Source organism: Streptomyces sp. NPDC093984, assembly GCF_044764595.1.
GTDB classification, from domain to species: Bacteria; Actinomycetota; Actinomycetes; order Streptomycetales; family Streptomycetaceae; genus Streptomyces; species Streptomyces cynarae.
The window spans coordinates 1-56,854 of sequence record NZ_JBIWIM010000022.1; the positions used below are offsets into that span (position 1 = coordinate 1).

At 71.3% G+C, this 56,854-nt stretch carries 49 protein-coding genes (1 of these 49 cut by a window edge); 19 read left to right on the forward strand and 30 right to left on the reverse strand.

What is annotated here, in order from left to right:
• Positions 1-408 precede the first annotated feature (408 nt).
• The gene (locus ACIRC0_RS36815; protein ID WP_403625597.1) at positions 409-1,416 is read right to left on the reverse strand and encodes a stage II sporulation protein M; all 1,008 of its coding nucleotides are present in this window, start codon (positions 1,414-1,416) and stop codon (positions 409-411) included.
• Positions 1,417-1,506: 90 nt separating this feature from the next.
• On the opposite strand from ACIRC0_RS36815, the gene ACIRC0_RS36820 reads away from it, so the two are divergent.
• Positions 1,507-2,463 carry an RDD family protein gene (locus ACIRC0_RS36820; protein ID WP_403625600.1) on the forward strand — a complete coding sequence of 319 codons (957 nt, stop codon included), beginning with the start codon at positions 1,507-1,509 and terminating at the stop codon, positions 2,461-2,463.
• Between the two features lie 45 nt (positions 2,464-2,508).
• On the opposite strand, the gene ACIRC0_RS36825 is transcribed toward ACIRC0_RS36820, so the two are convergent.
• The 8 genes from ACIRC0_RS36825 to ACIRC0_RS36860 all read right to left on the reverse strand — a co-directional run bounded on the left by ACIRC0_RS36825 (position 2,509) and on the right by ACIRC0_RS36860 (position 10,883).
• Complete coding sequence (locus ACIRC0_RS36825) at positions 2,509-3,123, reverse strand: hypothetical protein (protein ID WP_403625603.1); 615 nt, start codon at positions 3,121-3,123, stop codon at positions 2,509-2,511.
• Between the two features lie 138 nt (positions 3,124-3,261).
• Positions 3,262-4,719 carry an adenosylhomocysteinase gene (gene ahcY, locus ACIRC0_RS36830; protein WP_366028276.1) on the reverse strand — a complete coding sequence of 486 codons (1,458 nt, stop codon included), beginning with the start codon at positions 4,717-4,719 and terminating at the stop codon, positions 3,262-3,264.
• Between the two features lie 321 nt (positions 4,720-5,040).
• Positions 5,041-6,018 carry a cation diffusion facilitator family transporter gene (locus ACIRC0_RS36835; protein ID WP_403625606.1) on the reverse strand — a complete coding sequence of 326 codons (978 nt, stop codon included), beginning with the start codon at positions 6,016-6,018 and terminating at the stop codon, positions 5,041-5,043.
• A gap of 171 nt (positions 6,019-6,189) precedes the next feature.
• Positions 6,190-7,341, reverse strand: a complete 1,152-nt coding sequence (gene manA / locus ACIRC0_RS36840) for a mannose-6-phosphate isomerase, class I (RefSeq protein ID WP_403625609.1) — start codon at positions 7,339-7,341, stop codon at positions 6,190-6,192.
• 140 nt (positions 7,342-7,481) lie between these two features.
• Entirely contained in the window at positions 7,482-8,609 is a 1,128-nt protein-coding gene (locus ACIRC0_RS36845) for an SIS domain-containing protein (protein ID WP_403625612.1), read from the reverse strand.
• A gap of 28 nt (positions 8,610-8,637) precedes the next feature.
• Entirely contained in the window at positions 8,638-8,808 is a 171-nt protein-coding gene (locus ACIRC0_RS36850; RefSeq protein WP_403625615.1) for a Trm112 family protein, read from the reverse strand.
• A 128-nt stretch (positions 8,809-8,936) separates the two neighbouring features.
• Complete coding sequence (locus tag ACIRC0_RS36855) at positions 8,937-10,301, reverse strand: phosphomannomutase/phosphoglucomutase (RefSeq protein WP_403625617.1); 1,365 nt, start codon at positions 10,299-10,301, stop codon at positions 8,937-8,939.
• 204 nt (positions 10,302-10,505) lie between these two features.
• Positions 10,506-10,883 carry a DUF3499 domain-containing protein gene (locus tag ACIRC0_RS36860; RefSeq protein WP_234511851.1) on the reverse strand — a complete coding sequence of 126 codons (378 nt, stop codon included), beginning with the start codon at positions 10,881-10,883 and terminating at the stop codon, positions 10,506-10,508.
• Between the two features lie 404 nt (positions 10,884-11,287).
• Between ACIRC0_RS36860 and ACIRC0_RS36865 the strand changes: the two genes are divergently transcribed.
• Positions 11,288-11,737: a metallopeptidase family protein gene (locus ACIRC0_RS36865; protein ID WP_403625705.1), complete on the forward strand. Its 450-nt coding sequence runs from the start codon at positions 11,288-11,290 to the stop codon at positions 11,735-11,737.
• A gap of 101 nt (positions 11,738-11,838) precedes the next feature.
• Here the strand turns inward: ACIRC0_RS36865 and ACIRC0_RS36870 are convergent, their stop codons facing one another.
• From ACIRC0_RS36870 to ACIRC0_RS36880, 3 genes are all read right to left on the reverse strand, one after another.
• Positions 11,839-13,362 (reverse strand): DUF5719 family protein, encoded by a 1,524-nt coding sequence (locus ACIRC0_RS36870; RefSeq protein ID WP_403625620.1) that lies wholly within the window; start codon positions 13,360-13,362, stop codon positions 11,839-11,841.
• Positions 13,359-16,970, reverse strand: a complete 3,612-nt coding sequence (locus ACIRC0_RS36875; protein ID WP_403625623.1) for a glycosyltransferase family 2 protein — start codon at positions 16,968-16,970, stop codon at positions 13,359-13,361. Before ACIRC0_RS36875 ends, ACIRC0_RS36870 begins: the two co-directional genes overlap by 4 nt.
• Positions 16,971-17,241: 271 nt before the next feature.
• Entirely contained in the window at positions 17,242-17,505 is a 264-nt protein-coding gene (locus ACIRC0_RS36880; RefSeq protein WP_003975777.1) for a WhiB family transcriptional regulator, read from the reverse strand.
• 703 nt (positions 17,506-18,208) lie between these two features.
• On the opposite strand from ACIRC0_RS36880, the gene ACIRC0_RS36885 reads away from it, so the two are divergent.
• From ACIRC0_RS36885 to ACIRC0_RS36900, 4 genes are all read left to right on the forward strand, one after another.
• Positions 18,209-18,715 carry a cysteine dioxygenase gene (locus tag ACIRC0_RS36885; RefSeq protein WP_403625626.1) on the forward strand — a complete coding sequence of 169 codons (507 nt, stop codon included), beginning with the start codon at positions 18,209-18,211 and terminating at the stop codon, positions 18,713-18,715.
• Between the two features lie 136 nt (positions 18,716-18,851).
• On the forward strand, positions 18,852-19,835 hold the full coding sequence (gene cofD / locus ACIRC0_RS36890) for a 2-phospho-L-lactate transferase (RefSeq protein WP_403625628.1): 984 nt from the start codon (positions 18,852-18,854) through the stop codon (positions 19,833-19,835).
• Between the two features lie 14 nt (positions 19,836-19,849).
• A complete protein-coding gene (locus ACIRC0_RS36895) occupies positions 19,850-21,181 on the forward strand; it encodes a coenzyme F420-0:L-glutamate ligase (protein WP_403625708.1) in 1,332 nt (443 codons plus the stop codon).
• Between the two features lie 102 nt (positions 21,182-21,283).
• Entirely contained in the window at positions 21,284-22,285 is a 1,002-nt protein-coding gene (locus ACIRC0_RS36900) for a DNA-3-methyladenine glycosylase family protein (protein ID WP_403625631.1), read from the forward strand.
• A gap of 52 nt (positions 22,286-22,337) precedes the next feature.
• Here the strand turns inward: ACIRC0_RS36900 and ACIRC0_RS36905 are convergent, their stop codons facing one another.
• Together ACIRC0_RS36905 and ACIRC0_RS36910 are read right to left on the reverse strand one after the other, a co-directional pair.
• Positions 22,338-23,423, reverse strand: a complete 1,086-nt coding sequence (locus ACIRC0_RS36905) for a sugar phosphate nucleotidyltransferase (protein WP_403625634.1) — start codon at positions 23,421-23,423, stop codon at positions 22,338-22,340.
• Between the two features lie 149 nt (positions 23,424-23,572).
• Complete coding sequence (locus ACIRC0_RS36910) at positions 23,573-25,126, reverse strand: N-acetylmuramoyl-L-alanine amidase (protein WP_403625637.1); 1,554 nt, start codon at positions 25,124-25,126, stop codon at positions 23,573-23,575.
• Between the two features lie 137 nt (positions 25,127-25,263).
• Here ACIRC0_RS36910 and ACIRC0_RS36915 point away from each other — a divergent pair, with 137 nt between their 5' ends.
• The 4 genes from ACIRC0_RS36915 to ACIRC0_RS36930 all read left to right on the forward strand — a co-directional run bounded on the left by ACIRC0_RS36915 (position 25,264) and on the right by ACIRC0_RS36930 (position 31,099).
• Positions 25,264-26,022, forward strand: a complete 759-nt coding sequence (locus tag ACIRC0_RS36915) for a TIGR03089 family protein (RefSeq protein ID WP_403625640.1) — start codon at positions 25,264-25,266, stop codon at positions 26,020-26,022.
• Positions 26,023-26,267: 245 nt separating this feature from the next.
• The gene (locus ACIRC0_RS36920) at positions 26,268-27,383 is read left to right on the forward strand and encodes an LCP family protein (protein WP_403625643.1); all 1,116 of its coding nucleotides are present in this window, start codon (positions 26,268-26,270) and stop codon (positions 27,381-27,383) included.
• 239 nt (positions 27,384-27,622) lie between these two features.
• Complete coding sequence (locus tag ACIRC0_RS36925; protein ID WP_403625646.1) at positions 27,623-29,356, forward strand: LCP family protein; 1,734 nt, start codon at positions 27,623-27,625, stop codon at positions 29,354-29,356.
• 90 nt (positions 29,357-29,446) lie between these two features.
• Complete coding sequence (locus ACIRC0_RS36930; protein WP_403625649.1) at positions 29,447-31,099, forward strand: LCP family protein; 1,653 nt, start codon at positions 29,447-29,449, stop codon at positions 31,097-31,099.
• A 154-nt stretch (positions 31,100-31,253) separates the two neighbouring features.
• Here the strand turns inward: ACIRC0_RS36930 and ACIRC0_RS36935 are convergent, their stop codons facing one another.
• A complete protein-coding gene (locus ACIRC0_RS36935) occupies positions 31,254-32,282 on the reverse strand; it encodes a glycosyltransferase family 2 protein (RefSeq protein ID WP_403625652.1) in 1,029 nt (342 codons plus the stop codon).
• A 98-nt stretch (positions 32,283-32,380) separates the two neighbouring features.
• On the opposite strand from ACIRC0_RS36935, the gene ACIRC0_RS36940 reads away from it, so the two are divergent.
• The gene (locus tag ACIRC0_RS36940) at positions 32,381-33,922 is read left to right on the forward strand and encodes an LCP family protein (RefSeq protein WP_403625654.1); all 1,542 of its coding nucleotides are present in this window, start codon (positions 32,381-32,383) and stop codon (positions 33,920-33,922) included.
• A gap of 34 nt (positions 33,923-33,956) precedes the next feature.
• Here the strand turns inward: ACIRC0_RS36940 and ACIRC0_RS36945 are convergent, their stop codons facing one another.
• The gene (locus tag ACIRC0_RS36945) at positions 33,957-34,529 is read right to left on the reverse strand and encodes an acyl-CoA thioesterase (protein ID WP_403625657.1); all 573 of its coding nucleotides are present in this window, start codon (positions 34,527-34,529) and stop codon (positions 33,957-33,959) included.
• A gap of 119 nt (positions 34,530-34,648) precedes the next feature.
• Between ACIRC0_RS36945 and ACIRC0_RS36950 the strand changes: the two genes are divergently transcribed.
• A complete protein-coding gene (locus ACIRC0_RS36950) occupies positions 34,649-35,935 on the forward strand; it encodes an LCP family protein (protein ID WP_403625660.1) in 1,287 nt (428 codons plus the stop codon).
• Between the two features lie 98 nt (positions 35,936-36,033).
• Here ACIRC0_RS36950 and ACIRC0_RS36955 read toward each other — a convergent pair whose 3' ends face one another.
• Both ACIRC0_RS36955 and ACIRC0_RS36960 read right to left on the reverse strand, forming a co-directional pair.
• A complete protein-coding gene (locus ACIRC0_RS36955; protein WP_403625663.1) occupies positions 36,034-36,825 on the reverse strand; it encodes an Fpg/Nei family DNA glycosylase in 792 nt (263 codons plus the stop codon).
• Positions 36,826-37,055: 230 nt separating this feature from the next.
• Positions 37,056-38,213, reverse strand: coding sequence for an acyl-CoA dehydrogenase (locus tag ACIRC0_RS36960; RefSeq protein ID WP_263230282.1), 1,158 nt, complete (start codon positions 38,211-38,213; stop codon positions 37,056-37,058).
• 180 nt (positions 38,214-38,393) lie between these two features.
• Here ACIRC0_RS36960 and ACIRC0_RS36965 point away from each other — a divergent pair, with 180 nt between their 5' ends.
• Complete coding sequence (locus ACIRC0_RS36965; protein WP_403625666.1) at positions 38,394-39,737, forward strand: UDP-glucose dehydrogenase family protein; 1,344 nt, start codon at positions 38,394-38,396, stop codon at positions 39,735-39,737.
• A 104-nt stretch (positions 39,738-39,841) separates the two neighbouring features.
• On the opposite strand, the gene ACIRC0_RS36970 is transcribed toward ACIRC0_RS36965, so the two are convergent.
• Positions 39,842-40,348 carry a CGNR zinc finger domain-containing protein gene (locus ACIRC0_RS36970; protein WP_403625669.1) on the reverse strand — a complete coding sequence of 169 codons (507 nt, stop codon included), beginning with the start codon at positions 40,346-40,348 and terminating at the stop codon, positions 39,842-39,844.
• A gap of 173 nt (positions 40,349-40,521) precedes the next feature.
• On the opposite strand from ACIRC0_RS36970, the gene ACIRC0_RS36975 reads away from it, so the two are divergent.
• Complete coding sequence (locus ACIRC0_RS36975; protein ID WP_366028300.1) at positions 40,522-40,881, forward strand: VOC family protein; 360 nt, start codon at positions 40,522-40,524, stop codon at positions 40,879-40,881.
• A gap of 18 nt (positions 40,882-40,899) precedes the next feature.
• On the forward strand, positions 40,900-41,292 hold the full coding sequence (locus ACIRC0_RS36980) for a VOC family protein (RefSeq protein WP_403625672.1): 393 nt from the start codon (positions 40,900-40,902) through the stop codon (positions 41,290-41,292).
• Between the two features lie 302 nt (positions 41,293-41,594).
• Here ACIRC0_RS36980 and ACIRC0_RS36985 read toward each other — a convergent pair whose 3' ends face one another.
• From ACIRC0_RS36985 to ACIRC0_RS36995, 3 genes are read right to left on the reverse strand one after another with little or no spacing between them, the layout of a single operon-like run.
• The gene (locus tag ACIRC0_RS36985) at positions 41,595-42,779 is read right to left on the reverse strand and encodes a dipeptidase (RefSeq protein ID WP_403625675.1); all 1,185 of its coding nucleotides are present in this window, start codon (positions 42,777-42,779) and stop codon (positions 41,595-41,597) included.
• A gap of 4 nt (positions 42,780-42,783) precedes the next feature.
• Positions 42,784-43,314, reverse strand: coding sequence for a 5-(carboxyamino)imidazole ribonucleotide mutase (gene purE, locus ACIRC0_RS36990; RefSeq protein WP_403625678.1), 531 nt, complete (start codon positions 43,312-43,314; stop codon positions 42,784-42,786).
• A complete protein-coding gene (locus ACIRC0_RS36995; protein ID WP_403625681.1) occupies positions 43,311-44,450 on the reverse strand; it encodes a 5-(carboxyamino)imidazole ribonucleotide synthase in 1,140 nt (379 codons plus the stop codon). Before ACIRC0_RS36995 ends, purE begins: the two co-directional genes overlap by 4 nt.
• 312 nt (positions 44,451-44,762) lie before the next feature.
• Here ACIRC0_RS36995 and ACIRC0_RS37000 point away from each other — a divergent pair, with 312 nt between their 5' ends.
• Positions 44,763-45,308 carry a GtrA family protein gene (locus ACIRC0_RS37000; protein ID WP_403625711.1) on the forward strand — a complete coding sequence of 182 codons (546 nt, stop codon included), beginning with the start codon at positions 44,763-44,765 and terminating at the stop codon, positions 45,306-45,308.
• Positions 45,309-45,440: 132 nt separating this feature from the next.
• Here the strand turns inward: ACIRC0_RS37000 and ACIRC0_RS37005 are convergent, their stop codons facing one another.
• Entirely contained in the window at positions 45,441-46,718 is a 1,278-nt protein-coding gene (locus tag ACIRC0_RS37005; protein ID WP_403625684.1) for an ATP-binding protein, read from the reverse strand.
• Between the two features lie 222 nt (positions 46,719-46,940).
• Complete coding sequence (locus ACIRC0_RS37010; RefSeq protein WP_086747411.1) at positions 46,941-47,618, reverse strand: response regulator transcription factor; 678 nt, start codon at positions 47,616-47,618, stop codon at positions 46,941-46,943.
• Between the two features lie 533 nt (positions 47,619-48,151).
• Here ACIRC0_RS37010 and ACIRC0_RS37015 point away from each other — a divergent pair.
• The gene (locus ACIRC0_RS37015) at positions 48,152-49,648 is read left to right on the forward strand and encodes an oligopeptide:H+ symporter (RefSeq protein WP_403625687.1); all 1,497 of its coding nucleotides are present in this window, start codon (positions 48,152-48,154) and stop codon (positions 49,646-49,648) included.
• Positions 49,649-49,717: 69 nt separating this feature from the next.
• On the opposite strand, the gene ACIRC0_RS37020 is transcribed toward ACIRC0_RS37015, so the two are convergent.
• The 6 genes from ACIRC0_RS37020 to ACIRC0_RS37045 form a co-directional block, all read right to left on the reverse strand.
• The gene (locus tag ACIRC0_RS37020; protein WP_403625713.1) at positions 49,718-50,992 is read right to left on the reverse strand and encodes a hypothetical protein; all 1,275 of its coding nucleotides are present in this window, start codon (positions 50,990-50,992) and stop codon (positions 49,718-49,720) included.
• A gap of 89 nt (positions 50,993-51,081) precedes the next feature.
• Complete coding sequence (locus tag ACIRC0_RS37025) at positions 51,082-52,158, reverse strand: hypothetical protein (protein ID WP_403625690.1); 1,077 nt, start codon at positions 52,156-52,158, stop codon at positions 51,082-51,084.
• Complete coding sequence (locus ACIRC0_RS37030; protein ID WP_403625693.1) at positions 52,155-53,072, reverse strand: hypothetical protein; 918 nt, start codon at positions 53,070-53,072, stop codon at positions 52,155-52,157. The genes ACIRC0_RS37025 and ACIRC0_RS37030 overlap by 4 nt, the downstream gene beginning before the upstream one ends.
• 28 nt (positions 53,073-53,100) lie before the next feature.
• Positions 53,101-53,784 carry an LPXTG cell wall anchor domain-containing protein gene (locus tag ACIRC0_RS37035; protein ID WP_403625696.1) on the reverse strand — a complete coding sequence of 228 codons (684 nt, stop codon included), beginning with the start codon at positions 53,782-53,784 and terminating at the stop codon, positions 53,101-53,103.
• Between the two features lie 180 nt (positions 53,785-53,964).
• A complete protein-coding gene (locus ACIRC0_RS37040; protein WP_403625699.1) occupies positions 53,965-54,510 on the reverse strand; it encodes an ATP-binding protein in 546 nt (181 codons plus the stop codon).
• A 254-nt stretch (positions 54,511-54,764) separates the two neighbouring features.
• Positions 54,765-55,133 carry an STAS domain-containing protein gene (locus ACIRC0_RS37045; RefSeq protein ID WP_103837661.1) on the reverse strand — a complete coding sequence of 123 codons (369 nt, stop codon included), beginning with the start codon at positions 55,131-55,133 and terminating at the stop codon, positions 54,765-54,767.
• 239 nt (positions 55,134-55,372) lie between these two features.
• Between ACIRC0_RS37045 and ACIRC0_RS37050 the strand changes: the two genes are divergently transcribed.
• Both ACIRC0_RS37050 and ACIRC0_RS37055 read left to right on the forward strand, forming a co-directional pair.
• Complete coding sequence (locus ACIRC0_RS37050; protein ID WP_263230297.1) at positions 55,373-56,305, forward strand: RNA polymerase sigma factor SigF; 933 nt, start codon at positions 55,373-55,375, stop codon at positions 56,303-56,305.
• A 327-nt stretch (positions 56,306-56,632) separates the two neighbouring features.
• Positions 56,633-56,854, forward strand: the start of a protein-coding gene (locus ACIRC0_RS37055) for a ricin-type beta-trefoil lectin domain protein (RefSeq protein ID WP_403625702.1). The gene runs 1,338 nt beyond the window's last position; 222 of the gene's 1,560 nt are visible here — the first part of the coding sequence; the start codon lies at positions 56,633-56,635; the stop codon falls past the right edge of the window.

Here is a 56,854-nt window from a genome sequence, read left to right on the forward strand (position 1 = left end):
CTTCCTTTGTACTCACCGGAGAGAATCACTCTCTCGGCTTTCCTCCGGGCGCTTCCCTTCGGTGTTTCCGACTCTATCAGATCTTTCCGATCCGATTTCCTCGGTGCTTTCCAGGTTCTCGCTCTCGCGTTTCCCTTTCCGGCGGTTCCGACTTTATCAGAGCTTTTGGGGCGGACTTACCGCCGACCACTTCTGAATCAATCGGGGAGGCTCTTCGGAACTGATCGCCCCGAGAGCCGGCAGATGCTCGCTGTTCCTGTTGTGGGTGGATACCTCCACCTCCAGGCAACTGTCTGAATCTACCTCCCCACGCCACCCGTGTCAACAGGTCCCGTGGGGCGAAGAGGAGATTAGCAGGCCGACACCGGATCACGCACATCCGGAGGGGCCGTTCCGGTCACGCTGCGGTCACGCTGCCGTCGGAACGGTCGCGCTGCGCTCGTCCGCATCGACGTCCCCCGTGTCCCCGGCCTGCACCGCTCGTCCGCCGAGGACATAGACGTACGCGAGAAAGGCCAGCTCAGCGGCGATGCCGATCGCGATCCGGGCCCAGGTGGGAAGGCCGGAGGGGGTCACGAACCCCTCGATGGCGCCCGAGACGAACAGGACCAGGGTGAGCCCGATGGCCATGCCCAAGGCAGCCCTGCCCTCCTCGGCGAGGGCGGTGCGGCGGGTGCGAGGACCCGGGTCGATGAGGGTCCAGCCGAGTCGCAGCCCTGTTCCGGCGGCCACGAAGACGGCCGTCAGTTCCAGCAGCCCGTGCGGGAGGATCAGGCCGAGGAAGGTGTCGAGGCGGCCGGCCGAGGACATCAGGCCGATGCCGACCCCCAGGTTCAGCATGTTCTCGAAGAGGATCCACAGCACCGGGAGCCCCAGGAAAATGCCCAGGACCAGGCACATCGCAGCGGCTCGGGCGTTGTTCGTCCACACCTGGGCGGCGAACGCGGCGGCGGGATGGCTGGAGTAGTACGTCTCGTACTCGCCGCCGGGGCGTGTCAGGTCGCGTAGTTCGCCGGGGGCCGCGATCGATGCCTGGACGTCCGGGTGGGTGCCGATCCACCACCCCAGGAGCACCGCCACCACCGTGGAGAGCAGTGCCGTGGGTATCCACCAGCGGCGCGAACGGTAGACGGCGGCGGGGAAACCGTGCGTGAGGAAGCGCGTGACGTCGCGCCACGAGGCACGGCGCGTGCCCGTCACGGCGCTGCGCGCGCGTGCCACGAGTTGACTGAGCTGGCCGGTGAGCTGGGGGTCGGGTGCGCTGGACTGGATCAGCGAGAGATGGGTGGCGGTGCGCTGGTAGAGGGCGACGAGTTCGTCCGCCTCGGCTCCGGTGAGGCGGCGCCGGCGGCGCAGCAGGGCCTCGAGGCGGTCCCACTCGGCGCGGTGGGCGGACACGAACACGTCGAGGTCCATGGATGGGCTGCTCCTCGTACTGCGGCGCGATGTGCCCTCAGCTTGGCAGACTGTCGTACTCCGGGGCGGGTCAGGGGAAGGACGGTCGGCGTGAGTGAGCTAGTGACGGGTGAGGCGGTGGCGCTGGAGCTGCGCCCCGCGAAGCTGCCGAGCCGGGCGCTGGCCGTGTTGCTCGACCTGGTGGTGGCCGTGGTCGCCTACGTCCTTGTGGTGATCGCCCTGGTGGCGTCCACGTCCGGCCTTGACGAGGCCGCGCAGACTGCGGTGTCGATCGCCGCCTTCGTCCTCGTGCTGGTGGGCGGGCCGATCGCGGTGGAGACGCTGAGCCATGGGCGTTCGCTGGGCAAGCTGGCGTGCGGGCTGCGGGTGGTGCGGGACGACGGGGGGCCGATCCGGTTCCGGCACGCATTGGCACGGGGCGCGGTCGGTGTGGTCGAGATCCTCATGACTTTCGGGGTGGTGGCGTGCATCGCCTCGCTCGTGTCGGCACGGGGGCGGCGGCTCGGTGACGTGTTCGCGGGCACGCTCGTCGTGCGCGAGCGGGTGCCCGCCGGTCGTGCGTCCCTCGTGCCTCCGCCGCCACCGTGGCTGGCCGGGCGGTTCTCCGCGCTCGACCTCTCGGCCGTTCCGGACGGGCTGTGGCTGGCGATCCGGCAGTACCTGACCCGGATGCACCAGCTGGATCCGCAGGTGGGCTGGACGATGGCGGAACGTCTCGCCGCGGACCTCGCGGCTCGTACGGGCGTGCCGACACCGCCCGGGGTGCCGCCGGCGGCCTACCTGGCGGCGGTGGTGCAGGAGCGGCAGGCACGGGAGGCCCGGCGGGCATCCGGTGGCTGGGGGGTTGTCGAGGCCGTCGAGGGTGGTCCGCAGACCGGCGCCGCAGTTCAGCAGCAGCCCTACGCCCCGCCCCGGGCCCCGGTGCCCGTCGCCTCGCAGGACCCGCAGGACTCGCAGGACCCGCAGCCGGCACCGACGCCGCCCATGCAGCCCACACACCCCGAACCGCCGGCTCGGCCCTCCACCGGCTTCGCGCCGCCCGCGTAACCGCGGTCGCCGCCGGTGGCTGTCGCGGTCACCGCCGGGTGGCTGTCATGGAAACACCGACGGCGGCGACTGGAGGTCCTCCAGCTCGATGCCCGGTGCCGTCAGCACCACGTCTCCCGCGATGTGAACGGTGTGCCGCTCACCCGTGTCCAGGGCTGTGACCTGGTATTCGTCCACGATGAGGGGGGCGTTGTCAGTGGTGTGTGCTTCTCTTGCGATCAGGGCCCAGGACTGGTCCACGGTGCGGGGGGCGAGGACCGGATCGGTGAAGGCGACGAGGCGTACGCGCGTCTCGGAGGAAGAGGGGGTGAGGCGCAGCAGACGGGCGGTGGCGACGAGGAAAGCGGGGGATGTGCCGGTGAAGGCGTGGGCGCGGACATTGCCTTCGGTGGCATGGGTGCCGGTGGGGTCGGTGCGGACCCAGGTGACGCCGTCGAGGGCGGCGCCCCGTACCTGCCAGCTCGAGGCGTGGAGTTCGAGGCGGATGGGGCGGCCGAGCTCGTCGAGGGCTAGGTCGACGGAGCCTGCGTGATCGCCGGAGGGGGTGGTCAGTTGGGAGACATAGCGCCAGCCGGTGGGGCCCGGCGCGCACTGGAAGTGTTCTTCGGCGAGGAGGGTCTGGTCGTGCGGGTCGTGAAGCGAATAGCGGCCGCGGGGCATGAGGGTCCTGGAGCTTGACGGGGCCGGTCCGCCCAGTGGCCTGGATGGGCCCGGTGGTCTGGAAAGGCCCAGTGGTCTGGAAAGGAGGCAGGCCCCCGGCACGGGGGTGCGGGGGCCTGCCTTCGGACCGGGGGTCGGTCAGTATCGGTAGTGGTCCGGCTTGTACGGGCCCTCGACCTCGACGCCGATGTACGCGGCCTGCTCGGGGCGGAGCTTGGTGAGCTTCACTCCGAGCGCGTCCAGGTGGAGGCGGGCGACCTTCTCGTCGAGGTGCTTGGGCAGCACGTAGACGCCGGTCGGGTACGCGTCGGGCTTGGTGAACAGCTCGATCTGGGCCAGCGTCTGGTCCGCGAAGGAGTTGGACATCACGAACGACGGGTGACCGGTGGCGTTGCCCAGGTTCAGCAGGCGGCCCTCGGAGAGGACGATGATCTTCTTGCCGTCGGGGAAGGTCCAGGTGTGGACCTGCGGCTTGACCTCGTCCTTGACGATGCCGGGGACCTTGGCCAGGCCGGCCATGTCGATCTCGTTGTCGAAGTGGCCGATGTTGCCGACGATCGCTTGGTGCTTCATCTTGGCCATGTCACTGGCCATGATGATGTCCCGGTTGCCGGTCGTGGTGACGAAGATGTCGGCCTTGTCGATGACCTCGTCCAGGGTCGTGACCTGGTAGCCGTCCATGGCGGCCTGCAGCGCGCAGATCGGGTCGATCTCGGTGACGATCACGCGGGCGCCCTGTCCGCGCAGGGACTCCGCGCAGCCCTTGCCCACGTCGCCGTAGCCGCAGACGACCGCGGTCTTGCCGCCGATGAGGGTGTCGGTGGCGCGGTTGATGCCGTCGATCAGGGAGTGGCGGCAGCCGTACTTGTTGTCGAACTTCGACTTGGTGACGGCGTCGTTGACGTTGATCGCCGGGAACAGGAGGGTGCCCTCGCGCTGCATCTCGTACAGGCGGTGGACGCCGGTCGTGGTCTCCTCGGTCACGCCGCGGATCTCGGACGCCAGCTGGGTCCACTTCTGGGGGTTCTCCGCCAGGGTGCGGGTCAGCAGCTGGAGGATGACGCGGTGCTCGTCGGACTCGGCGGTGTCGGGCGAGGGGACCTTGCCGTCCTTCTCGTACTCGACGCCCTTGTGGACGAGGAGGGTGGCGTCACCGCCGTCGTCGAGGATCATGTTCGGGCCGCCGGTGGGGCTGTCCGGCCAGGTCAGCGCCTGCTCCGTGCACCACCAGTACTCCTCGAGCGTCTCGCCCTTCCAGGCGAAGACGGGGATGCCCTGCGGGTTGTCGGGCGTGCCGTTCGGGCCGACGGCGATGGCGGCGGCCGCGTGGTCCTGGGTGGAGAAGATGTTGCAGGACGCCCAGCGGACCTGCGCGCCGAGGGCGGCGAGGGTCTCGATGAGGACGGCGGTCTGGACGGTCATGTGCAGGGAGCCGGTGATGCGGGCGCCGGCCAGGGGCTGCGCCTCGGCGTACTCCTTGCGGATCGCCATCAGGCCGGGCATCTCGTGCTCGGCGAGGGTGATCTCCTTGCGGCCGAACTCGGCCAGCGAGAGGTCGGCGACCTTGAAGTCCTGTCGGTTCTCGACAGTCGTCATTGCGAGCTGCTCCTCGGGGTTGGGTCGAGGTGGGTACGGCTGGTCTGCGCGGCGGCGGGCACAGGGGTGCCCGAAAGAGGACACAGGCATGCCCACGTGCGCGCAGCGCAGTCCGTCGGAGGCCCTCTCTCCCTCGGCCGGCCCGTCCTGGACCGCCCGACCGCCATCAGCAGCGACGTCTGGCTCCGTTCCAAGCTACACCGGAGGACCCAGCCGTCCCCAGTCCGCCTCGGAAGACGCCCGATTGCCTGCGGACGGCATCCCGGTCGCGGGCCGTGTGATCGAGGCCCTCACATGGTCCGTCACGGCTCGGCGGTGTGATCAGTGACCGGTGCTCGGTCCCGGGCCGCCGGGCGTCGCCTCGGGGTCCGGGCCCTTAGCGGCCTCGGCCTCGCTGTAGATGTCCGGTTCCAGGTAGATGACGCGGGCGATGGGGACGGCGTCGCGGATACGGGCCTCGGCGGCGTTGATCGCGGAGGCGACCTGGGCGGCCGTGTCGTCGTGCTGCACGGCGATCTTGGCGGCGATGAGCAGTTCCTCGGGGCCCAGGTGGAGTGTGCGCATGTGGATGAGGCCGGTGACCGTCTCGCCGTCGACGATCGCCGCCTCGATCTGCTTGACCACGTCGACGCCCGCGGCCTCGCCGAGGAGCAGGGACTTGGTCTCGGCGGCGAGGACCAGGGCGATCAGGACGAGGAGGACACCGATGCAGACGGTGCCGATGCCGTCCCAGATGCCGTCGCCGGTGAGCAGGGCGAGGCCGACGCCGCCGAGGGCGAGGACCAGACCGATGAGCGCGCCGAAGTCCTCCAGGAGGACGACCGGCAGCTCCGGGGCCTTCGCCCGGCGGATGAACTGCGCCCAGGAGAGCTTGCCGCGCAGTTCGTTGGACTCCTTTATCGCCGTGCGGAAGGAGAAGCCCTCGGCGATGATCGCGAAGATGAGGACGCCCACCGGCCAGTACCAGTTCTCGAGGGCGTGCGGGTGCCGGATCTTCTCGTAGCCCTCGTAGATGGCGAACATGCCGCCGATGGAGAAGAGGACGATCGAGACGAGGAAGGCGTAGATGAACCGCTCGCGGCCGTAGCCGAACGGGTGCTGCGGGGTCGCCTCGCGGCGGGCGCGCCTGCCGCCGATCAGCAGCAGGAACTGGTTGCCGGAGTCGGCGAGCGAGTGGACGCCCTCCGCGAGCATCGACGACGAGCCGCTGAAGGCGAACGCGACGAACTTCGATGCCGCGATCGCGAGGTTGGCGCCGAGTGCCGCCACGATCGCCCTGGTGCCGCCTGACGCGCTCATGTGTTCGCGTTGTCCCTTCCTAGCCGTCGCGCCCGGGACGTCCGTACGTACCGTACGCCGTCCGGGGCTTTGCCCGTCCTTTGCCGGTGGGCCATTGTTGCAGCAGGCTCCGACAGCGGTGCGCCGGGCCGGGACCGCGACGGCGCCCGGCCCGGGGGCCGGGCGACGGTGTCAGGCGGCGACCGTGGCCCGGAAGACCGTACCGGCCCCGGACACCTCGGCCTTGTCCTCCGCCGGTACGAACACCGACTCGCCGGGCGCGAGGACCTGGTCGCCCGCGCGGACGGAACCGGCCGTGCACAGCAGGATCTGCGGGGTCGCGCGCGTGAGGTCGTGCGGGGCGGCGCCCTGGGTCACCACGTACCGGGACAGGCGGAACTCGTCGATCGGGGTCTCGTAGACCTCCTCGCCGTCCGCGGAGGCCTCGGGGCGCAGGACACCGGGGTCGCCCGCCTCGAAGCGGACGATCCGCAGCAGTTCGGGGACGTCGACGTGCTTGGGGGTCAGGCCGCAGCGCAGGACGTTGTCGGAGTTGGCCATGATCTCGACGCCGAGGCCGCTCAGGTAGGCGTGCGGGACGCCGGCTCCGAGGTAGAGGGCCTCGCCGGGCTGCAGCCGGACGTGGTTGAGCAGCATCGCGGCGATCACACCCGGGTCACCGGGGTAGTGGTGGGCGATGTCGGCGTACGGGGCGTAGGCGCCGCCGAGGCGGGCGCAGGCGGCCGCCGCCTCGGTGACCGTGTGGGTCATCTCCTCGGGGTCGGCGCTCAGCACGGCGGTGAGGACCTCGCGCAGGGCGGCGTCTTCGGGGTGGGCGTGCAGCACGTCGACGTAGGGCTTGAGGGAGTCGACGTCGAGGCCGGCGAGCAGGTCGGCGGCGGCGTCGGTGGCGCGGAAGCCGCACAGGCCGTCGAACTCGGTGAGGGCGCAGATCAGTTCGGGCTTGTGGTTGGCGTCCTTGTAGTTGCGGTGGGGCGCGTCGACGGGGATGCCGCGGCGCTCCTCGTCGGCGTAGCCCTCCTTCGCCTGCTCCAGGTCGGGGTGGACCTGGAGGGAGAGCGGGGCGCCGGCTGCGAGGATCTTCAGCAGGAACGGCAGCCGGGGGCCGAACCGGGCGACCGTCCGCTCCCCCAGTTCGTGTTCCGGAGCCTTGTCGATCACCTCGTTCAGGGGGCCGCGCGGGGTGCGCGAGGGTGCGCCGGGGTGGGCGCCCATCCACATCTCCGCCTGCGGCTCACCGGTCGGCTCCACGCCGAGGAGCCGGGGGATGGCGGTGGTCGAACCCCAGGCGTAGGGGCGGATGGTGTTGTCGAGGCGATCCATGAGTTTTCTTCGTCTCCGTACGTACGCTCCCGGTCGGCGCCGCTCTGGACGGGTCGACCGGTGCGCGCTGGTCAGATGGTGTGAGCCTAGTGCTGTGGCCGGAAAGGTCCGCGGCGGACCTTTCCGGTGACAGAGCCACGTCAGGCCGCGAAAGCGAGCGCCACGTAAACGGCGGCGAAATCCGTGATGGCGATCAGTTCCGCGAGGGTCTCCAGCTCGTCGCCGTCCTCGGGTTCGAGTTCGCTGATCGCCGTGTCGTGGCTGAGGGCCAGGTCTCGGGCGGTGGGGGCGGCGCTCAGGCCGCCGATGGGGCGGTCGCGCAGGAGCACCACGCGCGCGTGCAGGGCTTGTGCCTCCTCGACCCGGTCGCGGAAGAAGTCGTCGGGGTCGGCGCCCGCGGCGAGTGGGCCGGAGAGCAGCACGCCGTGCGCGGCGAGTGCCTCGGGCAGCTGCGCGGTGAGCGCGGGACGGCCGGCCAGCTCGGCGAGCGCGGCGGCGAAGCGGCGGCCGGCGGGTGCGGCGGAGACGCCTTCCGTCCAGATCACCGGGAGCGCTTCGGCGAGTTCGGCGGCGAGGCTCTTGGCGGGGTTGCTGTAGGTGGCGATGGCCGGGCCGCAGCGTTCGGCGACCTGGTCGAGGCGGTCGGCGACCTTCTCCAGGACGTCGGGCGGCGCGGAGAGCAGGCCGGTGCGGTCCAGGAGGGCGAGCAGCGGGGTGAGCAGGGCCCACAGGACGCCGGGCGCGGAGGCGGCGAGGGGTTCCTCCGGCTCGTACGGGGCGGTCGCCATGGGCACGAACAGGCCGTGGGCGGCGGTCACCGCCTCCGTGATCGGGGAGCGGGCGGGGGCCACGGCGACGACGGTGCAGTTGCGGCGGTAGGCCTGCTCGACCAGGATGCCGAGGCCGGGTTCGGAGCCGTCGGGGGTGGCGATGAGCAGCAGGTCGACGGGCCCGGCCCAGCCGGGCAGCTCCCAGCGCAGGGCGCCGGCGGCGGGGGCGACGCCGGTGGGGTGGATGCGGACGACCGGGCAGGCGGCGCCGGCGAGGGTGCCGAGCAGTTCGGCGACGCCCACGGAGGCGGTGCCGGGGCCCGCGATGAGCACGGCTCGCGGCCGGCCGTCGGGCCTCAGGTCGTTGACCCCCGCCTCGGCGGCGAACCGCACGGCCGTGCGGACCCGGGCGCCTGCCTCGGCGGCGCCCCGGAGCAGTCCGCGTCGGTCGGCGCGCGCCAGCGCCTCGGGGTCGTCGAGCAGCGATTCGTCGAGCATGGGCTCCAGCCTCCGATCGCCGGGTGCGTCAGGCGGGGCGGCGGACTTCGTCGACGAGCAGGACCGGGATGCCGTCACGGACGGGGTACGCGAGGCCGCAGTCCTGGCCGGTGCAGACCAGCTCGCTCTCCTCCTCCTTGAGCGGTGCGTGGCACGCCGGGCAGGCGAGGATCTCGAGGAGGCCGGCTTCGAGCGGCATGACGGGTCCCTTCGGGCTGGTGCGCTTGGCCTGGTCAGACTACCGCTGCGGGCGGCGGCATGCGGGGGTTGGGCGGGGCGGGCGCTGCCGTGCGCCCCGCCCCGCCTGGCGCGGCGTGTGGCGGGGCGTCAGGCCCGGATGATCTCCAGGACCTCGTCCCGGACCTTCGCCATGGTCGCCTCGTCCCTCGCCTCGGCGTTCAGGCGCAGGAGCGGTTCGGTGTTGGACGGGCGGACGTTGAACCACCAGTCGGCGGAGGAGACCGTCAGGCCGTCCAGCTCGTCCAGTTCGATGCCCTCGCGGCCCTCGTAGGCGGCCTTGATGGCGGCGAGGCGGCCCTTCTGGTCGTCGACCGTGGAGTTGATCTCGCCGGAGCCCACATAGCGGTCGTACTCGGCCACGAGCTGGGAGAGCGGGCCCTCCTGGCCGCCGAGGGCCGCGAGGACGTGGAGCGCGGCCAGCATGCCCGTGTCGGCGTTCCAGAAGTCCTTGAAGTAGTAGTGCGCGGAGTGCTCGCCACCGAAGATGGCGCCGGTGCGGGCCATCTCGGCCTTGATGAAGGAGTGGCCGACGCGGGTGCGGGCCGGCGAGCCGCCGTTCTCCCGGACGACCTCGGGCACCGACCAGGACGTGATCAGGTTGTGGATGATCGTGCCCTTGCCGCCGTGCTTGGCCAGTTCCCGGGCGGCGACCAGCGCGGTGATCGCGGACGGGGTGACCGGGTCGCCGTGCTCGTCGACGACGAAGCAGCGGTCCGCATCGCCGTCGAAGGCGATGCCGATGTCGGCGCCCTCTTCACGCACCCGCTTCTGCAGGTCGACGATGTTCTTCGGGTCGAGCGGGTTGGCCTCGTGGTTCGGGAACGTGCCGTCCAGCTCGAAGTACATCGGGACCAGGTCGACGGGCAGTCCGGCGAGGACGGTCGGCACGGTGTGGCCGCCCATGCCGTTGCCGGCGTCGACGACGACCTTCAGCCGGCGGATGGAGGTCAGGTCGGCGAGCGAGCGCAGGTAGGCCGCGTAGTCGTCGAGCGTGTCGCGCTGGGTGATCGTGCCCGGCGTCTCCACGGGCTGCGGCGCCTCCCCGTCCAGCCACTCCTCGACCAGGGCGCGGATCTCGGCGAGACCCGTGTCCTGGCCGACGGGCGCGGCGCCCGCGCGGCACATCTTGATGCCGTTGTACTTCGCCGGGTTGTGCGAGGCGGTGAACATGGCGCCCGGCAGGTTCAGCGCGCCCGACGCGTAGTACAGCTGGTCCGTCGAGCACAGGCCGATCTCGGTGACGTCGGCACCGCGTCCGGCGGCTCCACGCGCGAAGGCGTCCGCCAGGCCCGGGGACGAGGGCCGCATGTCATGGCCGATCACGATCGCGTCCGCACCGGTCACCTGGGCGAAAGCCGCGCCGAACAGCTCGGCCAGCGTCTCGTCCCACTGGTCCGGGACCACCCCGCGTACGTCGTACGCCTTCACGATCTGCGACAGATCAGCAGCCACGGCCAACCCTCCTGAGTTCTCAACGATGCCCCCAAATTACCTGCTGGGGCCGGTGCCCAACCGGGGGCCCCGGGATCCGACGAACAGTTCGAACGGAGTTCATACCGGATATCACCGGCACACGGGTCCGCGGGACCGCGCCTGACAGGGGCAGGGCGTGCGATCAGGGGGGTGGAAAGGAGGGGTGACGAGGAGGGTGGACGCTCAGTTGTCGGGTGAGCGCAGGACTCGCAGATGGCCGCGGCGTGCGACCTCCATCGGGTCGGCCGTACGGGCGCTGCCGCCTCCCGCCTCGGCCGCGCGCTGCTGCGGGCGAGCCGCCTCGCGGACCGCGTTGGCCAGCGCCTCGAGGTCGTCGCCGCTCGGGCGCGCGGGGGCCGAGCCGTCCAGCAGCCGGACGACCTCCCAGCCGCGCGGGGCGGTCAGCCGCTCGGAGTGCTCGGCGCACAGGTCGTAGCAGTGGGGTTCGGCGTAGGTGGCGAGCGGGCCGAGGACCGCGGTCGAGTCGGCGTAGACGTACGTCAGCGTCGCGACGGCGGGTCGGCCGCAAGCGGTGCGCGAACAGCGACGTACAGGGCTCACGACGTTGGACGGTACCGCACTCTTGAGCGGGCCGCGACGACTCTCCCCCAGGTCACTCCACCGTGTCGTGCTGTGAAACACCCCACACCCCCTTTCGGGGTCGCCTGGCTGACCTGCGTGGACAGCCCATGACGAGATGCAGGACGGCTCTCAAAGCGGTCACCACTTGGTACAAACCGCGTCAAAGTTCATGAGCTCGGCGGTCTCGGAGGCATACGGAATCGAGCCCAAGCTTGGCTGGAATGGTCATCCGGCGACATGCCGTGTGACCTCCGCCCCCCGGGGCCGGACCGTCCGGGGCGAGCCCGGACGGAGGGGCGTGGCCGAAGCGGCGCGGCCGAAGCGGCGTCGGTTCGCGTGGGGCCGGGCGTGACGCCCGGGCGGGGACTACGCTTCTTTCAGTGATGGACACCCCCGTACCGCCCCGCGCCGCCGCACCCGGGCCCCGCCGCCGTGACCGCCACGGCCGAGGCATGCGCGGCCCCGTCGCACCGCCCCAGGTGCCGCTCTCCGCGAGCCGCGCCGAGGTGTTCGCGGATCTGGTGCAGGACTCCGTGGAGCGCCTGGAGCGGCGCTGGCCGCAGCTCGCCGACATCGACTTCCTGGTTCTGGAGGTGCCGCGCCTGGACGGCCCCGGCGCGGGCTGGAGCGACGAGGCCGTACCCCTGGGAGGCACCGTCCCGGCCCGCGACGGCCGCCGCGCTCGCGTGGTGGTCTACCGGCGCCCGGTCGAGATCCGCACCAAGGGCCGCGACGAGCGTGCCGCCCTGGTCCACGAGGTGGTCGTGGAGCAGGTGGCGGAGCTGCTGGGGCTGACACCGGAGACGGTGGATCCGCGCTACGGCGAGGACTGAGCCCGCACGCTCACGGACCCTTCCGCCTACTCACGGAATTCCGCAGGCTCACGGATCCTTCGCACGCTCACGGATCCTTCGCACGCTCACGGAGCCTTCCGTCACTTCTTCAGCAGCACCGACAGATCTTGTCGCGCCTCCGGCACGGCCACCGTGCCCCGGTCGTCCGGCAGGGTCTGCACGGTGAACGCCGACAGCCCCTCGATGGTCGTCCGGAGGGTGCGGGAGGCGTAGACGGGGCCGCCGGAGAGCGTCTCCACGGTGAGCGCGTAGGTGCCCTTCAGGCCGCTCGGCACGGGCACGTCCACGTCCTGTGTCGTGCCGCCCTTGATCGTGTACTGCTTCGTCACGGGCGTGCCGCCCTCGCTGCCCGCGGACGCGGTGACCTTGACGGTGGCCGTGGCGCCCGGTGCGACCAGCGCGAGCGTGGTGTCCTTGGCGCTGTTGTCGGCGACCGACGCGCGCGTGCCGACCGGCGCGGTGGCCGGGATGAACGCCGACTCCTGCCCGCCGCCCTTGCCCCGCACCACGCGCAGCGCGGCGACCACCGGGACCGGGGTGTCGGCGGGCGTCAGCACCAGGGAGCCGGCCTCGCCGCGCGTGATGTCGCCGAGGTCCACGGCGGTGGTCATGCCGGCCTTCACGTGCACCGTCTCGTTCCCGGCCGGGGTGATCTCCCCGGAGGGCGAGGCGAGGCGCACCTTGAGGTCGGCGTCGGAGTCGCCGGGCGCGAAGGCGACCAGACGCACGTCGGTGGCGTCCTTGGGGATGCCGGGCAGCACCAGGGATCCCGCCGGGTCCGTGGAGGCGGACAGCCAGTCGCCGCCCGTCTTGTCGTCCAGGGCCTGCACGGCGGCGCCGACCCGGCCGCTGCGGACGCTGACGTGGACCGTGAGGTCGCTCTCCTTCGCTGCGGTGAGCGTGGACAGCAGGACCGGTTCGCTGGAGTGCGGCTGGACGGTGATGCCCTCGCCGACCGCCGACTTCAGGTTGCCGTCCTTGCCGTACAGCTCGATGTCCACGACCGCGGCGGAGTCGTCGGGGTTGGTCAGGTGCACGTAGTCGGTGCGCGAGGCGGCGGTGCTGGCGCCCGGGAACCAGAACTCGGTGTCGGGGGCGGTGCAGTTGACGCCGAGCAAGCCGCGCCCGGAGCCGACGGCCACCGCGGTGGTCTCCTGGACCGTCCAGCCGGGCGCGAACCTGCCTGTGGCGGTGCCGATCAGCGCGGGCGTGTCGGCGCCCGAGCCGTCCCCGGTGGCCGGGGTGCCGGGCTGCTTGGGGGTCAGTGGCGGCGCGTCGGACTGCTTCTTGCCCTTGCTCTTGCCCGCCTTGCCGCTCTTGCCGGTGTCCGTGCTGTCCGCCGACTGCTCGGCCGCCGCGGTCAGTTGGGCCTTGCCGCTGCCGCCGGTGCCCTGCGCGACCGGCGTGAAGGACGTGTACGAGGTGTCGGCTATGTCCGAGTTGCTCGGCTGGGGGCACAGCAGCCGGGTCTGCTCCACCGGCAGCCGTGCGGCCGGCTTCGGGGTGTCGTTGCCGGAGGCGGCCGGCGCGCCGAGTGCCGCGAATCCGGTGACGGCGGCGAGCGCGGTCGCGCCGACGATCAGGGACAGGGTCGTACGGTTCACTGCTGGCTCCCGTCGGGGCGCTCACTGTCGGTGCCGTGCGCCGGGTCGTACGGCGTGGCGTAGCCCTGGGTGTACGTCGGGTCGTACGGCGCCGTGTTGCCGTACGCGTACGGGTCGTACTGGGCGCCCTGATAAGGGTCGGCCTGGTACTGCTGCTGCTCGTAGGCGCCCGGCGCGTACTGCTGGGGGACGCCCTGGTAGTGCTCGCCGCCGTAGGAGTCGTACTCGGTGTCCGCGTAGCCCGTCGTGTCCCACTCCCCGTACGCCGGCTGGTGCGGGACGGCGGCGGGGGGCTCCTGCGGAGGGGCGGGCGGGGTGTCGGCGTCCTGGGCGGCCTCTTCCGCCTCGGCCTGCGCACGCAGCCGGCGGGCGCGGCGGCCCTCGCCGGTGGTGTCCTGGGCGGGCACCACCCGCTCCTCGGGGAGATCGTCGTCGACGTCACGGCGGCGTCCGGGCAGGGCGAGCACCACCAGGACGACGGCGAGCGCGCCCTGCGCCCACAGCCAGGCGGTGTGGCCGAACGGAGTGTCATAGGTGACGTCCAACGTGCCGCCGGAGGCGGGCAGTCGGAAGCCCTGGGCCCAGCCGTCCACGGTGGTGGCGGTGAGCGGCTTGCCGTCCAGGGTGGCGGTCCAGTCCGGGTCGGCGGTGTCGGCGATCCGCAGGACGCGGCCCTCGCCGCCCGAGGGGATCGTGGTGTGGATCTCCACGGGTCCGGCCGCGACGGGCTGCGGCGCGTCCGTGCCGCCGACGATCGCGGCGCGGGAGACCTCGTGGTCGACCCGCCACAGGGCGCTGCCGTCCTGCTGGCTGAGCCGGCTCAGGCCGGGCGTGGCGTCCAGGATGCGGCTGATGTCTCGGGGCGCGCCCTTGCGGACGAGGACGTAGCGCACGGCGAAGCCGCCGAGTTCGTCGGCCTGGTCGGCGCCGGAACCCGCGACGAGGTTGGCGACGACCTTGTCGAGCTGCTTGTTCTCGCCGTCCTCGGCGGCGAGTTCGCCGTCGCCCAGGCGGGCGCCGGAGCCACGGACCAGGGTGTAGCCCACGCGTGCGGTGGATTCGCCGTCGAGGACGAGAGTGCGGGCCTGGTCACTGGTGCCGCTCTCCTCGGCGACGAACGCGGGCACCTGCACGGGGTCGCGCCGCTCCAGCGGCCCGTCCGCGCCGCGGATCATCCACCCGGCGGCGATGAGCAGGGGCCCGGCCGCGGACGCGAACGCGATGAGCGCGGCGACCGGCTGGCGCCAGCCGAAGCTCTGCTCGGCCACGCGCGCGCGTGCGCCGTCCGCACCGACCGCCGCGGCGGCCAGCAGCGCGAGGCCGTAGACGAGGGTGGCGGGGCCGGCCCAGGCGGAGCGGTTGGACAGGACCGCGAAGACGAGCGCCACCAGGGCGGCCGCCCAGGCCGTCCAGACGGCGGCCTGGCGCTCGCCGCGCATCAGGGCGGCCAGCGCGGCGAGGACGACGCCGATGAGCATCAGCCCGCTGACCGTGCCCGGTCCGCCCGGGCTGGCGCCGAGCAGGTCGGAGGCGGAGGCCGCGCTCGCGCCGTACGCCAGACCGGCCTCCTTGAAGAAGCCGAACGGCAGCAGTGACAGCGACCACGGGGCGAGCACCAGCAGCGGGGTGCCGACCTGGGCGAGGAAGCGCAGACCGTAGGCGACGATGTCGTTGCGGCGCACGACGAGCAGCGCGACGCCCAGGACCAGGGCGATCGGCCACACGATCGGGGTGAACGCGGTGGTGGTCGTCAGCAGGAGTGCGTAGGCCCAGGTGGCGCGCCAGCTGCCACGCGCGCCGGAGGCGTGGGCGAGGCCACTGGCCGCGATGCCCGCGCGCGCGATGAGCGGCAGCAGGACCGCGAGGACCGCGGTGCCGATGCGGCCGCCGGCGAGGGCGCCGGTGGCTGCGGGCAGGAAGGCGTAGGCGACGGACGCCCACGCGCGCAGCAGCCGCGACTCGACGAGGGGGCGTGAGGCGAAGTACGCGGTGAACCCGGCGAGCGGCACCGAGCAGACGAGCAGCACCGTGACCGCGAGACCGGTGGAGCCCAGCAACATCGAGGCGAGCAGGGCGACTAGCGCGAGATAGGGCGGCGCGGAATGCGTACCGCCGGCGCCCACCGGATGCCAGGCGTCGAGATAGCGCGACCACAGCTCGGAGGAGTCGGCGGGCGCGGGCAGCAGCGCGCCGCCCGCGAGCGCGCCACCGCCGAGCAGCGCGCGGCAGGCGACGAGCGAGACGAGCAGGAGGACGCCGAAGAGCACCGGTCCGGGCTTGCGGGCGATGCGCTTGAGGCGGGCGAACTGTTCGACCTCCAGGAAGTCGGCGTCGTCACCTCCGGGTCCGGATTCCAGGCCGCCGCCGTGCCGGCCGGCCGAGGAGACCTCCGGGTCGGAGCGGCCCACCAGGTTGCTCGCGACCTGTTCGACGGTGGCCCGGACGGTCGCTCCGGGCGGTGGGAAGAGGGCGCGCAGCTCGCCCTTGTCGACCTGCGGGCGGCCGCGCCTGCGGCGTCCGGCGATGATCCGCTCGGGCCGCAACAGCGTCCCCAGCAGGCCGCGGATCTCGTCGACGGCCTGCCGGGGCACCTTGCCGACGAGGTACGCCACCGTGCGCAGCAGGCTGCCGAGCACCAGACGGAGCAGGACCCAGGGCAGCTGTGCGGATCGGGCGTTGACAAGGAGGGTGTAGACGGCGCCCGCCTTGTCGACCTTGTGCGGGGAGGCCGCGGTGCGGCCCACGCAGTCGACGGTGCGTCGCTCGCGGGAGGCCGCCTCGGCGTGCCGTACGACCGCGTCGGGGGCGACGAGGACGCGGTGGCCGGCGGCCTGGGCGCGCCAGCACAGGTCGACGTCGTCACGCATCAGCGGCAGGTTCCGGTCGAATCCGCCGAGCTGCTCGTAGACGTCACGCCGGATCAGCATGCCGGCGGTGGACACGGACAGCACCGGCCGGACGTGGTCGTGCTGGCCCTGGTCCTGTTCACGGCGGTCCAGGCCGGTCCAGCGACGGCCGGAGTTGGCGATGGTGACGCCGACCTCGAGCAGCTGCCGGCGGTCGTACCAGCCGCGGAGCTTGGGGCCGACGACGGCGACCTCGCGACCCAGCTCGGCCTCGTGCTCCACGACGCGCAACAGCTCGGCCAGTGCGCCCGGTTCGGGGGCGCAGTCGTCGTGCAGGAGCCACAGCCACTGCACCGGCTCCCCGTACGGCAGCTCGGGCATGTCGTAGGCGTCGTCCCGCCAGGTGCGGGTCACGGGGTCCCAGCCGCTGGGGCGCTTGAGGTACGGCAGGTCGTCGGGGGTCGGTACGGGCGCGGAGCGGCTCGCCTCCTCGACGGCCTGGCCGAAACCGGTGCGCCGGGCCAGGTGCAGGACGCGGTCGGGGCCGAGGGCGTCGGTGAGCAGCTGGGCGGAGTCGTCCGCGCTGCCGGTGTCGGCCGCCACGGCGTTCTGCACGGGGCGCTCCTGGCCGAGCAGCCCGGCGAGCGCGTCGGGCAGCCAGCGGGCGCCGTCGTGGGCGACGAGCACCGCGGTGACCACGTGACGCGGGAACTCTGGTGGGGACGGGTCGTGTTGGACCGCCGTATGGCTGTGCACGGACATCGAGGTACGGGCCCCGGTTCGTTGGACTGCGGTGGACGCCTGTGCCCCGAGGGGGCAGCGGGACGTCTCGGACGGAGGCCCACACTAACGGCTGGACAAGATCACGGCCCGCCGCCTGTGGACAACCCACCTGCGACGGGCCATTCGTTACGAAAGGATGTGCGGCTTTTCGCCGCTCGCCGGGCGGACCGGCCCGCCACACCGCGTGCGACTGCTTTACGACGTCCTGAAGGACTCTTTTCGGACGGTGTGGACGGTGACCACAGTGACGTCAGACGGCGGCCTTCTTCAGGCGGCGGCGCTCACGCTCGGACAGGCCGCCCCAGATGCCGAACCGCTCGTCGTTGGCGAGCGCGTACTCGAGGCACTCGGAGCGGACCTCGCAGGCGAGGCAGACCTTCTTGGCCTCGCGGGTGGAGCCGCCCTTCTCGGGAAAGAAGGACTCGGGGTCGGTCTGGGCGCACAGCGCGCGCTCCTGCCAGCCGAGTTCCTCGTCCGCGTCGTCGACCAGCAGTTGCTGCACCAGCTCGGTCATGTGCGCCCCTCGTCTGTCTTTCGCGTCCCCGTGATGTAGCCGTTACCGAATCCGGCTGAACGACACGAGTGAAATTACAAGTGTGCCGATCCGGGCCAGTCAAGCCGAGATCTGCTATTGGGCCCCTTATTCACTCTGCGGAACCAAGGCTATGCGGAAAGTGTTCAAATCGGCATAAACCCTGACAGCCTGTGGGGGCCCAGGTGGCCCTGTCACCCCTCACCGAGAAGGACGCCCAGCAGTTCGATCTCGTTCCGACACGCGCGCCGAAGCGAACCGGATCACATTCGGATCACGAGATCGCAACGACGTCCACGCGCCCGGCGGTGCGCCATGTGTCCCCCCGACTGCACTGAACAAACCTTTCCTCTGCAGGATGAACCGGATGAGGTGAAACAGCTCCCACATGGCGGACGTCAAGTTGACAGGGAAAGGTGTGAACCGATGTGCTAGTGGGCATGCTCGCGAACTCGGCACTCACCCAGACCCGCACCGCCGGGTCCCACGGTGCTGCCCGCGCTCGCTGTAGCTGTTGCTGTTCCGGCTGTTGAGCCTTCCCCCGCGCTCCGGCCGCTCCCGGGTCCACACGGCCCGGCCGTAGTTCCCTCCGCCCGCACCAGGGCTCGCGCCATGCCCGTGACCCGGGCGGACGACACGCGACACCCCACCCCCCGCACTCTCCCGCCGAGGAACCACTGCATCCATGAACAGCGACAGCGACCTGCAGATCGCCGGCGACATCCTGGAAGTACCGCACCTGCTTCAGCCGCCGCGCGAGCACCCCGTCACCGTGGCCGAGTTCGCCGGGCTCGCCCGCTCCGTCGCCGCCGACCGCTCCCGGTGGGAGCACCTGGTCCGGTACGACGCGACCTCCCGCTGGTACCACCGGCTGCAGACCGGACCCGGCTACGAGGTGTGGCTGCTGTCCTGGGTGCCCGGGCAGGGCAGCGGGCTGCACGACCACGGGCGCTCGTCGGGCGTACTGACCGTCCTGCACGGCGCACTCACGGAGCGCACGGAGCGCGGCACGCGCGCACTGCGCACGGGGGCGCAGCGCGTGTTCGCGCCCGGCTACGTACACGAAGTGGTGAACGACGCACTGGAACCGGCGGTCAGCCTGCACGTCTACTTCCCCGGGCTGACGGAGATGCCGATGCACACCAGGGCGTGCGCGGCGGAGCGCGGCACGGTGGACACGGTCACGGCCTGAGAGCCCCGGAAGAAGAGGAGCCCCGGACAGAAGGGGAGCCCGCCGGCGGCGGGTCGGGACCGGCCGCGTGCCGGGCGGCGTCGCGGGTGTCACCGCCGGGTCACGCGTTGTCCTAGGCGCCTGCAAGACTGCACCCATGCGCATTGTGGTTCTGGCAGGCGGCATCGGCGGTGCCCGGTTTCTGCGGGGTCTGAAGCGGGCCGCGCCCGACGCGGAGATCACCGTCATCGGCAACACCGGCGACGACATCCACCTCTTCGGGCTGAAGGTCTGCCCGGACCTCGACACGGTGATGTACACGCTCGGCGGCGGCATCAACGAGGAACAGGGCTGGGGCCGGGCCGACGAGACCTTCCACCTCAAGGAGGAACTCGCGGCGTACGGCGTCGGACCGGAGTGGTTCGGGCTGGGCGACCGCGACTTCGCCACACACATCGTGCGGACCCAGATGCTGGGCGCGGGCTACCCGCTGAGCGCGGTGACGGAGGCCCTGTGCGACCGCTGGAAGCCGGGGGTCCGGCTCATCCCCATGTCGGACGACCGCGTCGAGACCCATGTCGCCGTCACCCTGCCCGACAGCGGCTCCGGCGCGGGCCCGGGCGAGCGCAAGGCGATCCACTTCCAGGAGTACTGGGTGCGGCTGCGCGCCTCCGTCCCGGCCGAGGCGGTCGTGCCGGTCGGCGCCGAGCAGGCGAAGCCCGCACCGGGTGTCCTGGAGGCGATCGCCGAGGCGGACGTGATCCTCTTCCCGCCGTCCAACCCCGTCGTCTCCATCGGCACGATCCTCGCGGTCCCCGGCATCCGGGAGGCCATCGCGGACGCCGGGGTCCCGGTGGTGGGCCTGTCCCCCATCATCGGTGACGCTCCCGTGCGCGGGATGGCCGACAAGGTGCTCGCGGCGGTCGGCGTGGAGTCCACGGCCGCGGCGGTGGCCGAGCACTACGGCTCGGGGCTGCTGGACGGCTGGCTCGTCGACACGGTGGACGCGGCCGCCGTGGAGCGCGTGGAGGCCGCCGGCATCCGCTGCCGCGCGGTACCGCTGATGATGACGGACCTGGAGGCGACGGCGCTGATGGCCCGGGAGGCCCTCGCGCTGGCGGAGGAGGTGCGGGGGGTTTGAGCGGCGGGCTTTCCATGGATGCCGGGGCCGGCGGCGGGGCTCCCGTGGCGGCGCCCGCCTACCGGGTCTGGGCGCTTGCGGGGCTGCCGGAGATCCGTGAGGGCGACGACCTCGCCAAGGTGATCGCCGCGGCCGAGCCGGGGCTCGTCGACGGCGACGTCCTGCTCGTCACCTCCAAGATCGTCTCGAAGGCGGAGGGACGTGTCGTCCGGGCGGACGACCGCGAGGCCGCCATCGACGCCGAGACCGTGCGGGTCGTGGCCCGGCGCGGTCCGCTCAGGATCGTGGAGAACCGGCAGGGCCTGGTGATGGCCGCCGCCGGTGTCGACGCCTCCAACACCCCCGCGGGCACGGTGCTGTTGCTGCCCGAGGACCCCGACGCGTCCGCGCGCGCCATCCGCGAGGGGCTGCGGGACACGCTCGGCGTGGAGGTCGGCGTGATCGTCACGGACACCTTCGGGCGGCCCTGGCGCACCGGGCTCACCGACGTCGCCATCGGGGCGGCGGGCGTACGGGTCCTCGACGACCTGCGCGGCGGCACGGACGCGCACGGCAACCCGTTGAGCGCGACCGTCGTCGCCACCGCCGACGAGCTGGCGGCCGCGGGCGACCTGGTCAAGGGCAAGGCCGCCGGGCTGCCCGTCGCGGTGGTCCGCGGGCTGCCGCACGTGGTGACCGGCGACCACGGCGACGGCGCGCGGGCGATGGTGCGCGGTGCGCGCGACGACATGTTCCGGCTGGGCACGTCCGAGGCGGTACGGGAGGCGGTGACCCAGCGGCGTACGGTGCGCGCGTTCACCGACGAGCCCGTCGACCCCGGTGCCGTACGCCGTGCGGTGGCCGCCGCCGTGACGGCTCCTGCGCCGCACCACACCACGCCGTGGCGGTTCGTGCTGCTGGAGTCCGAGGAGTCGCGGACGCGGCTGCTCGACGCGATGCGGGACGCGTGGATCGCGGACCTGCGACGGGACGGGAAGACCGAGGAGTCCATCGCCAAGCGCGTCCGGCGCGGGGACGTGCTGCGCAACGCGCCGTATCTCGTCGTGCCGTGCATGGTCATGGACGGTTCCCACACCTACGGCGACGCGCGCCGGGACGCGGCCGAGCGGGAGATGTTCGTGGTCGCGACGGGCGCGGGCGTGCAGAACCTCCTCGTCGCGCTCGCCGGGGAGCGGCTGGGCTCGGCGTGGGTGTCCTCGACGATGTTCTGCCGGGACGTCGTCCGCGAGGTGCTGGAACTGCCGGAGAGCTGGGAGCCGATGGGCGCCGTGGCGGTGGGGCATCCGGCTGAGGAACCGAAGCCGCGGCCGGAGCGGGATGCGGGGGCGTTCATCGAGGTGCGGTGAGCCGGGGAGCGCCGCCGCAAGGCGCATGGAGCCGGGCACGCGCCTCTACCCTCGTAGGACGACACCCAGAACACCACGACACCCATCACCAGGACCTCATCCGTGGCCGGACGATTCGCTCCCCGCCCCACCCCCACGACCGCGCGTGGTGGGCATGTCGTCGTGCCCGCGGGCGTTCCGCGGCCGGCCGCCGCACCCGGACGGCGGCGGACCTGGACGCCGCCCGGGCCACTGGACCTGGGCCTGGTGCTCGGGCCGCTGCGGCGCGGGCCCGCCGATCCCACCTTCCGGGCGACGCCCGACGGATCGGTGTGGCGGGCCAGCCGTACGCCGCTCGGTCCGGGCACGCTGCGGGTCGCGCTCCGGGGCGGGGTCGCCGAGGCGGAGGCCTGGGGGCCCGGGGCGGAGTGGCTGCTGCACCAACTGCCGGAATTGCTCGGCGCGTTGGACGATCCCGACGCCTTCGAGCCACGGCACCGACTGGTCGCGCTGGCACGGCACCGCCGGCCGGGACTGCGGCTCACCCGGACCGGCCTGGTACTGGAGTCGCTGATTCCGTCAATCCTGGAGCAGAAGGTCACGACGGACGAGGCGTACCGGGCCTGGCGGCTGCTCGTACGGAAGTTCGGGGAACCGGCGCCGGGACCCGCGCCGGGTCGGATGCATGTGATGCCGGCGCCGCGGACGTGGGCGCTCATTCCGTCCTGGGAGTGGCATCGGGCCGGGGTCGACAACAAGCGGGCGTCGACGATCCTGCGGGCCGTGCGGGTCGCCGCCCGGCTGGAGCAGGCGGTGGGGATGGAGCCGGCCGAGGCGCAGACGCGGCTCGAGATGGTGCCCGGGATCGGCCCGTGGACCTCGGCGGAGACCGTGCAGCGCAGTCACGGGGCGGCGGACTCGGTGACCGTGGGGGACCTGCATCTGCCCGGGATCGTCGGATACGCGCTGGCCGGGGACCGGGACGCGGACGACTCCGTGATGCTGTCGCTGCTTCAGCTGTACGCCGGCCAGCGGCACCGGGCGGCACGGCTGATCCTGTTGAGCGGGTGTGCGCCGCCGCGGCGCGCCCCGCGGATGCGGCGGGGCGACATCGGGCGGTTGTAGCGCGACGCCGGGTGCCCACGTGAGACAGGGCACCCGGCGTCGCCGAAAGGCGCTACTGCTGGTCCGAGGAGAAGCGCACCGCGCCCGCCGGGATCCGCGCGTCGCACCAGACCCGTACTCCTTCTCGGAGTTCGTTGTCCGCGCCGACCACCGCGCCGTCACCGATGACCGCGCCCGTGACGATCGAGCGCTCGCCGATGCGGGACCGGGCGCCGATCAGGGAGTCGGTGATGACCGCCCCGGGCTCCACGACGGCGCCGGAGAGCACCGTGCTGCCCGAGATCCGGGCGCCCTCTCCGACGAACGCGCCCTCGCCCACCACCGTGCCGTCCGTCAGCTTCGCGTCCGACGCGACCGAGGCCGTCGGCAGGACCAGGCGGTCGCCGCAGCGGCCGGGCACGGCCGGGGACGGCGCCCGCCCGAGGACCAGGTCCGCCGAGCCGCGCACGAAGGCCGCCGGGGTGCCCAGGTCCAGCCAGTACGTGGAGTCGACCATGCCCTGCAGATGGGCTCCCGCCGCCAGCAGGTCCGGGAACGTCTCGCGTTCCACCGACACCGGGCGGCCCACGGGAATCGTGTCGATCACCGAGCGGCGGAAGACGTACGCGCCGGCGTTGATCTGGTCGGTGACGATCTCCTCGGGGGTCTGCGGCTTCTCCAGGAACGCCGTCACCCGGCCCGTCTCGTCGGTCGGGACCAGGCCGAACGCCCTCGGGTCCGTGACCTTCGTCAGGTGCAGCGACACGTCCGCGCCCGTCGACTGGTGGGTGTGGACCAGGGCGCTGATGTCGAGGCCCGTGAGAATGTCCCCGTTGAAGACCAGTACCGGGTCTTCGGGACCGGACTGGAGGCGGCTTGCCACGTTGCGGATGGCGCCGCCCGTGCCGAGGGGCTCCTCCTCCGTGACGTACTCGAGGCGGAGGCCGAGGGACGAGCCGTCACCGAAGTACGGCTCGAAGACCTCTGCCAGATAGGAGGTGGCGAGCACGATGTGCTCCACGCCCGCCGCCTTCGCCCGCGCCAGCTGGTGTGTGAGGAACGGGACCCCGGCCGCCGGAACCATCGGCTTGGGGGTGTTCACCGTGAGCGGGCGAAGTCGGGTGCCTCTACCGCCGACCAGGAGGATCGCTTCTGTCACCTGTCGTCTCTGCTTCCTGCCGGGACCGGCCAAACTGTGAATCGGCCGACCAGTGTATGCAGACCGTGTTGCGAGGACCGCAAGGGGCGTTATGAGGACCGTGAGAGAGGTCCCCCTCGGGCACCTTCGTCATGCGACGGCCTCCGTCCTCAGCGGCCCTGCAGGCGGGCCGCGGTGGAGCGGATTGTGGCGAGTTTGCCGTAGAGCTGCGCACCAGGACAGTCCGTTGCGTACCCGTCGCGATGGCCGGAGAGCACATTCAGTCGCGCCTTCTGACCCTTTGGGTACAGATTGCCACCCCCGGACACCAGGTATGTCGTGCCGCGCGGATCCATGCCGTACAGACCGAGTTTCCACGCGGCCAGTGCGCCCACGCCGTCCAGCGTCTGGGCCGGCGGCTTGGTGCTGCCGGAGTAGGTGCCGATGACGGCGATGCCCGTGCTGTCGCTGTTGAACCCGAGGGTGTGGGCGCCGAGCACGGGCTGGTCGATGCCTCCGGCGCGGCCCTCGTAGACGGTCCCGCACTTGTCGACGAGGAAGTTGTAGCCGATGTCCCGCCAGCCGTTACTCACCACGTGGTAGCGGTAGATACTGCGGATGACGGAAGGCGCCTGGGCGCAGGTGTAGTTGTTGCCCGACGCCGTGTGGTGCACGAACGCCACCTTCACGCTGCCGGTGTAGACGAAGCCCGCCTCGCGCAGGGTCTCGTCGGCGCCCCAGCCGCTGCGGGTGACGATTTTCGGGCGCGGGGCGGTGTGGGTGGCCTCCTTCGCGGGGCCGGCGGTCTCCGCGGGGCTCGCGGTCTCCTTTGCCGGGTTTGCGGTCCCCTGTACAGGATTCGCAGTACCCTTCGTCGGGTTCGGGGTCTGCTTGGCGGGGTTCGGGGTCTCCTTCGCGGGGTTCGCCGTCCCCTGCGCAGGGTCGACGGTCTCCTCCGCCGTGTCCGGCGGTTCCTTCACCGTCCCCTGCGGTCCCCGCGTTTCCCTTGCCCCCTGCGGCTCCTGCCCCTCGCGGGACGGTGACGGGGCCGGGCTGTCATCCAGGGACGCGCGACCGGCGTCCCGGCCGAACGCGTTGGAGCCCGCGCCGGCCGCGGTGTCGGGTGCGCCCCCGTTCGACGGTTCCGGCGCGGCGGCGTGGGCGGTGGGGCCGGGGGCGCCCGCCTTCGAATCCACGCCGGGGTCGACCAGTTCGACACGGAGTCCGTTGGGGAGCGCCGGTGATCGTGTCGTTCCGGTGTCGTCCCCCTCGGCGCTCACCCGTACCGCCACCGCGTCCGAGTCACCGACCCACAGCGGCGCGGTCGCCCCGCGCGCCTTGCTGGACCGCCCCTCTGCGGTGCCGGGGTCGGGGCCGTGGCCGCGGTGGTGCGTCTCGAGCTCCTGCCACTCGGACCACTGGTGCGTCCCGCTCGCGCGGGTACGGACCTCGACGTGACCGTGGAGTTCGATGCCCGGGTCGTCCCAGACGACGCCGACGAGGGAGAAGGAGCGCACCGCCTGCGGGGTCAGACCCGCTTCGACCACCGCCCCGGCGGCACGGGTGAAGGGCACGAGGGGGAGGGACTGGGTACTGCCGGGGACGGCTGCCGAAGCCGACGGACCCCGCACACCCGTTCCGGCCACCGCGGCCGGGATCGCGAGCGGGAGGGTCAGTACCGCCGCGCAGGTGGCGCCGATCGAGGAAGCAAGATATCCACGCATGCACACGATCTTGAACATAGTCAGACATATATGTCCATTTGGAATCTGACGACCCGTCGACCACACTCGGCCGATCCGGTGGCGCCCGACACCCCGCCACCGACGCGCGCACGCCCGCCCCCGCGTACTCTTGCGCCGTGAACGCCACCGATCGCACCCCCGCCGACCTGCTGCGATCCGCGCTCGCCGCGGACCCCGCGCGCCCCCTGGTGACCTTCTACGACGACGCCACGGGCGAACGCGTCGAACTCTCCGTGGCCACCTTCGCCAATTGGGTGGCCAAGACCGCCAACCTCCTTCAGGGTGACCTCGCCGCCGAGCCCGGCGACCGGGTCGCGCTGCTGCTGCCCGCGCACTGGCAGACGGCGGTGTGGCTGCTCGCCTGCTCGTCCGTGGGCGTCCTCGCGGACGTCGGCGGCGATCCGGCCGCCGCCGACCTCGTGGTCAGCGGTCCCGACACACTGGATTCGGCGCGCGCCTGTTCCGGGGAGCGCGTGGCCCTCGCCCTGCGCCCCCTCGGCGGCCGCTTCCCGCAGGCCCCGGACGGCTTCGTCGACTACGCCGTCGAAGTGCCGAGCCAGGGCGACCGCTTCCAGCCGTACGCCCCCGTCGACCCGGACGAGCCGGCGCTGATCGTCGCCGGGGCCGAGTACACGGCGGCGGAGGTCGTGGAGCGGGCCCGGGCGGAGGCGCTGCCCCTCGGGCTGACGGGGCCCGGGGCACGGTTGCTGTCGGGGTTGCCGTACGACACGTGGGCGGGGTTGAGCGCCGGGTTGTACGCGCCCTTGGCCGCGGGGGGCTCGGTCGTGTTGTGCCGGCATCTCGAGCGGCTGGGAGAGGAAGGGCTGGCCAAGCGGATCGAGAGCGAGAAGGTGACGGCGACGGCTGTCAGCTGATCAGCGCCGTGCGGCTCCCGCTCGTTGTTCGACCGCGGGTCCCTCGCGGCTGATGACGCCACGCCGAGGAGCCGCACGATTGTCCCAGCCCCGCGCCCCTATAGAGGCGCGGTCGGCGTCCATCCGGACCAGTATCGGACGCCCCGCAACCCGGCCCCGGGCCATGGTCGTAACAGCAGCTCACGCTCATACGACGCAAGGCGGTGGACCCGGCAGTGAGAGCACGTCATCGACGGTGGCGCTGGGTGCGATGGTGTGCGGTCGGACTGGCCGCGCTCCTGCTGAGTGCCGCCGGGGCCGGGTGGGTCGCGTACGAGAAGCTGGACTCGAACATCACCGCGGACGAGGCCGCCGCCGCCGAGCTCGCCCGGTACGAGAAGGAGCGGCCCACTTCGCTCGTGGCCGGCGCGCGGAACATCCTGCTCATCGGGTCCGACTCGCGTGCGGGCGCCGGTAACGGCCGGTACGGACGGGATTCCGGGACTGAGCGGTCCGACACCACGATCCTGCTGCACCTCGCGGCCGACCGGCGCAGTGCCACCGCCGTCTCCCTGCCCCGTGACCTCATGGTGAACGTGCCGAGCTGCGGCCGGCCGGACGGCAGCCGCAGCGAGGCGCAGTTCACCATGTTCAACCACGCCTTCGCGACCGGGGGTTCGGCCTGCACGATCCGTACCGTCGAGAAGCTGACGAACATCCGGATCGACCACCACATGGTCGTCGACTTCAACGGCTTCAAGAAGATGATCGACGCGCTCGGCGGCGTCCAGGTGTGTCTGAGGCAGCCGATCGACGACACGGCCGCCAGGCTCAGACTGCCCGCGGGCAAGGTGACGCTCGACGGCGAGCAGGCGCTCGGCTACGTACGGGCCCGCAAGAGCCTCGGCGACGGCAGCGACACCGAGCGGATGGAGCGCCAGCAGCGTTTCCTCGGCGCGCTGGTGGCCAAGGTGCGCAGCAACGGCGTCCTGCTCAACCCGGTGAAGCTCTATCCCGTGCTGGACGCGGCCACCTCGGCCCTCACCACGGACCCGGGTCTGGCGAGTCTGCGCGGACTCTATGCACTCGTGCGCGGGCTCGGGAACCTCTCCGCCGAACATGTGCGGTTCCTGACGGCCCCGCGCACCCCGTACCCGGGCGACCTCAATCGTGACCAACTCGTGCAGCCGGAGGCGGACAGACTCTTCGGGCGCCTGCGCGCGGACCAGCCGGTCGAGGTCACCAAGGAAGTTCCGGGTAATTCAGCCGCAAAAACGAGCAATACGTCGCCCGGTTCCGGACCCGGATCGCGGGGGAAGACACCCCCTGGACCCACACCCACTTTCACCGGCAACACGGCCGCCCAGGACGCCTGCGGGTAAAGCCCACCCCATGACGGGGAACGCGTGAGCTAAGAAGTGTCTGAGAAATAGGACGGATTGCCCGGTTGTAGGGAAGTGGAATTTGTCACCGCCGTCGCTCGAGGCTGAACTGGGCGGATAGTGTGAGCGATCCGGTGCCACGCCCCGAGGTCCGTCCCGGGCACACGCACTGGCTGAAGAGACCCGAGCGCCTTTAGGGGGAAGGCGCCGCGTGGCCCCGACGGAGGATTCGGACAACCGTGGACGCGCAAGGCCGTGGGCGGGCGGACAACATCGACCCCGCAGACCAGTGGGTACTCAACCCGAACACCGGCGAATACGAACTGCGACTGGCCGCTCCCGGAGCGCAGTCGTCAGTGCCGAGACCGCGCAGGGGGACCCCCGCCGGCAGCGCGCAGGGGGGCACCCGCACGGCACCCGGCCGCGGGGAACCGGCCCCTGACGTCCTCCCCGGTCAGCGCCGTCGCCGGGGGGCGCCACCCGAGCCGCCGGGGCGCCGCCGGGGCCGTACCAAGCCCAAGAAGGGCAGAGCGAAGAAGATACTGTTGTGGACCGGCGGCAGCATGGCGTTCGTGCTCGTCGCGGTCACGGCGGCCGGTTACTTCTACCTGCAGCACCTCGAGGGCAACGTCTCGACGACGGACGTGGGTGACGCCGCGAAGAACGGCTTCAGCAAGGACGAGGCCTTCAACATCCTGATCATCGGTACCGACAAGCGCACCGGTAAGGGCAACGAGGGCTACGGCGACGCGGGCAGCGTCGGCCACGCCGACACCAACATCCTGCTGCACGTCTCCAAGGACCGGACGAACGCGACCGCGCTGAGCATCCCCCGCGACCTGATCGTCAACGTCCCGGACTGCCCGACCAAGCAGCCCGACGGCACCACCAAGGTCATCCCCGGCACGCAGAACGTCCGCTTCAACACGAGCCTCGGGCAGGACGGCCGCGACCCGGGCTGCACCATGCGCACGGTGAAGGAGATCACCGGAGGCATAGAGCCCGACCACTTCATGATGCTCGACTTCAACGCGGTGAAGACGCTGACGACGGCGGTGGGCGGCGTCGACGTGTGTCTCAAGCACGCGGTCAACGACCCGAAGTCGCACCTCAAGCTGCCCGCCGGTCCGTCCAAGATCGAGGGCGAGCAGGCCCTCGCGTTCGTGCGCACGCGGCACGCCTGGGGCAACCAGGGCGACCTGGACCGGATCAAGGTGCAGCAGCAGTTCATGGCGTCGCTGATGCGCAAGATGGCCTCGAGCGACACGCTGACCAACCCGTCGAAGCTGCTCGACCTCGCCGAGGCCGCCACCAAGGCGCTGACCGTCGACACGGGCCTGCACAAGGTGAGCACGCTCAAGGACGTGGCCCTGGAGCTCAAGAAGGTGCCGACGAAGAACATCACCTTCCTGACCGTGCCGGTGGTCGACAATCCCGCGGACGGCCCGGTGCACAAGACGGTCATCGTGGACCCGAACATGGCTCCCGAGGTCTTCGACGCGATCAAGAACGACGTGTCCTTCACCACGGTGAAGAAGAAGGAGAAGGCGGCGAAGACTGCCGCGAGCGACCCCCTCAAGGGCTCCCGCTCCGCCGCCTCCGACGTCCGCGTCGACATCTACAACGGCGGCGCCCCCGCCGGCAGCGCACAGGCGACTCTGAGCTGGCTGCAGAACGACGAGGGCGTGACCAAGTCCAGCCAGCTCGGCAACGCGGGCAAGACGCTCAGCAAGACGACGCTCGAGTACTCTCCCGACCAGGCCGACCAGGCGCGGAAGCTGGCGGACATCATGGGCTTGCCCGCTTCGGCGCTGAAGCCGGGCAAGAGCGAGAAGAACGACCAGGGGCTGCCCGCCATCGTGTTGACCCTCGGACAGGACTTCCAGGGCCCGGGCACACCGCTCACCGCTCCGACCAAGGCACCGGACGTCCCCAACAGGTCCACAGCGGACAAGGTTCAGTGCGCCAGTTGAGCGCACCGCGCCACCTTACGGGCCTGTCGTGCGTCTAACAGGACGCCTGACAGGCCCGTCAGGTGTCGCAAGGGTGGGGAGGATGGGTAGTTGACGCAGTACGGTCTGCGCGGGGAAGCATCTGCGGTCGAAGAGGCCAGGTCCCTCTCACCTCGGGGACGGCACACGACGGACGACCATGGCTCGAGCGGGGGGCGAGGGCCCGGCAACGGCGGACACAGCGGCGGCAGCAGACGCCGCAGAAGACGTGCGCTGCGGTGGTCGGCGACCGTTCTCTCGGTCGTGATACTCGGCACGGCCGGCGTCGGATACCTCTACTACCAGCACCTGAACGGCAACATCCGCAAGGGTGAGCGCAGCAGCGGCGACTCCAAGGCACAGAAGACCCAGCCGAACGCGGCCGGCCAGACGCCGGTGAACATCCTGCTGATCGGTTCCGACAGCCGTAACTCCGACGCGAACGTGGCGCTCGGCGGCAGCAGGGACAACCGTGGCAACCCGCCGCTGGCCGACGTGGAGATGCTCATCCACCTGTCCGCCGACCGCAAGAGCGCCGCCGTGGTGAGCATCCCGCGCGACACCCGGGTCGAGATCCCCAAGTGCACGGATCCGGCGACCGGCCACGAGTACCCGCCGACCAACGCCATCATCAACGAGTCGCTGGCCCGCGGCGGCCCCGGCTGCACGCTGGCCACCTGGCAGAACCTGACCAAGGTCTACATCGACCACTGGATGATGATCGACTTCGCGGGCGTGGTGAAGATGGCGGACGCCATCGGCGGCGTCGACGTCTGCGTGAACCAGAACGTGTGGGACCGCCCACTGCCCAAGGCACCCGGTGGTTCCGGCCTGAAGATGACGGCGGGCACGAAGAAGGTCACGGGCAAGCAGGCCCTGCAGTGGCTGCGCACCCGGCACGCCTGGGGCAGTGACCTGCTGCGGGCCAGGGCTCAGCACATGTACATGAACTCGATGATCCGCACGCTGAAGAGCCAGAACGTCTTCACCGACACCGGCCGGCTGATGAACCTGGCCGAGGCGGCCACGAAGTCTCTGCAGGTCTCCGAGGAGATCGGCTCGGTCAGGAAGCTGTACGACCTGGCCATGCAGCTCAAGACGGTCCCGACGAACCGCATCACCATGACCACGATGCCCAACGTCGCCGACCCGCAGAACGACGACCACGTGGTCCCCGACGGTGCCAACGCGGACAAGATCTGGGAGATGATCCGCGACGACGTGCCGTTCGACGACAAGGGCACGACGCCGGCGCCGAAGAAGACGGCGAGCACGAGCCAGGCGAGCAAGGCTCCCTCGGCCACGGTCGCGGCCGACCGGTTGGGCGTGGTGGTACAGAACGCCACCAGGACGTCCACGCAGGCCCCGGTGCCCCGGCGGGCGCGCGACATCAGCCAGGTGCTCGTGGGGAAGGGCTTCAGCAGGGCGGTGTTCGACTCCACCGCGGGACTGTCCGAGAACCAGACGGTCGTGCGCTACCCGAGCGCGGACCTGGAGGGTGACGCCCGGAGCGTCGCCACGGCACTGGGCATTCCCATGAGTGCCGTGAAGAAGTCGACCGACGTGTCGGGCGTCACGGTCATCGTGGGCTCCGACTGGCGTACCGGCACGAGCTACCCGAAGCAGTCCACACCGAAGCCCGGGGACCTCCCCAGCAACTCCGACGCCATCAACGGCTCGGACACCGGCCAGTGCATGGACGTGTACGCGCCCTACCGGTGGTGAACGACCGGAGCCGGTCCGAGGGGCCGGCTCCGGTGACGAGTCGAGGGGCTCACCGTGCTTCACGGTGAGCCCCACAGCTCGTGCATCAGCCCCGGGAACGCTGGGTTTCCGGGGCTGATGCGTGTCTGCCGGCGGCTCCCGGCAATCAGACCGGTCAGGCCTGGCTGACCACTGCCGGCCGCCGGGACGCGATGACCCTCCTCGCCAGGGACCTGGGGCTCGTCAGGAAGCCCCAGCCCCACGACATGTGCATCGTGGCGAGGGCGACGGGGATCTGCAGACGCGCCTTCAGCGGCAGGCCCCTGCCCGCCGGGATCGAGCCCAGAGCGATCGCCGCGAGATAGCCGCCGGGGATCACGAAGCCCCACGGGGTGATCACGGCGCCCACGACGACGCCCGCAGCGATCGCGCACACGGCGGCCGGCGGGGCGAGGTAGCGCAGGTTGATGGAGCCCTCGTGGTAGCGGGCGACTACATGGCGCCAGCGGCCGTAGTCCTTGTACTGCTTGGCGAGCGCGCGCACCGACGGCCGCGGCCGGTAGGACACCTTCAGCTCCGGTGAGAACCAGATCAGGCCGCCCGCCTCGCGGATGCGGAAGTTCAGCTCCCAGTCCTGGGCCCTGATGAACTCCTCGTTGTAGCCGCCCTGCTGCTCGAGGGCCTCCCGGCGGAAGACGCCGAGGTAGACCGTCTCCGCGGGGCCCGCCTCGCCGCCGGTGTGGAAGGCGGCGTTCCCGACCCCGATCTTCGAGGTCATGGCGGCGGCGACCGCGTGCTCCCAGTCGTTCTCGCCCTCGGCGTGCATGATGCCGCCGACGTTCTGCGCGCCGGTCTCCTCAAGGAGGCGTACGGCGGTCGCGATGTAGTTCGGCGAGAGCATGCCGTGGCCGTCGACGCGGACCACGATCGGGTGCCGGGAAGCCTTGATCGCGGCGTTGAGCGCGGCGGGCGTGCGGCCGGTCGGGTTCGGGACCGTGTGCACGCGGGGGTCCTCCCGGACCAGCTCGGCGGCGATCTCGTCCGTGCGGTCCGTGGACGGGCCGAGCGCGATCACGACTTCCATCTCGCCGCCGTACTCCTGCGCGAGGATCGCTCGGACGGCTCCGCGCAGATGCCGCTCCTCGTTGAGCACGGGCATGATCACGGACACGGCAGGCAGTTGCACGTCGGGCTTGGCGTTCATAGGAGCCTCACGTTACCGCGAACGGGGGACACCGGTGCGCGCCACCCGGGCGCCGCCGAAGGCAGAAGATCACGGGGGCCTACGGTGCTCGCGGACCCATGCCCAGCCCCGCGGAGGTCTCCCCCGTGCCCACGCCCACCCGCTCGCCCGCGCGCCGCGAGCCGGTCCGCCGCTCCCCCGCCAGGCGGCCGCCCGTCCGGTCGCGGAAGCGCGGCTGGCCCGTGCGGATGACCACAACCCTGTCGGTGGTGGTCCTGGTCGCGGCGGGCCTCGGGCACGCGGTGATCACCAGCCTCGACGGCGGGATCTCCCGCATCGACCCTTTCAGGGACATGAAGAACCGTCCCGCGGCGGGGAACGGCATGAACGTCCTGCTGGTCGGCACCGACGGGCGCGACAGGATCACGGAGAGGGAGCGGCGGGCGTTCCACCTGGGCGGGGAGCCCTGCCACTGCACCGACACGGTCATGATCGTGCACATCTCGGCGGACCGGGAGCGGGCGACCGTGGTCAGCCTCCCGCGCGACTCCTACGCGGAGGTGCCGGAGCACACCGACGAGGCGACAGGGCAACGGCGCGCCACCCATCCGGTCCGGCTGAACGCGGCGTACGCGGAAGGCGGGCCGAACCTGACCGTGCGGACGGTCGAGGACATGACCCATCTGAAGATCGACCACTACCTGGAGGTCGACTTCATCAGCTTCATGAAGACGGTGGACGCCCTCGGCGGGGTACGGGTGTGCACCACGCAACCGCTGAAGGACTCCTTCACCGGGCTCGATCTGGCCGCGGGCACGCATGTGCTGAGCGGCGGGCAGGCGTTGCAGTACGTGCGGTCCCGGCATGTGGACGGGGCGTCCGACCTGGGGCGGATGCAGCGGCAGCAGAGGTTCCTGGCGGCGCTGATCGACCGGGCGACGTCGTCGGGTGTGCTGCTGAACCCGATGAAGCTCCGGGAGGTGGCACAGGCGGCGCTCGGGGCGATGCGGGCGGATCAGGGGTTCGGGGCGGACCAGTTGCTGGACCTGGGGCGGGCGATGCGCAACTTCTCGCCGCGGTCGTCGGAGTTCACGACCGTTCCGATCGGGCGGATGGAGTACGAGGTCAAGGGGCTGGGGTCGACGGTGAAGTGGGACGACGCGAAGGCGAAGGCGTTGTTCGACTCACTGCGGGAGGACCGGCCGCTCGCTCCTCGGGAGCCGCGGCCGAAGGGGCAGGCGCAACCGGAGGCTCCTGCCCGGGGGACCGCGGCGGCGGAGGTGGAGGTGCCTCCGCAGCAGATCCAGGTGCGGGTGGAGAACGGCACGCCGACGGAGGGGCTCGGCAGGCGGGCGGACGACGGGCTCGCGGCCGCCGGGTTCCGGACGACGCGGCAGCCGGCGAACGCGCCGGAGCGCGGAGTGCGGCGCACGGTCGTGATCTACGACCCGCGCTGGGACCGCTCGGCGAAGGTCCTGGAGGCGGCGTTGCCGGGGAGCGAGCTGCGGGCGGTGCCGGGGCAGGGCGCGACGCTGCGGGTGATCGTGGGGGCGGACTTCAAGGAGGTGCGGCCGGTGAGGGTGCGGACGCCGGGACCGAAGGCTTCGCCGACGCCGCAGCAGGCGGTGGTGACCGGGGATCAGGTGGTGTGCCCGGCGTAGGGGGCGCCGGGCGTGGAAACGGAACTACCGTGCGTCAGTCCTCGAAACCCTCCGCCGCCCTCTTCTCCCTCAGCTCCTTGATCGCTCGGCGGCGGGCCAGGCGGTGGGTGCGGCGGATCTGGGCCTCCTGGTAGCGGCGCCTGTCCCGGTCCGTCTCCGGGATCACCGGCGGGACCCGGCGGGGCTTGCCGTCTGCGTCGACCGCGGCGAAGACCAGGTACGCGGAGCCGACCTGGGTGGGCGGGGTGGACTCGTTCCAGCGTTCGGCCAGGACCCGTACGCCGACCTCCATCGACGTCCGGCCCGTCCAGTTGACCTGCGCCTTCACATGGACCAGGTCGCCGACCCGGACGGGCTCCAGGAACACCATCTCGTCCATCGACGCCGTCACCGCCGGTCCGCCGCTGTGCCGGCCGGCCACCGCGCCCGCCGCGTCGTCGACGAGTTTCATGATCACGCCGCCGTGCACCGTGCCCAGCAGGTTGGTGTCGTTGTGGGTCATGATGTGGCTGAGCGTGGTCCGGGAGGCGGAGGTGGGCTTCCCGGGGAGTGCAGCCTCTGTTTCGCCCAGAATTTCTGATTCCGTGGCGGGGGCCTGGTCTGTCATGGCCTCCACCTTATGCCGCGCCACGATCCGGAGACTTTGTGTCGGCTTCGCAACAGCCCTGACCCTGTTTTTCCTCGGCTCTTGTACGGCCCACGGCCCGACCCTGCACACTGGGGCGCATGAACGATTGGCCCGAGGGATGGTCCGACGACAGCCGCGGCAACCGCTACGGACGCGGCAGCACCAGCGCTCAGCCCGAGGGCGCGCGCGTGATGCGGCAGGTCCGGCGCACGCCCGGCGGACCGGGCGGCCCCCAGGCCGCGCCGCCGTACGGCGGGGTGCCGCAGCAGCCGACGTACGACGACCAGGGGTACGGCGGCTACGACAACGGCTATGACAGCGGTTACAACACCGGTCACGTCTACGGCAGCCCGGCCGGCAGACCCCACGGACCGGGCGGCGGCGGACCCGGCGGGGCGCGCACCGCGCCCAACTGGCGCCGCCGGATCAAGTGGACCGCGATCACGCTGGTCACCGCCTTCGCGGTGACCTCGGTCGCCACCTACTTCTGGGCCGACTCCAAGCTCCACCGCGACGTCGACCTCTCCAAGGTCATCGACCGGCCCGCGACGGGCAAGGGCACCAACTACCTGATCGTCGGCTCCGACAGCCGCGCCGGCATGTCGGACGCGGACAAGAAGAAGCTGCACACCGGGTCCGCCGAGGGCAAGCGCACGGACACCATGATGATCCTGCACGTCGGCGACAACGGCGACACGCTGATCTCGCTGCCGCGCGACTCGGACGTGGAGATACCCACGTACAAGGGCTCCACGTCCGGCAAGGTCTACCAGGGCACCGGACGCCATGTGAAGCTGAATGCGGCCTACGCGGAGGACGGCCCGGAACTGCTGGTCCGCACGATCGAGTACAACACCGGGCTGCGCATCGACCACTACGCGGAGATCGGCTTCGACGGCTTCGCGAACATCGTGGACGCGGTCGGCGGTGTCACGATCACGATCGACAAGGGCTTCAAGGACAAGTACTCGGGCGCCGACTTCAAGGCGGGCACGCAGAAACTGAACGGCGAGCAGGCCCTCGCCTTCGTCCGCACCCGGCACGCCTTCGCGCAGAGCGACCTGCAGCGCACCAAGAACCAGCAGAAGTTCCTGGCCGCGCTCGCCCACCAGGTCGCGACCCCGTCGACGGTCCTCAACCCGTTCAAGCTCTACCCGACGATGGGCTCCGGCCTGGACGCGCTGACCGTGGACAAGGACATGTCCCTGTGGGACCTGGCCTCCATGTTCTGGGCGATGAAGGGCGTCAACGGCGGCGACGGCAAGTCCATGAACATGCCGATCTCCGGCTCGACCGGCGGCAACCTGCTGTGGGACAAGGCCAAGGTCAAGACGCTGGTCGACGAGCTGAAGAACGACCAGACGGTGACGGTCTCCGGCAACTAGCCCGTCACGCGGCGACCAGGCCGTCGCGGCGGCGTGCAGCACCGCGCGGGAGGACTGGCGCCCTTCCCCACCGCCCCGGCCGAGCGGGCCGGGGCGTGTCAGGACCCGTCCGGCTGGCACCGCGGGCACCACACCGTCCCGCGCCCCGCGACCCGCGAACGACGCAAGGTCTCGCCGCAGCGCGGGCAGACCGGGTACGGGTCGTCGCGGTGGCCGGTGAGCCAGGAGTCGCGCGGGGGCACGCAGCCCGCGGCGACCGCGGAGCGCAGGGTGCGGCGCATGTGTGTGTACAGGCGCCGGAGTTCTGCCTGGGTGAGATCGCTCGCCCGGCGGGTGGGACGAAGCCCGGCGCGCCACAGGATCTCGTCGGCGAGCAGGTTGCCCAGTCCGGCCAGGACGGACTGGTCCATGAGGACGCTCTTGACACGGCCGCGGCGGGAGGAGAGCGCGGCCTCGAACTCCTTGCCGTCCACCGCCATGGCGTCGGGGCCCTGGCGGCCCAGCAACCGGGCGACGTCGCAGTCGTCTTCGGCCAGCCAGAGCCCTTGGAGCTTGCGCTGGTCGCGGTAGCGGAGCTGGCGGTCGCCGCCCACGGTGAACAGGACGCGGTCGTGGGCCTGGACCGCATCGTCGGGGTGACCGCAGACCAGCCGGCCCGTCATGCCGAAGTGCAGCAGGAGCGTGGGACCGTCGCCGGTGGAGGCGAGCAGCCACTTCCCGTGCCGCTGCGGCTCGGTGAACCGCCGGCCTTCCAGCGCGTCGCGCAGCCGCCGCACGCTCACCCCGCGCAGGACGCCTGCGTCGCGCACGTCGACGCGTTGAACGACCCGGCCCTTCGCGCAGGACTCGAGCACCTTCCGGAACCCCTCGACGTCTGGCAGCTCAGGCATGAGGAACGCCCTTCAGCCGGCCGATGCCCGGCGCGCCCTGGGGGCGGCCGCGTATGAGATGCGTCGCCCCCTTCCCTGACATCTCCTTCATTCCCCGTCGGCTTCATTCCCCGTCGGCGCCGTCCGGTCCCCACCGGCCACCTGGACGCCTCCCGGCCTGGCCACCCCATGCGAACGGCCCCCGGAGATGCCGGGGGCCGAGGTGTTTCCGCAGACGAAGGCGGTTCCCGCTAGGGAAGGTTCCTGGCCATCACGATCCGCTGGACCTGGTTCGTGCCTTCGTAAATCTGGGTGATCTTCGCGTCGCGCATCATGCGCTCGACCGGGTAGTCCCGGGTGTAGCCGTAGCCGCCGAGCAGCTGGACGGCGTCCGTGGTGACCTCCATGGCCACGTCCGAGGCGAAGCACTTGGCGGCCGCGCCCTGGAAGGTGAGGTCCGAGTCGCCGCGCTCGGACTTGGCGGCGGCCGCGTAGGTCAGCTGGCGGGCGGCCTCGATCTTCATCGCCATGTCGGCGAGCATGAACTGGATGCCCTGGAAGTCGGCGATCGGCTTGCCGAACTGCTTGCGCTCCTTGACGTAGTTCTTGGCGTAGTCGAAGGCGCCCTGCGCGACACCGAGGGCCTGGGCGGCGATGGTGATGCGGGTGTGGTCGAGGGTCTTCATCGCCGTGGCGAAGCCGGTGCCCTCCTCGCCGATCATGCGGTCGGCGGGGATGCGGACGTTGTCGAAGTAGACCTCGCGGGTGGGCGAGCCCTTGATGCCGAGCTTCTTCTCCGGGGCGCCGAAGGACACGCCCGGGTCCGACTTCTCGACGACGAAGGCGGATATGCCCTTGGAGCGCTTCTCCGGGTCGGTCACCGCCATGACCGTGTAGTACTCGGAGACGCCCGCGTTGGTGATCCAGCGCTTGACGCCGTTGAGCACCCAGTGGTCGCCGTCGCGCACGGCCCGCGTCTTCATGCCGGCCGCGTCCGAGCCCGCCTCCGGCTCGGAGAGGCAGTACGAGAACATCGCGTCACCCTTGGCCAGCGGCGCGAGGTACTTCTTCTTCAGCTCCTCGGAGCCGGAGAGGATCACCGGCAGCGAGCCGAGCTTGTTCACGGCCGGGATGAGGGAGGAGGACACGCAGACGCGGGCCACCTCCTCGATCACGATGACGGTGGCGAGCGCGTCCGCGCCCGCGCCGCCGTACTCCTCCGGTACGTGCACCGCGTGCAGGTCGTTGGCGACCAGGGCCTCGAGCGCCTCCTGCGGGAAGCGGGCCTCCTCGTCCACCGCCGCGGCGTGCGGCGCGATCTTCGCCTCGGCCAGCGAGCGGATGGCGTCACGGAGCATGTCGTGCTCCTCGGACGGGCGGTACAGGTCGAAGTCAGCCGATCCGGCCAAGGTCTCTCACGCTCCAGAAGAAACAGTGTCGGTGACGCTAATTACCGTTAAGTAACTGGAATTTTAGGGGCCCGCCCACGGGACGGGTACGTGAGCTTGGCGACAGCTGGGAAATTGCCCCGCGAAGGGCCCGGCTATGCTCGGGCACCGATTCACCGCCCTACCCGTTCTGGAGCACCCATGAGCCTCAAGATCACCGTGATCGGCACCGGCTATCTCGGCGCGACGCACGCCGCGGCCATGGCCGAGCTGGGCTTCGAGGTGCTGGGGCTGGACGTCGCACCCGAGAAGATCGAGAGGCTCGAGCGGGGCGAGGCCCCGATGTACGAGCCCGGTCTGGAGGAGTTGCTGCGCAAGCACGTCGCGGGGATCGAGGGCTCCAGCGGGCGGCTGCGCTTCACGATGGACTGGGCCGAGCTGGCCGAGTTCGGTGACGTCCACTTCCTGTGTGTCAACACCCCTCAGAAGCACGGCGAGTACGCCTGCGACATGTCGTACGTCGACGCCGCGATCGCCTCCCTCGCGCCGCATCTGAAGGGCCCCGCGCTCGTCGTCGGCAAGTCGACCGTGCCCGTCGGCTCCGCGGACCGCCTCGCCACGTACCTCGCCGAGCACGCGCCCGCAGGCGGGGACGCCGAACTGGCCTGGAACCCGGAGTTCCTGCGCGAGGGCTTCGCCGTTCAGGACACGCTGCACCCGGACCGGATCGTGGTCGGCGTGCGCAGCGAGCGCGCCGAGAAGCTGCTGCGCGAGGTGTACGCGACGCCGGTCGCCGAGGGCACGCCGTTCGTGGTGACCGACTTCCCGACCGCCGAGCTGGTGAAGACCGCCGCGAACTCCTTCCTCGCCACCAAGATCTCCTTCATCAACGCGATGGCGGAGGTGTGCGAGGCCGCGGGCGGCGATGTGGTCAAGCTGGCGGAGGCCATCGGCTACGACGACCGGATCGGCAAGAAGTTCCTGCGGGCGGGCATCGGCTTCGGCGGCGGTTGTCTGCCGAAGGACATCCGGGCCTTCATGGCGCGCGCCGGCGAGCTGGGCGCCGACCAGGCGCTGACCTTCCTGCGCGAGATCGACTCCATCAACATGCGCCGGCGTGGCCAGATGGTGGAGATGGCGCGGGAGGCGCTGGGCGGCGGTTCGTTCCTCGGCAAGCGGGTCGCGGTGCTGGGCGCCACCTTCAAGCCGGACTCCGACGACGTCCGTGACTCGCCCGCGCTGAACGTCGCCGGGCAGATCCACCTCCAGGGCGGCCAGGTCACGGTCTACGACCCCAAGGGCATGGACAACGCCCGACGGCTCTTCCCGACGCTGGGTTACGCCGATGCGGCGCTGGAGGCGGTGCGGGGCGCCGATGTCGTCCTGCACCTCACCGAGTGGCGTGAGTTCCGCGAGCTGGACCCGGCGGAGCTGGGCGAGGCGGTGGCGTCCCGCATCGTCCTCGACGGCCGCAACGCGCTCGACCCGGAGGTCTGGCGCCGGGCCGGGTGGACGTACCGGGCGATGGGCCGCCCCACCGCGTAGACGGACGGGTGACGCCGGTCCGGCCGAGGCTCAGTCGGCCGGACCGGCGTCCTGTTGCATTCTGCACCACCGGGTCACCGTCCGACCGGTGAACTCCCTGTGGATCACGCCTCCTTCGCCCGGTACCGCCGCATCTTCGCGCGCGCCCCGCAGACCGACATCGAGCACCAGCGGCCGCGTCCGGCCGGACTGCGGTCGTAGTACGCCCAGTGGCAGGTCACGGCCTCACAGGCCTTCAGACGGTCCCAGGTGCCCGCTGTCAGCGCCTCCGCGACGGCGACCGCCACGCGCGCGTGCAGGGAGTCCTCGTCGGCGGGGGTCAGTCGGGCCGAGCCGTCCCGCTCGTCGACGGCCACATACAGCGGGGCCCGCGCCAGCAGCCGGGTCAGCGGGGTCACCTCGCGGTGCGGCGGGTGGCCCGCGTGGGCGAGCAGCGCGGCCCGCAACGACTCGCGCAGTTCGCGGGCGCGCGGCAGCTCGTCCTCGGTGAGAGCGAAACGGGCCCGGCCCTCCACGGTGTCCAGCGAGTCTGTCCCCGACTCGATGTCCAGCGTGTTCACCAGGGCCTGGACGAGTTCCAGGCCTCCGGGCGCGGGCGATCTCTCACTCATGCCCGCGACGTTACCTCCAGCACGCACTGATGCGGTAACCGTGGCCGGTCGGCGTGTACCTCTTGCGCTGTCACCTCACGACCGGGAGCATGAGCACGCGGCAGCTGTTACCTGTTAGGCGCTTCTATCGGTAACAGGGCTCTGTCAGTAACTGCGATCTGGAGGAGGAAGTCATGGCTCTCGCCAAGCTCGGCCCCGTCGTCCTGGACTGCCCGGACCCCGGCGCGCTCGCCGCCTTCTACGCCGAGGTGCTCGGCGGCAGCGTCGAGGGCGAGGGGGACTGGGTGGACCTGCGGGTGCCCGGTGGGCAGGCGCTGGCCTTCCAGGCGGCGCCCGGATTCGTACCGCCGAAGTGGCCCGCGCCCGACCACTCGCAGCAGTTCCACCTGGACCTGGTGGTGGAGGACCTGGACGCGGCGGAGAAGGGGGTGCTGGAGCTGGGCGCGAAGCCGCTCGACGCGGAGGACCGCTCGCGCAGCTTCCGCGTTTACGCGGACCCGGCCGGGCACCCGTTCTGTCTCTGCGCCTGCTGACGCCGAAGGAGGCCCCTCATGCCCGCTGTGGCACGTTTCCGCAACGTGGTGATCGACTGTCCGGACCCGCGCGCGCTCGCCGAGTTCTACGCGCGCGTGGGCGGCGGCACACCCAAGGCCGAGGACGAGGAGTGGGTCGTGCTGCGGATCCCCGACGGGCCGCGGATCGGCTTCCAGCGGGTGGAGGGATACACCCCGCCGGAATGGCCGCGCGCGGACCGCAACCCGCAGCAGTTCCACCTCGACTTCGACGCGGGTTCCACCTGGGAGGAGGTGGACGCGGCGCACGAGAAGGTGCTGGCACTGGGCGCACGGCCGCTGGACGTGGAGGACCGGGAGAAGAAGGACTTCATGGTGTACGCCGACCCGGCGGGACACCCCTTCTGCCTGTGCCGGATCGAGCACACCTGAACCGGCTGGGTCCTGTCCGGCCCCGCAGTCGACAGCGGGGCCGTACAGGTGGCTACTCGGGCGCGTACGCGGGTCCCCGCAGAAGCGGGCGGGCGGCGGCTGGGTGCGTCCGCCGCCGCGGAACCGGGCGGGCGGCGACTCGGGCGCGTGCGCCGCTCCCCGCACAGTCGGGCGGGCGGCAATGCGCCGTTCGCGTCTCCCACCCGGCAGGACAACCGCTCGGGCGCGTGCGCGGTCCCGGCGGAGCCGGGAGGGTCGGGCGGGTGCGCCGGGCTTCCGGACCCGCCCGACCCTCCAGGACGTCAGCCGTCGAGGTCCTCGATGGTCGCGTGGGACGGCGCGCGTGTGGTCTGCAGGTCGCGCGCCACGTCCTCGGCCGCGCCCAGCACCCGTACCGCGTTCTGCCAGGTCAGCTTGGCCAGGTCGGCCCTCGACCAGCCGCGGACCAGCAGCTCCGCGATCAGGTTCGGGTAGCCGGAGACGTCGCCCAGGCCGTCCGGGGTGAAGGCGGTGCCGTCGTAGTCGCCGCCGATGCCGACGTGGTCGATGCCCGCCACCTCACGCATGTGGTCGAGGTGGTCGGCGACCGTCGCGACCGTGGCGACCGGGCGCGGGGTGCGCTCCTCGAAGGCGCGGTGGACCTTCATCGCCTCGGGGGTGGTGTCGAGGGGGTGCAGGCCGTGCGCGCGCATGTTCTCGTCCGCCGCGGCCGTCCAGTCGACGGCCGCCTGGAGGACGAACTTCGGCACGAACGTCACCATGGCCACTCCGCCGTTGGCGGGCAGGCGTTCGAGGACGTCGTCGGGGATGTTGCGCGGGTGGTCGCACACCGCGCGGGCGGAGGAGTGGGAGAAGATCACCGGCGCTTCGGTGGTGTCCAGCGCGTCGCGCATCGTGGTCGCCGCCACGTGCGAGAGGTCGACGAGCATGCCGAGGCGGTTCATCTCCCGGACCACCTCACGGCCGAAGTCCGAGAGGCCGCCGACGCCCGGTTCGTCCGTCGCGGAGTCCGCCCACGCCACGTTGTCGTTGTGGGTGAGGGTCATGTAGCGCACGCCGAGCCCGTACAGGCCGCGCAGCGTGCCGAGCGAGTTCGCGATGGAGTGGCCGCCCTCGGCGCCCATGAGGGAGGCGATCCGGCCGTCCTTGCGCGCCGTCTCCATGTCGGCGGCGGTCAGGGCGGGGGCCAGGTCCGCCGGGTAGCGGGCGAGCAGCTGGTGTACGCAGTCGATCTGTTCCAGCGTCGCGGCCACCGGGTCGGGCAGGTCGCAGGGCACGTACACCGACCAGTACTGGGCGCCGACCCCGCCCTCGCGCAGGCGGGGCAGGTCGGTGTGCAGGCGGGCGCTCTGATGCCGGGCGATGTCCAGGGCGTCGAGGTCGTAGCGGACCTGTTTGCGCAGCGCCCAGGGCAGGTCGTTGTGCCCGTCGACGACCGGGAACTCCCGCAGCAGTTCCCGGGCTGCCTCAAGGGACGGCGAGGTCATCGCGTCACTTCCCCGAGTTGAAGCCGAAGCCCGCCGCCGCTCCCTCGACCTTGGAGCGCAGGCGCTTGCCCTTCTCGGTGGCCTGGTCGTTGAGGTCCTGCTGGAACTCGCGCATCCGCTGCAGGAGGTCCTCGTCGTGCGCGGCGAGGATGCGCGCCGCGAGCAGCCCGGCGTTGCGGGCCCCGGCGACGGACACGGTGGCCACGGGGACACCGGCCGGCATCTGCACGATCGACAGCAGCGAGTCCATGCCGTCCAGGTACTTCAGCGGGACCGGGACGCCGATGACGGGCAGCGGGGTGACCGAGGCGAGCATGCCGGGCAGGTGGGCGGCGCCCCCGGCGCCCGCGATGATCACCTTCAGACCACGGTCCGCCGCCTGCTCGCCATACGTGATCATCTCGCGCGGCATACGGTGCGCGGAGACGACGTCGACCTCGTACGCGATCTCGAACTCGTCGAGGGCCTTGGCGGCGGCCTCCATGACGGGCCAGTCGGAGTCCGACCCCATGACGATGCCAACAACAGGGCTCATTCGGTGATCGTGCCTCTCAGGTAGCCGGCTGCGTGACGGGCGCGCTCCAGCACGTCGTCGAGGTCGTCGCCGTAGGTGTTGACATGGCCCACCTTGCGGCCGGGCTTCACGTCCTTGCCATACATGTGGATCTTGAGCTGCGGGTCGCGCGCCATGCAGTGCAGGTACGCCGAGTACATGTCGGGGTAGTCGCCGCCGAGGACGTTGACCATGACCGTCCACTTGGCGCGCGGGCGCGGGTCGCCGAGCGGCAGGTCGAGGACGGCCCGCACGTGGTTGGCGAACTGCGAGGTGATCGCGCCGTCCATCGACCAGTGGCCCGAGTTGTGCGGGCGCATCGCCAGCTCGTTGACGAGGATGCGGCCGTCGCGGGTCTGGAACAGCTCCACGGCGAGGTGACCGACGACACCCAGTTCCTTGGCGATGGTGAGCGCGAGCTGCTCGGCCTGGAGGGCCAGGCCCTCGTCCAGGTCGGGGGCCGGCGCTATCACGGTGTCGCAGACGCCGTTCACCTGCTGGGACTCCACGACCGGGTAGGCGACTGCCTGCCCGTGCGGCGACCGCACGACGTTGGCGGCCAGCTCCCGGACGAAGTCGACCTTCTCCTCGGCGAGGACCGGGACGCCGGCGCGGAACGGGTCGGCGGCCTCCTCGACGGAGTCCACCACCCACACGCCCTTGCCGTCGTAGCCGCCGCGGACGGTCTTGAGGACGACCGGGAAGCCGTCTCCCTCGGCGGCGAACGCGGCGACGTCCTCGGGGTCGCTGACGATCCGGTGCCGCGGGCACGGCACACCGATCGCGTCGAGTTTGGCGCGCATCACGCCCTTGTCCTGGGCGTGCACGAGCGCGTCCGGGCCGGGACGCACGGCGATGCCGTCCGCCTCCAGGGCCCGCAGGTGCTCGGTGGGCACGTGCTCGTGATCGAAGGTGATCACGTCACAGCCCTGCGCGAAGGCACGCAGCGTCTCCAGGTCGCGGTAGTCGCCGACGACGACGTCGCCGACGACCTGTGCCGCGGAGTCCTGGGGTGTGTCACTGAGGAGCTTGAACCTGATGCCCAGCGGGATGCCTGCCTCGTGGGTCATACGAGCGAGCTGGCCACCGCCGACCATGCCTACTACCGGGAACGTCACGCACCTAGGGTATCGGCCTGGCCGGGGAGGCCGGTTTACGTGCCCGCGGAGGCCGTTTGGCGGGCCGTTTCCGAGGGACTTCCGAAGGGGTACCCGAAGGAAAACGACGAGGAGTTTCCGGAACGGGGCCCGGACTGCTTTCTTTCCGTCCTCATGTATGGTCCCCGGACATCGTTCACCGGCGCTCGTTAGCATGGCCGGGTTGACGGAGCCGTTCGGCGCTTGCGGCCGAGGGGCCGGTAGGACCGATCGACACGAACGAGACGACGGATGCAACCGAGTACGACCGACCCGACGGGGGCTGGCGACACGATGGGCAGTGGTTCCACAAGTCTGCAGGACAGGCCCCAGGCCGCAGTGCGCCGGAAGTTCGACCGGCTGCTGCGCGAGATCGCCAAATTCGGCGCGGTCGGCGGGGCGGGACTGCTGGTCAACCTCCTGGTGTTCAACCTCGTGCGGAATGTCACGGGGCTCCAGGTGGTCCGGGCGAGCATCATCGCCACGGTCGTCGCGATCGCCTTCAACTACATCGGCTTCCGCTACTTCACCTACCGGGACCGGGACAAGAGCGGGCGCACCCGCGAGATGACCCTGTTCCTGGTGTTCAGCGCGGCCGGGCTGGTGATCGAGAACGGCGTGCTGTTCCTGGCGACGTACGGGTTCGGCTGGGACAGCCCGCTGCAGAGCAACGTGTTCAAGTTCCTCGGCATCGGCCTCGGGACGCTGTTCCGTTTCTGGTCCTACCGCACCTGGGTGTTCAAGGCCATCCCGGCGGCGTCGGCGGTGGCGGGCGCCGAGTCGATTCTCCAGGAGGCGGAGATGCAGCAGCGCCGCCACGACGAGCACGTGAACCGCTGACCGGAGGCATCGCCCAGCCGGCGCCTGAGCGGCACATCACCCTGCGTGGTCAGGCGAAGGACATCGCCCGGCCTGGTGCGGCGAAGTAAGTCCTGACCGACCGCCGCTTCACCGGGTCCCCCGCTCCCCGGTTCACCTCACTGTGGGTTCCGGTTCCTCCGGTTCGGCGGGCACCTTCAGCGGGGTCCGGGACAGGAACAGGCCGAAGACCGGGGGCTTGGCCTGGAGCATCTCCAGACGGCCGCCGTCGGCCTCCGCGAGGTCACGCGCCACCGCGAGCCCGATGCCCGTGGAGTTACGCCCGCTGATGGTGCGCTCGAAGATGCGGGAGCCCAGTTCCGGCGGCACCCCCGGCCCCTCGTCCGTGACCTCGACGACCGCCTGGTTGCCGGTGACCCGGGTGCGCAGGGCGACCGTGCCGCCCCCGTGCATGAGCGAGTTCTCGATCAGCGCCGCCAGCACCTGGGCGACCGCCCCCGGCGTCCCCACGGCCCGCAGATGCCGTTTGCCGGAGCTGACGATCGCACGCCCCGCGCTGCGGTAGGCGGGCCGCCACTCGGCGAGCTGCTGCTGGATGACCTCGTCCAGGTCGAAGGAGACGGCGGAGCCGGTGCGCGGGTCACGGGCGTTCGTCAGCAGCCGCTCCACGACATCCGTGAGCCGTTCCACCTGCGTCAGCGCGATCGTCGCCTCCTCCTTCACCGTGTCCGGGTCGTCGGTGAGCGTGATCTCCTCCAGCCGCATGGAGAGCGCCGTCAGGGGCGTGCGCAGCTGGTGCGAGGCGTCGGCCGCCAGGCGCCGCTCGGCGGTCAGCATGCGGGCGATCCGCTCGGCGGAGGCGTCCAGGACATCGGCGACCCGGTCCAGCTCCGGGACGCCGTACCGCTTGTGGCGCGGCCGCGGGTCGCCGGAGCCGAGGCGCTCGGCGGTCTCGGCGAGGTCGGTGAGCGGGGAGGCCAGACGGTTGGCCTGGCGCACCGCGAGCAGCACCGCCGCGATGATCGCGAGCAGCGCCACCAGGGCGATGATCAGCAGCGTACGGCCGACTTCACGCGTGACGGCGGAGCGGGGTTCCTCGACGCGGACCGTCTCCCCCTCCTCGCCCTTGGTCGTGGAGTGGATGACGTCACCGGTGGGCTGATTGCCGACCCGGATGGTGGGCTGGCCGGGGATGTCGATCACCGCGTACCTGTCGCCGGTGACCTGGTCCTTGAAGACCGCGGCGCTGACCTTCTCGTCGCCGAGGATCCGGCTGTCCACGATGCTGGCAAGGCGCAGCGCCTCGGAGTCGACGCGCTCCTGGGCGCTGTTGCTGATCGTCCGGGTCTCGACGATCACGAGGGAGACGCCGAAGACCGCGATCACCACGAGGACGACGGCGAGGGTGGACTGGATGAGACGACGACGCACGGAGGCCTCCGGCGGGGAACAGGTACGACGACCAGTGTGCCTCTGGTTGGCGTGGCCCCCTGTGCCGGGGCTGGGCGGGGGTGGGTTTCGCTCCTCGGCGCTCGCCGGTGCCGCTGCGCGCACCCTCCCCCAAGCTCTCGACTTCGCTCGAGCAGGGAAGACCCCCATCGCCCCTGCGGCACGACTGCCCGCAGCTGCAGCGACGTCGGCCGACCGAAGCCGTCAGTTCTTCTCGAACCGGAAGCCCACGCCCCGTACCGTCGCGATGTACCGCGGGTTCGCCGCGTCGTCGCCCAGCTTCTTGCGGAGCCAGGAGATGTGCATGTCCAGGGTCTTCGTGGACGACCACCACGTCGTGTCCCAGACCTCGCGCATCAGCTGGTCGCGCGTGACGACCCGGCCCGCGTCCCGGACCAGGACCCGGAGGAGGTCGAACTCCTTCGCGGTGAGCTGCAGCTCCTCGTCGCCCATCCAGGCCCGGTGCGACTCCACGTCGATGCGCACGCCGTGCGTGGCGGGCGGTTGCGCGGGCTCGGTGGCGCCGCGCCGCAGCAGGGCGCGGACCCGGGCGAGCAGTTCGGCCAGCCGGAACGGCTTGGTGACGTAGTCGTCGGCGCCCGCGTCGAGGCCGACGACGGTGTCCACCTCGTCGGCCCGTGCGGTCAGGATCAGGATCGGGACGGTGTGGCCCTCGGCGCGCAGCCGGCGGGCCACCTCCAGACCGTCCATGCCGGGCAGCCCGAGGTCCAGCACGACCAAGTCGACGCCACCCTGCATTCCGGCGTCGAGCGCGGTGGGTCCGTCCTCGCGCACCTCGACCTCGTAACCCTCCCGGCGCAGGGCACGGGCCAGCGGCTCCGAGATGGACGCGTCGTCCTCGGCGAGCAGTACACGGGTCATGGGGTGATGGTAGTCCGCCGAGGACGAGAGCAAAGGTGTGAGCGCGGGTGTGATGAAGATGCGAATTCTTACCTGGACCTGGGACGATGCGGCGGCGACACCGTACGTCACGCTGTGTGGTCGCGCCTGCACCTCTTGGGGGCCATTTGGGTGTAGACCTTGGAATGGGCGACCATAGTTCCGTAACTACCTGTGATCCGTGTCTCAAGTCCTTCCATATCCGGCTGTGCCGTGCCGTATGGTGAAGAGAACGCCTGTAGCACCAGCAGGGACCTTTGGCGGTAGTTCGACGCTGAAGGTCTCTTTTGTGTGCGGGCTGGCCTCCTCCCAGCCTTGAAGGAATGACCTGTGGCCGGGCCTTGAGCGCTCAACGCGCGTAGAGGCGTGGATCCCGGTGGTCGTCGTCCATCGCTCCGTGATCCGGGGCGGACACCCCGTGGGCGTGGGGCGGACGTCCGATCCCGCCGGTGCCGGCCGTCCCCCCACGGGCGCCTGCCGCTCGTGCAGCGCGTCCCGACCAGCAAGGAACGACCATGGCGTCCAGCCTGACGAAGGACTCGGTCCGCCCGGGCACCCCCGGATCCGAGAAGACCTTCTTCGGCCACCCCCGCGGACTGGCCACACTCTTCATGACGGAGATGTGGGAGCGGTTCTCCTACTACGGCATGAAGGCACTCCTCCCGCTGTACCTGGTGGCACCGGGCGGCCTGCACATGAGCGCGGCCACCGCGACCGCGATCTACTCGGTGTACCTGTCGCTCGTGTACCTGCTCGCCCTGCCGGGCGGCTGGTTCGCCGACCGGGTCCTCGGTCCGCGCAAGACGGTCGCCGTGGCGGGCTTCGTCATCATGCTGGGCCACCTCACGCTGGCCCTGCCCACCGCCGGTACCTTCTTCGCCGGTCTCGGCCTCGTCGCGATCGGCTCGGGCCTGCTGAAGGCGAACATCTCCACGATGGTCGGCCACCTCTACGAGGGCCCGGACGACCCGCGCCGCGACGGTGGCTTCACCCTCTTCTACATCGGCATCAACCTCGGTGCCTTCGCCGCGCCGCTGGTCATCGGCACCGTCGGCCAGAACGTCAACTGGCACCTGGGCTTCGCGCTCGCCGCGCTCGGCATGGCGCTCGGCCTCGGCCAGTTCCTGCTCGGCGGCCGTCACCTCAGCTCCCGCTCGCAGGTCGTCCCGACCCCGCTGACGGCCGAGCAGAAGAAGGCCACCCTGACCAAGGCCGCCCTGTGGGCGGGCGTCGCGGTCGTCTTCTACGCGATCGTCGGTTTCTCCGGCGTCTACACGCTGAACTGGCTGCTGGTCCCGATCACCCTCGCCGGCCTGATCATCCCGGTCCTGGTCATCGCCCGCATCAAGCGGGACAAGGAGCTGGACCGCACCGAGCAGTCGAAGATGACGGCGTACATCTGGTTCTTCGTCGCCGCGGCCGTGTTCTGGATGATCTACGACCAGGGCGGCTCGACGGTGTCGCTGTTCGCCGACTCCTCGGCGAAGAACACGATCTTCGGCTGGAACTTCCCGGTCTCCTGGTACCAGTCGGTCAACCCGGTCATGATCATGGCGCTGGCCCCGGTCTTCGCCTGGGCGTGGCTGGCGCTGGCCCGGCGCGGCAAGGAGCCGAGCACCGCGGTGAAGTTCGCGATGGGCCTGGTCCTGATCGGCGCGTCCTTCTTCCTCTTCCTCGCCCCGCTGGGGATCGCCGACGGCGGTCACAAGGCTGCCGCGATGTGGCTGGTGGCGATCTACTTCGTGCAGACGATCGGTGAGCTGACGCTGTCGCCGGTGGGTCTGTCGGTCACCACGAAGATGGCGCCGGCGAAGTACGCCTCCCAGATGATGGGTGTCTGGTTCCTGGCCGTCACCGCCGGTGACGCCACGACCGGCCTGCTGTCGATCGCGGGCGTCGACCTGAACAAGACGGGCATCGTGGCCCTGCAGGCCGCGCTCGCCGTGGTCGCCGGTCTGGCGGTGTGGATGTACCGCAGCAAGGTCAAGGAGCTCATGGGCGACGTGCACTGACGTCGCTCCCGGCTCTCGGAGGGCCGCCGCACCCACGTGGATGCGGCGGCCCTCCGCCGTTCTGCGGGGTCAGCGAACGCGGCGGGGCAGGAACGTGAAGACCGCGCCGCCCAGCAGGATCGCCGTACCCGCCACCAGGCCGAGGGCCTTGAGGGTGCCGTGGTCGTCCGTGCCCGTCTGGGCCAGGCCGCCGCCCGTCGTACCGCCCGACGACGTGCCTCCGGACGTCCCGCCCGGCTGCCGCGCGGTGTCCAGCGTCAGCGACACCTCCGTCTTCGTCGGGGTGCACGTCGTGGTCGTGCCGAGGGCCTTGATGGTCAGCACGCCCGGCGACAGCGTCGACTCCCCGCTCGCGCCCGGTCTGTACGTTCCCGTCAGGTCCGGGATCTCGATCGGATCGCCCGACTTGATGTCCTGCGCGTTCGCCGGGCCCTCGACATGGACCGTGCCCTTGTCCGCGCCGCCCACCACGACCTCCATCGACGGTTTCACCGAGCCTTTGGGGATGTCCGCCGGGCTGTTCATCACCGACTTCCTCAACCGCACGGTGAGATCGAAGTTCCCGCCGTCCTTCTTCGCGTCGATCTGCACCGGCGACGTGGCGCTCTTGTCGCCGATGGGCGTCTTGCAGGCGTACGGGACCTGGACCTCCTTGCCCGTGAAGTCCGTCTGCCCGCCGTCGCCGCCGGTCGCACTCGCGCTCGCCGTCGGGGACGTCGCGGAGGAGGTGGCCGTCGGGGGCGTCGCGGTCGAGGACGCGGTCGGCAGGCCCGTCGGGGGGCTGGTCGGCACCACCGTCGGCAGCCCGCCCGTCGTACCGCCCACTCCCCCGCTCCCGCCGGTCACCTTGATGGTCGCCGCCGGTCCCACCCTTTCCTTCGGGGTGCACTTGGTGTCCGTGGAGATCGGCTTGTTGACGTTGATGGTGTACGCGTCCGGGGTCAGCGTCACCTCGCCCGCCGTCGTCAGCTTCACGGTGCCCGTCATGTCGGACAGCTTCATGTCGCTGTTCTTGGGGATCGGCGGGTTCGACCGCGGCCCCTCCATGGCGATGTCGGCGGTCTGCGCGCCGCCCGCCTTCAGCGTGCCGGTCGGCTTGACCGTGTCCTTGTCCAGGTCGAGCACGTCGGGGTTCTTGGAAGCGGCCTGCAGGAACTTCCAGGTGACCTTGACCTCGTCGCCGATCTTGGCCTCGGCCGGTGCCGTGATCTCCACCTTCGTGGTGCCCTCGACCGGGGGCAGCCCGGAGATCGGGGGCGGGATGCACTCGGTGGCGTACGACACCTCGGCCGCCTGGGCCGGTGCCGCGGCGACGCCGAGCAGAAGGCCCGCACCGCCCAGCATCATTGCCGCTCCTGCCGCGGCCGCCCTTCTGCCACTGTGACCGGCCGCGCTGGTTCCGCCCGCCGCCTTGGACACTCTGCGTTGCGTTCTCACGTGTTTCCCTTCGTCGGGGTCGCCGGACTGTCCTCGTGCGGTGCGGAGAGCCGGCCGCTCGCCGCGGTCCCCGGATCCGTGTCCGGGGTGAACCACGGCAGGGCCGAAGTGCTGCCGGTCCTCGCGGGAGCGGGCGGCTTCGGCGGGCGCGGGGCGACGCCGGGCAGCCGAAGCCCCCGGTGGCGTACCACCGCGGCGCGCGGCCGGACCCGATCCACGACCGCCATGCCGGCGCGGAAGGTGGCCGTCGGCACGACCAGGCAGGCCAGGACCCAGAAGACGGTCACGCCCCAGGGCCGGCCCACGCCCCACGGCTGCTCGGCGAGGACCTTGCCGCCGTACTGGAGGGAGACCGTGTAGTCGCCGTGGGCGCCCGCCGTGAGCTCCACCGGCAGCCTGATCTCCGCCTTCCTGCCGGGCGCGACCGTGCCGTGCCACTGCCGCTCGTCCCACTGCGGCGCGAACACGCCGTGCGAGGTGCCGACCCGGAAGACGGGATCCCTCACCGGTGACGAGCCGACGTTGCCGACCGTGAACACGAGCGTGCGCTGCGGCGGCGCCCCGAACCAGGTCAGCAGCCCACTGGAGCCGTCGAGACGGGTGTCCGTCAGCACCGACAGACGCCCGGCGCCGGACTCCGCGGGCAGCGGCTGGACGGCGTGCCCGGCGACCTGGAAGGCTGCGTCGGCGGTCGCCCCGGTCCCGGTGACGGTGGCGACGTGCACCACGCAGGGGCATGGCGCGGGCGGTTCGGCCACCGGCAGCTTCCTGCTGAAGTGGCCCCGCGCGTCGGTCGTGACGGCCCGTCCGTCCGCGTTGGCGCAGGAGTTGGTGCCGCCGATCACTCCCCGGGACGGCGTGGCCTGCCCGCAGATGAGGATCATCAGCAGCGTCTTCGCCCGCCAGCCGCCGCCGGACACGGTGATCGAACCGCCGGTACCCGCCTGGGACGCGGACAGCTCGACGGCCGGTTTGCCGGCGCCCGAGGCGGGCGCCGCCAGGGGCGCCAGGACGAGCGCGAGCACCGCCACGGGCGCCAGCACCGCCACCAGTGCGGAGATACGCCTCTTCACCTCGGCGCGCCCGTCAACTCGACGCCCGTGCACGGCCGTTCGCCGGTCTGCCGGTCCGGCGGCCGGTGCCTGCGCCGCCCTACGACGACACCGGCGACCGCAGCCGCGAGCAGCCCCGTCCCGCTGTCCGCCACCACGCCCCACGGCACGAACCGTGCTGACGCCGCCCCGGAAGCGTGCGCCCCGCCCGCCGCCGTGACCGTCACCCGGACGTGCACCGCGTCGAGCACCGGGTGGTGCGGCCACGGCTCGGTGAGCCGGACCCGGCGGCCGGGCGGCAGGTCGAGGGGCAGGGTGCGCTCGGGGCGGTCCAGGACCCGGCCGAGGACACCGTTCGCGCGCACGGCGAGCCTCGGGGTCAGCACGGTCGTACCGCGGTTGACCAGCTCGTAGGAGATCCGTCCGCCGCGCACCGCCACGTGCTCCACGGTCAGCGCGGGCAACGCCGGTCCGACGACGCGGACTCGGAGGCGTACGGCGGTGGAGCGGCCGCCCCTGCTCGCCACGACCACGCCCGGGTGGTCGCCGGGTGCCGCTCCCGCGGGCACCGCCACGGTGAACGGCACGTCGGCGCGGGTACGGGCGGGCACGGTCACCGAGACGGTGCGCACCGGGATCCGGCGCCCTCCCGTCGTGCGTGCGAAGGCGATCCAGGGGCCGCAGTCCCCCGGTGCCCCCCGTGCCTCGTGGGCTCCGCTCAGCCGGACGGTCAGCGGCCGCCCGCCCGGGTTGCGCACCGACACCGCGTCCTCGAGGACCGTCCCGGGCTCGCCCTCCGCGTACACGTACGGCCGCCCGCCCGCACCGCCGAGGGACCAGCCGGCGTCGGCGACGGCGGGCGCAGCGACCAGCGGGCTCGCACAGGCGACGGCGAGAGCGAGGGCACAGGCGGAGGCGGGGCGGACGTACGGCATGGCGGCTCCTGCTGGTACGAGGGTCGGCTCAGTGGCGTACCGCCTGGTTGCGGCGGGTCAGCCACAGCACCCCGGCCGCGCCGGCGAGCAGGACGGTGCCGCCGAGGGTGCCGAGGGCGACCACGGAGTCCTCGGGTCCGGTCTGCGGCAGCTGCCCGCTGGGGGCGGAGCCGCTCGAGGCGGAGCCGGAGGTGCCGCCGCCGGCCGCCGTGACGTCGAGGGTCAGGGACGGGCTCGGGCGGTTGGCGGGCGTGCACGTGGTCGTCGTACCGAGCGCCTTGATGGTGAGCACACCCGCGGTGAAGGTGACCTTGCCGGTCTTCCTGGGCGTGTACGTGCCGCTCAAGTCGCTGATCTTGATGGGGGTGTCGGCGGGGATCGCCGCCTGGTTGGCCGGGCCCCTGACCGTCAGGGTGCCGCTGTCGGCGCCGCCCAGGACGATCGTGGCGCTCGGGCTCATCGCGCCCTTGCCCAGTTCGACCGGGCTGGAGGAGACGCCCTTCTGCCAGGACATGGTGATCCTGTAGCCGCTGCCGCTCCGGACGCCCTTGATGTCGATGGGCGAGACGGCGCTCTTGTCGCCGATCGGCGTCTTGCACTGGTAGTTGACGTCGACGACGTCGGCCCGGGCCACGGGAGCGGCCGTCAGGACCGCCGAGCCGGCCAGGACAGCGGCGGCCGCGAGCGCCGCGCTTCGTTTGTGGTACGACACGGTCCCCTCATTCCTGACGGCACATCAGATGGGCCGTCAAGGTACGCCCGGGGCCGTGGGGAGGGAAGACACAATGCGCGCGGGATCCGTGGCGATCGGGCGCGCGAGGCGTGTCGTACGAAGAAGGGTTCGAACCGCGGGTAACCGGAGGTCAGCCACCCGCGAGGTGACCTAGCCGTGTCACGCGGGCGCGCCGAGCTCCGCCCACACCGTCTTGCCGGCGACGCCGGGGGTCCTGATGACGCCCCAGTCCAGGCAGAGGCGCTGCACGATGAACATCCCGTGGCCTCCGGGGCGTCCGGCGCGGTGCGGGGTGCGCGGGGCGGGCTGGCCGGAGCCCCGGTCCGAGACCTCGATGCGCAGCACCTTGTTGTCGCACGCGATCCACAGCTCTTCGGGACCCTCGGCGTGCAGGCACGCGTTGGTGACCAGTTCGGAGACGACGAGCAGCACGTCCTCGGCCGCGGCCCGCTGGTCGGCGGTGGCGGCGGGCAGCCAGCCCCATGCGTACAGCGCCTGGCGGGTGAAGTCGCGGGCGAGCGGAACGACACCGCTCTCGCCCGCGAAGCTCATCCTGCGGACCTGCCGGCCGGAGGAGGGCGCCGCCTCCCCCGCGGGCGCACCGGACGAGGCACCCTCGCCCGACGGGCCCTGCGCGGGCGTTCCGGAAGCGCCGCTGGGCTCGGGGCCGCGGTCGCCCGGCGAGTAGGGCCGGGTGGTGCTCATCAGCGCTTCACCTCACCGATTCACCAGTTCACGATTCAAGACTCAGTACGGGGTCGACGTGGTATCCGTCGGATGTTGCTCTTGCCGTGCGTTCGGGACCCTCTTCTTGCGGCTTTCGCCCTCACTGCCGACATGGTCAGCATGTCTCCTGCCCGACCGGACCGCTGGAACACCCACGGATTCGGCCGGGGATCTGTGACGCGCGTAACGTGCCGATAACGCGGAGGAATCCGGGACGCGAAGCATCGGCGACGTCATTCGGCCAGCGCCGCGTCCAGCGTGTCGTGGACGGTGAAGACGGCGTCCGCCCCGGTGATCTCGAAGACCCGGGCCACCACCGGCTGCATCCCCACGAGATGGACCCCACCACCCGCGGACTCGGCCTTCAGCCGCGCGGAGAGCAGGACGTTCAGCCCGGTGGAGTCACAGAACTCCAGCCTCGAGCAGTCGACGACCAGGCGCGAGAACCCCTTCTCGAGGCAGTCCTCGAGAGGTTCGCGCAGCAGATCGGCGGTGTGGTGATCCAACTCACCCGCCGGGGTCACGACGGCACTCGTGCCTTCTTGTCGCACCTCGACCAGAAGCCGGCCCGACTGTGCGCTGCCGACCGTCCCGCGGTCCATGCCGTCTCTCTCCCGACCGTCGTGGTTGATGCTGGACGCCCTCGAACATTACGCCCTCTGTGCGCCTCTCGACACCCGAACAACCCTACCAATTCGGACATTTCGACACAGTACGCACTTGCGAACGGTCAACGAAAGCGGGTAGGCCTAGTACAGACACCTATTCAACACGGCCGGCTTTGGAGGGCGCCGCACACCGCAGTGCACATATGGGCATCGGCGGCCATATGCCGACAACCATGGAGGACATCATGTCACCCCGGCTCGACGCATCGCAGACCCAGAGGGCGACGTCGACAACCCCCCTGGAACGACCGGACCACGGCTACGGCCTGGCCGACCACGAAGGCCCCACCGGGCCCGACGGCCTCGCCGACCTACCGGAGATTCCCCCGTACGACGAAGTGGGACCGGTCGACGCCCGGGCCCTTTCCAAGACTCTCTTCGAGAGGCTCGAGTCACTCGAAGAAGGCACGCACGAATATTCGTACGTGCGCAACACGCTCGTCGAACTGAACCTGGCCCTGGTGAAGTTCGCCGCCTCCCGCTTCCGCTCGCGCAGCGAGCCGATGGAGGACATCATCCAGGTGGGCACGATCGGCCTGATCAAGGCCATCGACCGGTTCGAACTCAGCAGAGGCGTCGAGTTCCCCACCTTCGCGATGCCGACGATCGTCGGTGAGATCAAGCGCTTCTTCCGCGACACGTCCTGGTCGGTCCGTGTCCCACGCCGGCTGCAGGAACTCCGCCTCGACCTGGCCAAGGCCGGCGACGAACTGGCCCAGAAGCTCGACCGCGCACCCACCGTCGCCGAGCTGGCCGAGCGCCTCGGCATCTCCAACGAGGAGGTCGTCGAGGGCATGGCCGCGTCGAACGCGTATACGGCCAGCTCCCTCGACGCCCAGCCCGAGGAGGACGACTCCGAGGGCGCGCTCGCGGACCGCATCGGCTACGAGGACCACGGGCTCGAGGGCATCGAGTACGTCGAGTCCCTGAAGCCGCTGATCGCCGAACTTCCGCAGCGTGACCGGAAGATCCTCTCGCTGCGCTTCGTGGCCAACATGACGCAGTCGGAGATAGGCGAGGAGCTGGGCATCTCGCAGATGCACGTGTCACGGCTGCTGTCCCGCACCCTGGGGCGCCTGCGGAAGGGACTCACCGTCGAGGAGTGAGCCCCGCCGCGGTGGGCGGCGAGTGCGGGCCGCCGCGATGCGCGGTGAGTGACGCCCGCCATGTGGCACCTGCCGAGTGGTACCAGCCGCCCGGTGTCCGGCCGAACCCCAGAACTCGACCGGGCACCGGGCGACTTGCGTTCCCCAGCCGCCTCACAGGCCGTTCCCCGGCCGTTCATCACCTGCTCGCAACGGGTTCCCCGGTTACCCGCGGGAACCCCTTTCCCCGCAGAGTGACTTCCCTCACTATGGTCACCCCATACCGGCCGGTACGTCTGGGTCCCAGGCGTGCCCGCCGACACACGCGGGCTGCGAGGAGGCAGCGGGATGACCCGGGCGGAGCGGGACGACGACGATGACGTCGAGGCCGGCGTCGGCATGCACGGTACGGTGCCCGACGCCCGCCTCACCGAACTGCTGAGGACGGACACCCCGACCGCGTATCCAGCTCTGCGCGAACTACGCATCCGCCACCGCACCGCTGTCCTCGGCTACGCACGGCTGTGCACGGTCGACGAGACGGCGGCCCGGCAGCTGACCGCGCAGGCG

Bases quoted from the DNA above. Each gene is read 5' to 3' on its own strand.
- ACIRC0_RS37050 (WP_263230297.1), top strand. From the start codon at position 55,373: ATGGAGGACATCATGTCACCCCGGCTCGACGCATCGCAGACCCAGAGG.
- ACIRC0_RS37045 (WP_103837661.1), bottom strand. From the start codon at position 55,133: ATGGACCGCGGGACGGTCGGCAGCGCACAGTCGGGCCGGCTTCTGGTC.
- ACIRC0_RS36975 (WP_366028300.1), top strand. From the start codon at position 40,522: ATGGCTCTCGCCAAGCTCGGCCCCGTCGTCCTGGACTGCCCGGACCCC.
- ahcY (WP_366028276.1), bottom strand. From the start codon at position 4,719: ATGACGACTGTCGAGAACCGACAGGACTTCAAGGTCGCCGACCTCTCG.
- ACIRC0_RS36835 (WP_403625606.1), bottom strand. From the start codon at position 6,018: ATGAGCGCGTCAGGCGGCACCAGGGCGATCGTGGCGGCACTCGGCGCC.
- ACIRC0_RS36955 (WP_403625663.1), bottom strand. From the start codon at position 36,825: ATGCCTGAGCTGCCAGACGTCGAGGGGTTCCGGAAGGTGCTCGAGTCC.
- ACIRC0_RS36910 (WP_403625637.1), bottom strand. From the start codon at position 25,126: ATGCGTGGATATCTTGCTTCCTCGATCGGCGCCACCTGCGCGGCGGTA.
- ACIRC0_RS36815 (WP_403625597.1), bottom strand. From the start codon at position 1,416: ATGGACCTCGACGTGTTCGTGTCCGCCCACCGCGCCGAGTGGGACCGC.
- ACIRC0_RS36970 (WP_403625669.1), bottom strand. From the start codon at position 40,348: ATGAGTGAGAGATCGCCCGCGCCCGGAGGCCTGGAACTCGTCCAGGCC.
- manA (WP_403625609.1), bottom strand. From the start codon at position 7,341: ATGGATCGCCTCGACAACACCATCCGCCCCTACGCCTGGGGTTCGACC.
- ACIRC0_RS36985 (WP_403625675.1), bottom strand. From the start codon at position 42,779: ATGACCTCGCCGTCCCTTGAGGCAGCCCGGGAACTGCTGCGGGAGTTC.
- ACIRC0_RS36845 (WP_403625612.1), bottom strand. From the start codon at position 8,609: ATGCTCGACGAATCGCTGCTCGACGACCCCGAGGCGCTGGCGCGCGCC.
- ACIRC0_RS36895 (WP_403625708.1), top strand. From the start codon at position 19,850: ATGGATGCCGGGGCCGGCGGCGGGGCTCCCGTGGCGGCGCCCGCCTAC.
- ACIRC0_RS37015 (WP_403625687.1), top strand. From the start codon at position 48,152: ATGGCGTCCAGCCTGACGAAGGACTCGGTCCGCCCGGGCACCCCCGGA.
- ACIRC0_RS37040 (WP_403625699.1), bottom strand. From the start codon at position 54,510: ATGAGCACCACCCGGCCCTACTCGCCGGGCGACCGCGGCCCCGAGCCC.
- ACIRC0_RS36965 (WP_403625666.1), top strand. From the start codon at position 38,394: ATGAGCCTCAAGATCACCGTGATCGGCACCGGCTATCTCGGCGCGACG.
- ACIRC0_RS36850 (WP_403625615.1), bottom strand. From the start codon at position 8,808: ATGCCGCTCGAAGCCGGCCTCCTCGAGATCCTCGCCTGCCCGGCGTGC.
- ACIRC0_RS36825 (WP_403625603.1), bottom strand. From the start codon at position 3,123: ATGCCCCGCGGCCGCTATTCGCTTCACGACCCGCACGACCAGACCCTC.
- ACIRC0_RS36940 (WP_403625654.1), top strand. From the start codon at position 32,381: ATGCCCAGCCCCGCGGAGGTCTCCCCCGTGCCCACGCCCACCCGCTCG.
- ACIRC0_RS36945 (WP_403625657.1), bottom strand. From the start codon at position 34,529: ATGACAGACCAGGCCCCCGCCACGGAATCAGAAATTCTGGGCGAAACA.
- ACIRC0_RS36950 (WP_403625660.1), top strand. From the start codon at position 34,649: ATGAACGATTGGCCCGAGGGATGGTCCGACGACAGCCGCGGCAACCGC.
- ACIRC0_RS37000 (WP_403625711.1), top strand. From the start codon at position 44,763: ATGGGCAGTGGTTCCACAAGTCTGCAGGACAGGCCCCAGGCCGCAGTG.
- ACIRC0_RS36865 (WP_403625705.1), top strand. From the start codon at position 11,288: ATGGACACCCCCGTACCGCCCCGCGCCGCCGCACCCGGGCCCCGCCGC.
- ACIRC0_RS37030 (WP_403625693.1), bottom strand. From the start codon at position 53,072: ATGCCGTACGTCCGCCCCGCCTCCGCCTGTGCCCTCGCTCTCGCCGTC.
- ACIRC0_RS37020 (WP_403625713.1), bottom strand. From the start codon at position 50,992: ATGCTGGGCGGTGCGGGCCTTCTGCTCGGCGTCGCCGCGGCACCGGCC.
- cofD (WP_403625628.1), top strand. From the start codon at position 18,852: ATGCGCATTGTGGTTCTGGCAGGCGGCATCGGCGGTGCCCGGTTTCTG.
- purE (WP_403625678.1), bottom strand. From the start codon at position 43,314: ATGAGCCCTGTTGTTGGCATCGTCATGGGGTCGGACTCCGACTGGCCC.
- ACIRC0_RS36935 (WP_403625652.1), bottom strand. From the start codon at position 32,282: ATGAACGCCAAGCCCGACGTGCAACTGCCTGCCGTGTCCGTGATCATG.
- ACIRC0_RS36875 (WP_403625623.1), bottom strand. From the start codon at position 16,970: ATGTCCGTGCACAGCCATACGGCGGTCCAACACGACCCGTCCCCACCA.
- ACIRC0_RS36980 (WP_403625672.1), top strand. From the start codon at position 40,900: ATGCCCGCTGTGGCACGTTTCCGCAACGTGGTGATCGACTGTCCGGAC.
- ACIRC0_RS37010 (WP_086747411.1), bottom strand. From the start codon at position 47,618: ATGACCCGTGTACTGCTCGCCGAGGACGACGCGTCCATCTCGGAGCCG.
- ACIRC0_RS36885 (WP_403625626.1), top strand. From the start codon at position 18,209: ATGAACAGCGACAGCGACCTGCAGATCGCCGGCGACATCCTGGAAGTA.
- ACIRC0_RS36880 (WP_003975777.1), bottom strand. From the start codon at position 17,505: ATGACCGAGCTGGTGCAGCAACTGCTGGTCGACGACGCGGACGAGGAA.